The organism is Pseudomonas sp. DG56-2, from assembly GCF_004803755.1.
Lineage (GTDB): Bacteria > Pseudomonadota > Gammaproteobacteria > Pseudomonadales > Pseudomonadaceae > Aquipseudomonas > Aquipseudomonas auratipiscis.
Genome location: NZ_CP032311.1, coordinates 351,118 through 408,788, shown reverse-complemented (window position 1 = coordinate 408,788; position 57,671 = coordinate 351,118). Strand labels below are relative to the sequence as shown.

The window sequence follows — 57,671 nt, the reverse complement described above, 5'->3', positions numbered from 1 at the left end:
CAGAGCAGCCTGGCATTGAGGTATCAGTTGTGAGTCTTTTTGCCTGGCTACGCCCTCGACAAATCGATGAGCACATCTGCCAGCGCGTCGCCCAGCTGGCACCTGCGGCCGTGCTCGGTGACAACACCTTGCGCTCTCAGCGCTGGGTCGTGCTCGATCTGGAAACCAGCGGCCTGAACACCCAACGTGACCAGGTGCTTTCGATTGGCGCTGTGGTCATCGAAGATGGCGCGATAGACTTCAGTCAGCAGTTCGAGCGCACACTCTATCAACGCGATCACAAGCTGACTTCCAGCGTGCTCATCCATGGCCTGGGCCCTAGCGCTATTGCAGCAGGCTGTGATCCGGCCGAGGCGCTGCTCGACCTGATGGCTTTTATTGGTGACAGCCCCATACTGGCTTTTCATGCCCCTTTTGATCAGCGCATGCTTGCACGAGCCCTGAAAGACCACCTCGGTTATCGCCTGCAGCACCCGTTCTTCGACGTCGCTGAACTGGCCCCGCTGCTGAACCCGCAACTTACCTTGCGCGAAGCCGGGCTGGACGACTGGACAGCCTGCTTCGGCCTCGAAGCGGTAGAACGCCATAACGCCAGTGCCGATGCCATGGTAACGGCCGAACTGGCCCTGATTTTATTCAGCCAAGCCCGGCGCCAGCAGTTGGACAGCCCGGCTCAGCTCGACCAACAATTGCAACGTTGGCGGCGCCGACGTCAACAAAGTCACGGCTTTTAACATCATCCGATGAGCGTCAATTGCGTTTCACAAGAAGATCCTGTAACAATCGCGAATAATTCTCGTTAGTTAACACATCTTTTTCGGGGAACGCCTTGTCGTCCGCACAAAGCCCACACAGTGAGCTGGTCGGTACGCTCTACCGCGACCATCGCAGTTGGCTACTCGGCTGGCTACGGCGTAATATCGCCTGCGCCGACCGTGCCGAGGACCTCAGCCAGGACACCTTCGTGCGCCTGCTGGGTCGCGATCAATTGTCGGCGCCGCGTGAACCTCGAGCCTTTATCCTGGCGATTGCCAAAGGTCTGTTGTTCGATCATTTTCGCCGCGCGGCACTGGAGCAGGCCTATCTGGCCGAGCTGATGCTGATCCCCGAAGCCGAACAACCTTCCCCGGAAGAACAACATCTGATTCTTGAAGACCTCAAAGCCATTGATCGCCTGCTGGGAAAACTGTCGAGCAAAGCGCGAGCGGCTTTCCTCTACAACCGCCTCGACGGCCTGAATCATTCGCAAATTGCCGAACGCCTGGGTGTGTCCGTCTCCCGCGTGCGCCAGTACCTGGCCCAAGGCATGCGTCAGTGCTACGTAGCGCTGTACGGCGAGCCGACATGAACAGCAAGCCGGTCAGCGCCACGGTACTGGACGCCGCGATTGCCTGGCAGCTGTGCCTGGATTCGGGCAGTGGCAGCCGCGACGAACGCGCGGAGTTCGCCTTGTGGCTGGCCTCCAGCGAAGAACACCAGCGGGCATGGATGCAATTGGGCATGCTTGACCAGCGCTTCAGCGCCGCAGCCGGGCCTGCGCGCCAGGCGTTACTGCAATCACGCGCCGGATTGCGCCAACGAGTGCGCAAATTGGGTGGTGGCCTGGCCAGCCTGGTGGTGGCGGTTGGCTTTTTGAGTTGGGTCAGCAGTTATCAATCGCTGGGCTACTGGCTGGCAGATCAACGTACAGCCACCGGCGAGCAACGCAGCATGCGCCTCACCGACGGCACCTTGATCAGCCTGAATACCCATTCGGCGGTGGATATTCGCTTTGATGAAAAAGAACGCCTGATCGTCCTTCACGAAGGTGAGATCTCCGTCGAGACCGGCCACAAGGACGATCGTCCTTTCATCGTCGCCACCGAAGACGGGCGCATGCGAGCCCTGGGTACGCGCTTTCTGGTCAAACTCGAAGACCAGGGAACACGCTTGAGCGTATTGCAATCAGCCGTGGCCGCCAGGCCACAGGACAGCGGCAACGAGCAAATCCTGCACGAAGGTCAGCAAGTGCTGATGAGCCATGACCAGCTCAGCCAGATCGATGGCCTGAGTATGGGCGCCGACGCTTGGACCCGCGGCATGCTGGTGGTTGACAACGTACGCCTGGGCGATCTGGTCGAAGAACTTGCCCGATACCGCAGTGGCTACCTGGGCGTGGCACCGGAGGTAGCCAACCTGCGTATCACCGGCAGCTTCCCGCTGAACAATATCGACCTGGCCCTGACTTCATTGCTGCCGACCCTGCCCGTGCAGATCGAACAGCACACCCCTTGGTGGGTGACGGTGGCAGCGAAGCCCGACACCCCTTAGACAATCCCGTGAAAGCCGGCTTGCCGGCGAAAAGCCTCGCCTGCAGCGCTGTTTGAAATATTAATCTAAATTATTTTCACTAAGCCCTATCACTTTTCCAATCTCACTCGGCAAGGAAGCTAGTTAGCACTTATTCGTCGAGGAGTTGCTGCATGTCCCGCGTTTTCGATACCTTCCTGCGCCCTAGCCTGCTGGCGTTGGCCATTGCCCTGTCCGCTCCGGTGGTGAGCACTTCGCTGGTTGCTGCCGAGCAATCCAGTCAGCGCGCCTACAACCTGCCAGCAGCCCCGCTGTCGAGCACCCTGAACCAGATCGCAAGCCAGGCCGGCATTGCCCTGTCGATGGACCCGGGACTGACCAACGGTCGCACCTCTGCCCCGGTCAACGGTCAATACAACGGCGTCGGCGCATTGCAGGCCGCGCTGCGTGGCACGGGTTTGCAACTGCAGCAAAGCAGTGCGGGCACCTACAGCCTCGTCGCGGCGCCGGAAGGTGTCATGGCCTTGCCGGAGACCAGTATCAATGCCACGGGTGATCTGGAAAGCGCATGGGGGCCGGTAGAAGGTTACGTTGCAACTCGCACAGCCGCGGGCACCAAGACTGATACAGCGCTTGTCGAAGCACCTCGCTCAATTTCTGTCGCCACCCGGGAGCAGATGAGCGACCGCGGCGTGCAAAATCTCGATGACGCCGTTCGCTACATGCCCGGCATCGTTGCCAGCAGTTTCGGTAGCGACACCCGCGCCGATTGGCTGCGTGTACGCGGTTTCGAACCCACCCAGTTTCTTGATGGCCTTCCGTTACCAAAAGGCGTGTATGCCAACCCCAAGCAGGAAACCTGGAATCTCGATCGCCTCGCCCTGCTGCGCGGTCCGGCATCGTCGGTATACGGCCAGACTCCACCGGGTGGCATGCTGGACATGGTCAGCCGCCGCCCCAGCGAAGAGTCGAGCAATGAAATCGAAGTCCAGTACGGCAGCGACAACCATCGTCAAATTAACTTCGCCAGTACCGGGAAGATCGACGAGGAAGGGCAATTCCTTTATGGCCTCAGTGGTGTGGTACGCGACAGCGGTACTCAAATCGATCATGTCGATAACAAACGCTACAACATTGCGCCCAGTCTGACCTGGAACATCGACACCGATACTAAACTGACCCTGCTCTCACAGTTCACTCGTGACGATACTGGTATTACCAGTCAGTTCCATCCTCTGCAGGGCACAAAGCTCGACTCACCTTTCGGTGATATTTCCCACCACAAAAATCTCGGCGACCCTGACTGGGAATACTACGACCGCACCTACTACGCACTGGGTTATGCCTTTGAACATCGGTTGAACGATGTCTGGCAGTTCCGCCAGAACCTGCGGTACACCAAATCGGAATTGTCATTCCAAGCCGTTACTGTCGGCTCCTATCCTTTCAGCCAAGTGAATGATCAGGGCAACATTGCTCGTTCTACCACCAGCACTGACGAAGACATCAGCCAATTTGCAGTAGACAACAACCTGCAGGCTAACTTCGACACCGGTGCTATCAGCCATACCCTGCTGATCGGGCTTGATCACCAACGTTCCGATACCACTTACACATCGATCTTCGGCTCGGCCCCGCCAATCAACGTCAATAACCCGATTTATGGCCAGCCAATCGTCCGCCCTCCGCGCTCGGATGCCTTCTACGACTACAACCAAAAGACCGTCCAGACCGGCCTGTATGTACAGGATCAGATGGCCCTCGAACAATGGCGCCTGACCCTCGGCGGTCGTGAGGATTGGGTCCATACGGGCACTACCTACTACAACAAGAAAGATGTAACCAACACCGAGCGCAGCAAAAATTTCAGCGGCAATGCGGCGATCAGTTACGTTTTCGACTCGGGCTTCGTACCGTATCTGTCCTACGCGGAGTCCTTCCAGACCGCTACCAATGCCAGCGCGTCCCCAGACCAATCCTTCAAACCGACCGAAGGCAAGCAATGGGAACTGGGTATCAAGTATCAACCGCCGGGCTCCAATACCCTGTTGAGTGCTGCGATCTATGACCTCACTCAGAAAAATGTTGCGGTCACCACCACGGTCGGCAATGTCCCTGTGTCCAGCCAGACCGGCGAAGTGAAAGTAAAGGGGCTCGAGCTGGAAGCGGTTTCCGATCTGACCGAGAACCTTAAGCTCATCGCCGCATACACCTTGGCCAAGTCCGAGGTGCAAAAGGGGGATTACAAAGGTAACCGCCTACAACTTATGCCGAACCAACAGGCATCGCTTTGGGCCGATTACACTTGGCACAGTGGAGTACTGGACGGTTTCGGTATCGGTGGTGGCGCACGCTACACCGGTAATACGTATGGCGACCAGGGCAACACTTGGCTTGGCAAAGCCGATGCAGTAACAGTTTTTGACGCATCCGTTCACTATGACTTGGGCCGCCTGGACAACAGCTTGAAAGGCGCGTCCATCAAGCTGAACGCCACCAACCTGTTCGACAAAGACTATATCTCCACTTGTGATAGCTTCTATTGCTACTACGGCGATCAGCGCAGCGTGGTCGCCAGCGCCTCCTATCAATGGTAATTGGCGGAGTTAGCCGCGTTGCAAGCCGCCCCACAGGGCGGTTTTGGCTTGTTCTGAAGGCTGTAGCATGAAAAGTAAAACCATACGCCGCTGGTCCTTTGTCCACACCTGGACCAGCCTGATCTGCACGCTGTTCCTGCTGATGCTGGCAGTGACCGGTTTGCCGCTGATCTTTCACCATGAGATCGACCACCTGCTGGGCGATGCACCGCAGTTGCAAGAAATGCCGGCCGACACGCCAAAACTCGACCTGCAACAACTGGTGCTCAAAGCCCAGGCTCACCGTCCGGGTGAGGTCATGCAGTACTTTGGCTGGGACGAGGATGACCGCAACGGTGTGATAGCGATCATGGCGGCCACCGCCGGTACCGAGCCGAATTCCTCGCATACCTTCATGCTCGACGCCCGCACCGGCGATGCCGTGGAAATGCCCTCGGCCAACGGCGGTTTCATGATGACCATGCTGCGCCTGCATGTGGATATGTTTGCCGGCTTGCCCGGCAAACTGCTGCTGGCGTTCATGGGCTTGCTGTTTGTGGTGGCGATCATCTCTGGTGTGGTGCTCTACGCACCGTTCATGCGCCGCTTGAAGTTCGCCACCGTGCGCCATGAAAAATCGCGTCGGCTGCGCTGGCTCGACCTGCACAACCTGATCGGCATCGTCACCGTGACCTGGGCTTTGGTGGTTGGCGTTACCGGGGTGATCAGCGCCCTCTCGGACCTGGTCATCGCAGCCTGGCGCAACGATAGCTTGAGCGCCATGGTGGCGCCGTACCGTGATGCGCCACCGCTCACCGAGCTGGCGCCGGTCAGCCGCGTACTGGACATTGCCAGCGAAGCAGCTCCCGCAATGGTGCCTGACTTTATCGCCTTTCCAGGCACGCGGTTTTCCAGCGAGCATCATTACGCGGTGTTCATGAAAGGCGGTACGCACCTGACAGCACATCTGCTGACACCGGTACTGATCGACGCCTCGACGCTGGACGTCACGGCAATCGGCGATCGCCCCTGGTACATGGATGCAATGGGACTGTCACAGCCACTGCATTTCGGTGACTACGGCGGACGACCGATGCAGATTCTCTGGGCAGTGCTGGATGTGCTGACCATCATTGTATTGGGCAGCGGCGTGTATCTTTGGGTGGTGCGTCGACGCGCCGCCAAGCCAGTCGTTGCAGCGCAAGCGGAGACCGTGCAATGAAACGCAAATCTTCGGGTCTTGCCGCTGTTTTCGGCATGCCGACATTGATTGCCCTACTTGGCTCGCTGGGGCTGTTCGCCGCTTTGTTGGGTGACGGCTGGTGGGATGCGCTGGCCTGGGTCGGTCTGGGCTTGCCAGCCTGGTACGGCTTGCGCGGTTTTTGGCCCGTCGCCAAGTGAGCTTCGCCGGCAAGCACGCTCCGACGCGTAGGAGCGGCTTGCCCGGCGGTGACGCTACGTCAGTTAGCCAGATTCGGCAAACACTCATCCAGCCGCTTGTACAATGCGCTGCCACTTGGCCAGTTACGCAACAACCGCGCCCGATCACGGGCAAAGGCTGGGGCGAAGCTGAGCTGGGTGACGTGTTGGCACATCGCATCCAGGTCGATCAATGACCACTGGCCGTTCTGCCAGAACAGGTTGTGCCCCTTCATATCGCCGTGGCTTATGCGCTCATGAATCAGTTGCTTCAACAATGCCTGCAAGGCCTGGAGCTGCGCTTCAGGCACCTCGCCGCTGTCGACATACGGGGCGAAGCATTCGATCAGGTCCGGCCCATCGGCGTATTCGGTCACCAGGTAGGCGCGGCTGCGCAAGCCCATCACCCGTTGTTCCAGCACCGCTAGTGGCCGTGGCGTGGCAATGCCGAGAAACTCCAGACGATGCCCTTCGATCCAAGAATGCCAGGCGCGACTTGGACGCCAGAAACGCTTGAGCCAGTGTGCCGTGTTCTTGATGTTGTAGCGTTTGAGGACCAGCGACCGACCGTTCACGTCGATACGCGCGACACTGGCGGCACCTCCGGTCTTGTACATATGGCCTTGGTCGATCAGCGTGTCGGCCTGCTCCAGCACTGGTAGCAGGGCGGCCACTTCATCGCGGCGAATCGAACGCAGGCCAGAAGGGCCGCGCTCGACACTGAACAACGTGCATTCGCGCCCAGCCTTTTCCAGGTAATCCTTCAGGCGCCAGCTGCGCACCTTGTCGATCTGCTTCTGCAAGGCTTCCAGTGGCAAGGCATGCTCGGCATTGGTCAGCAGGTAATGCACCAGCAACTCTTCGATGAAAGGCTCCAGGCGCTTGGGCAATTGGGCAAAAAACACCCCAAGGTTTTGCAACACTTGTGGGCGCGACAATGGCTTACCCGGCGTTTCTGCCTTGATTCCGGCACCGTCGATCAGGTACAGCTTGCCGCCTTGACGCAACAGGTTGTCCAAATGCAGGTCTTCTTGCCACAGCCCTTTGGCGTGCATCTCAGCCACCGCGGCCAGGGCTTCGCCGAGCACCAATTGTTGCTCATCGGCCAGCGGCGGCAGGGCTTCGACCGCTGCCCAGGCATCGGCGAGGCTCTGCGCACCTTCCAGGAACTCGAATAGCAACCACCCGCCTTCGCCCTCGCGCAGACCGTCGGCGAGTAGCAGCGGCGTAGTCAGACCCTGGGCCGCCAGCAAGCGCACCCCTTCGAGTTCACGCTGAAAATGCCGAGAGGCACTACTGCCTACCAACAACTTTGCCAGCACCGGCTTGCCACGCCAGACACCGGCCCCTACATAGCGCTGCCCTGGCAACACGCGCAGCAGTGTGAGCAACTGTAGATCAGCACTACCTGCGGCATCGGCCAGGCCAATGCTCAGGGGAAGTTCCGGATGACGCCCGGCATTCTTCAGTTCGGACAAACGCATCAGCGAGCCTCTTTCTCACGGCGACGGCGCACCAGGCGCTGCAGCCAGCTATCGACCAGCGGACTATCGGCTGGCTGATCCAGGTAACTGGCCAGCAGCAGACGAACCTCAGCCTCGCTCCAGTTCGGCGCGCGGCGCAACAGTGGCTCAAGATCCTTGAGACGGTCACGCATCCCCAGTAACAGCGGCCGGGTCTTTTCCAGATCGATCAGTTGCGCCAACCAGCCATCGCTGCGTTCACGCAGGAAAATGTGTTTGGGATAGAAGCAGCCATGCACCTGGCCGGCACTGTGCAGCGTCCGCGCCAGCTGCCCACAGGCCCGTAGGATGCCTTGGCGCTGGCCGATGTCCAGCGTCGGCCACACCCCCAGTAGACTATCCAGGTCGCTCCACTCATCCAGTGCACGGGTAAGCAAGATCGCCCGGCGCTCGCCTTCGATCTTGCGCTCGCCGTAATAGACCGCCTGCAGGGCCGGAATCCCGAGCTTTTGGTAGCGGCTGATATTGCGGAACTCGCGGGCAAAGGTCGGTTCGCCGAAGGGCCGGTGCAAGGTGCGGGTCAGGTAGTCGCTCTGACGCTTGAGGTAATACCCCTTGCCCTCCAGTTCCAGGCGGAAAACGCTACTCCAACCACCGCGACCGGTATTGGGTTCATCCACCGCTTCGAGCTGAAGCGCCCACAGCTGGTCAAACCCATTGAGGCCGTGGCGCTCAAGCAGTGCCAGCTCGGCATTGGCCAGAAAATCAGTCATTCCCGTCCCTCGAAAAACGTCACCACATGCCGGACACGACGCTTGTCCGCCGCGTTCAGGCGCTCCCGCCCGCGATATTGCAGATAGAAGCGCAAACGCTGGGTGGCCGACAAATGATACTTGGCCACTTTGTCCAGGCACGCCAGGTCCTTGGTGATTCGATAGCGCAGCATGAAGCCCCACCAGAAATCGCCCGTCGGGCAATCGATCAAGAACAGGCGGGCCTGGTCATCGACTAGCAGGTTGCGCCACTTCAAATCGTTATGGGTGAAGTGGTGATCATGCATGATCCGGGTGTGCCGGGCCAACTGACGACTGATATGGTCAACCCAGCCGCGATCAGCCAGGCGTGGGTCCTTGCGCTCCGCCAACGCCGAAAGGTCTTCGGTGAACGGCAACTCACGGGTGATCATCGCGCCACGGGCAAAACTCAGGCCGCTGCGCTCCAGCCCCCAGGCCACCACCTCGGCGGTCGGAATATCCCACTTGGCGAACTGCTTGAGGTTCTGCCACTCAGCCTTGATCCGCGGGCGCCCAATGTAACGGCGCAAGCCTTTGCCGGCACCGGTGTAGCGCTTGACGTAGTAGTTGACCCCGTCGCGCTCGATGCGAATTACCTCACTGAGCGGATCGTGAGTCAGGCGCTCACCCTGCAAGGCAAAGACTGCCTCGATACTGCCAAAGTCCGCCGCCAGTGCCTGATAACCAGGCGCCAGTGTCCAACTCGCCATCAGAGCGCATCCCCGTATCGTTGTTTACGCTCGTAGAGCTTCTGGGCCTTGCCTTCCAGCCAGCGCAGCAGCGCGGCTTCCTCAGCAAGGATCTGGCGCAGCGGCTGCTGGAAGTAACCACGCAGGAAGCGCAGTTTGTCACGCCGGGTAAGACCGATATCCAGCGCCGAGAAATACAACGCGGCCAGGTCTTTGTTGCGCCAGCGCCGGGAAATGGTGGCCCGAGTCTGCGCACGGTGCAAATCGATCACCGACAGTTTGAAATCATCGGCCGTCACTTCGCGATCTGTGTGCAGCAGAAAGTGACAGATGTAGCAGTCACGATGATTGACCCCGGCCCGGTGCATCATCCCGGTCATGCGTGCCACTTCGGCGATCAGTGCATGTTTGAGGCGCGGCGCAGGCGGTTGCTTGACCCAGTCGATGCTGAAGTCTTCCAGGCTGACAGTCGGCGCCAGTTCTTCGGTAACGATGAACGAGTGCTGTGCCGCCGGGTTGCTGCCACGTTCGCCATAGGCAACCGCGGTCATGGTAGGCACCCCGACCTCGTGCAAGCGCTGGACTGCCCGCCACTCCTGGCCGGCACCGAGCACCGGCAGTTTGGCGCTGAACAGATTCTTGAAGACCTCACCCCAGCCAATGCCACGGTGAATCTTGACGAAGTAGCCTCGTCCCTCGACTTCGGTGCGCAAGGTACGACGCCCTTCCAGCTCGCGGTACACCTGGCCTTGCAGGCTCTCCACAGCATCGAAGGCATCGCGCCCGGCCCAAAGGCGTTTGAACGGCTCGGCCAATATCAGTTTCATTTACGCTCCGTGGCCAGAATCACATCGGCGGCATGCTCGGGCATGCTGTAGAGGTCGGCACTGTCGGCGAACGCCAGCCCGTTACGCGCCCAGGTGGCACGGGCACTGTCATCTTCGAGCATCCGTTGCAGATACGCATTCGCCTGTTGCTGCTCGAACGGCTCATCCAGCACCAGGCCGCTATCGGCCTCGGCAATGTAATGGGCATATCCACACACAGCCGACACCAGCACCGGCAGGCCGGCAACCAGCGCTTCCAGCAACACCGTACCGGTGTTTTCGTTGTAGGCCGGGTGAATCAACAGGTCAGCGCCAAGCAGGAAGCGCGGAATATCGCTGCGCCCCTTGAGGAACTGAACCTGATCGGTCAAACCAAGGGCGGCACTTTGCAGCTGGAACACCTTGGGATCATCCTGGCCGATCACCATCAGTCGAGTACGTTTACGCAACGCCGAAGGCAAGGACGCCAGCGCCTTGAGACTGCGGTCAACACCCTTGGTCTTGAACCCCGAACCAATCTGCACCATCAGCAGTTGGTCATCCTTGAGGTCGAACTCCCGGCGAAACTCGGCACGTATTTCGGCGGCATTGGCAGGGGCGCGGCGGTCCTGGGAAATGCCCGGTGGCAGCAAGTGGAAGCGCTCCAACGGCGTGCCGTAGTGCTTGATGAATAAGGGTTGCTGGACTTCCGAGATCATCAGGACCTCGGTCTTGGCGTCCTTGGCAAACACCGCCCGCTCGTACTCGGCAAAGTGCCGGTAGCGGCCCCAACGCCGGTACATCGAGTTGCGCAGGTTCTGCGCCTTGTCTTCGAAGCAACCGTCGGCCGCGTAGTAGACGTCCAGCCCCGGCATTTTGTTGAAGCCGATCAGGCGGTCAACCGGGCGCTTGGCAAGGTCTGCCTCCATCCAGGCGGTAAGCTTTTCGTTACGCCGATGGTTGAACAGTGCCTTCACGGGTGCAACCAGCACCTCAAAGCCTTCGGGCACCTCGCCTTCCCAGATCAGCGTATAGACGCGGATCTGATGACCTCGGCGCTGGCATTCCAGGGCGATACGCATGAAATCGCGCTGCAAGCCGCCGAAGGGAAAATACTTGTACAGCACAAAAGCCAGTTGCATTAACGAACATCCTCAGCCAGCAGCAACGCGCGCAATTGGCTCGCCACACGCTCGGGATTCAGGCGAGTGAAGCACAGCGGCCACTCGCGTTTGAGATCGAACCGGCGCTGATCTTCAGCGCTCGGTTTGTAAGTACATTTTTTCTGCAGGCAAGGTGCGCAGGAAAAATCGCTGCCCAGGTGCACCTGGGACTTGCCATAAGCACCGGTCAGTCCGGGGTTGGTCGGGCCGAACAGCGACAGGGTCGGCACATCGAGCGCCGCTGCCAGGTGACCAAGGCCGGTGTCTACCGCCACACACGCTTTGGCAGCGGCCAGCACGCGGGCGACACCTACCAGGTTCAATTTGGGCAGTACCTGACAGTTGTTCAAGCCTTTGGCGATTCGCTCGGCGCGCGCCTGCTCTGCCGCGTTGCCCCACGGCAAGCGCACCTCGAGGCCTTGTTGCCCCAGGCGTTCGGCCAGTTGCCGCCAATAGGCCTCTGGCCAATGTTTGGTTGCCCAGGTCGTGCCGTGCAGGAACACCACGAACGGCGCGGCCGGGGGTAGCTGCAAGCGATCCAGGTCCAACCCATAATCGCCAAGGCCTGCAGGCAAATCGTAACCGAGAGCCAGGGCAAACAGCTGGCGCACGCGCTCTACCGCATGTTGCCCACGCTGCACCGAAAAGCGGCGGTCATAGAAGCGGCTGGACAACCCCTCACGGGCCGAATAGCGGTCCAGACCCGCCACCGGTGCCTTCACATAACGGGTTAGCCAGGCTGACTTGACCAAGCCCTGGGCATCGATCACCAGGTCATACTTGGTCTCGCGCAGACGCTGCTTGAACTGGCGCCACTCGCCATTTTTGAAGGTCTGCCAGAGGTTCTTGCGCCAACGGCGGATCGCCACCGGGATAACCTTGTCCACCGCCGGATGCCAGCTGGGAATCTCGGCAAATCCTTCCTCGACCACCCAATCGAAGCGAATACCGGGAATCGCCCGAGCCGCATCGGTCAACGCCGGCAGCGCATGAATCACATCCCCCAAAGAAGAGGTCTTGATCAGCAATACCCGCACTTAGTCGACCTCGGCCATGACATCGATCAGGCTCGGACCATTGAGGCGCTGCAAGGCAGCCTCCACCGCCTCGGGTTCGAGCTGACGCAAGCAATTGTAGTGGCCGAAACGGCAGGTACGGTCAAAGCACGGGCTGCACTCCAACCCCAGGCGCACCACTTCGACCTGATCGGCCAACGGTGGGGTAAAGCCTGGCGAGGTCGAGCCATAGACCGCAACAAGCGGGCGGTTCAGGGCTGCCGCGACATGCATGAGGCCAGAATCGTTGGATACCACGGCATCACTGCACGACAGCAGATCAATGGCTTCGGCCAGTGACGTTTCGCCGCTGAGATTGCTTGCCTCTTCACGCAGACCGGGAATCAGCCGATCGCGAATCGACTCGCCAACGGCAAAGTCATTCTTCGAACCGAACAGCCAGACCTGCCAACCCTCACGGATCCTGGCCTCGGCAACCTTGGCGTAATGCTCCGAAGGCCAGCGCTTGGCCTCGCCGAACTCGGCACCCGGGCACAGCGCCAACACCGGGCGATCCAGGCTCAGGCCGAACTTGGCGAGCGCGGCATCGCGACTGGCAGCCTCGATCTGCAGGCTTGGACGCGGGTACGGCTTGGGCAGTTCGGTACCCGGCGGATAAGCCAGCGCCATGAAGCGCTCGATCATCAGCGGATAACGCGCCTTGTCCAGCTTGCGCACATCATTGAGCAGGCCAAAACGCATTTCGCCGCGCCAGCCGGTACGCTTGGGAATACCGGCAAAAAACGGTACCAGCGCCGACTTCATCGAGTTGGGCAGCAAGATAGCCTGGTCGTACTGACCGGCCAGGGACTTGCCGATGCGCCGCCGAGTCGCCAGTTCCAGCGCACCGTGACCGAGCGGAAAGCTCAAGGCCTGGCGAACTTCAGGCATGCGTTCGAGGATCGGCCGGCTCCACTCGGGGGCCAGCACGTCGATCACACACGCCGGATGTTGCTGCTTCAGGCAATGGAACAGGGTTTGCGCCATTACCATGTCGCCCACCCAGCTGGGGCCAATGATCAAAATTCTCATGCTTTATCCAGAAACGATCAGGGAGGCTGCAGTCTGTCCGCGAACAGCCTGGCCTCCCCTCTTTATATTCAGGCTATATATCGACCAGTGTACGCCACTCGGGCTGTAGTGTGGTCCTGGCAGGCTTCCTGCCGCCTGATTCGCCTGGTTCAACAGCTCATGTCAGTCCCAGCTCGCCCCAGATCCGTCGCACTTCGCGGCGTTCCTGAACAAACTGGGTGGCATCGATCACCCCGGCCTGCTTTTGCAGCGCCTGTCGATGGGCAGCCGAGCGAAACGCCTTGTAAACCTCACGCAACAGCACCGCATCACTTGCGGGCATCAGGCCAACTTCTTCAAGGCCTTCGAGAATGCGGATGTTGTCGGTGTAGCGCAGCAGCTCCGGGTGCTCATGAGACCAGGCCAAAGCGGCGTATTGCACCATAAATTCGATATCGACGATACCTCCGGCATCCTGCTTGATATCGAAGGGCACACCGGCCTCGAAAGCATTGGCGCCGGTACCGGCAGCGCTGACCTTGGTCCCGAGGTTGTCGCGCATCTTGGCCCGCATCTCGCTGACTTCGGCTTGCAGTTTGGCCAAATCGCGCGCCTGGCCGAGCACCCGTGCGCGCACGACTTCGAAGGCCGCCCCCACTTGCGGACAACCCACCAGCACCCGCGCCCGCACCAGCGCCTGATGTTCCCAGGTCCAGGCCTCGTTCTGCTGATAGCGCTCGAAGGCGCCCAGCGAACTGACCAGCAAACCCGATGCGCCGGAAGGACGCAGACGCATGTCTACGTCATAGAGCTGGCCGGAGTTGGTCTGGGTGGTCAGCAAGTGAATGATGCGTTGACCCAGGCGGGTGAAGAACTGCGCGCTGTCGATGGGCTTGGCACCATCGGTTTCAGCCTGCGGATCGCCATCATGTATGAATACCAGATCAAGGTCCGAACCATGACCAAGCTCGATACCACCCACTTTGCCGTAGCCAATAATGATGAAACCCGGGTCACACAAGCTGCCATCACTGCGCTTGGGCTGACCATGACGCGCCACGGTCTGGCGCCAGGCCAGGGCCAGCACCTGGTTGAGAATGGCTTCGGCCAGCCAGGTGAGGTAATCACTGACTTTCATCAGCGGCAGATTGCCGGCGATCTCGGAAGCAGCCACCCGCAGGCTATGGGCCAGTTTGAAGTGCCGCAGTGCTTCCATCTGCTGCTCAAGATCGTCTTCCGGAATTCGCGTCAGGCGCTCGCGCAACTCCGCTGCCAACTCTGGTGCCAGCGGCGGGCTGAACAAACGACCTTCGTTGAGCAGTTCATCAAGCAACAACGGGAAGCGGGTGATCTGCTCGGCGATCCATGGGCTGGCGGCGCACAGGGTCAACAAGCGGCGCAACGCTCCAGGGTTCTCGGTCAACAACACCAGATAGGCCGAACGCCGAGCTACCGCCTCGACCAGCGGCAACACTCGCTCCAGCACCAGATCTGGATCGGCATGTTCAACCGCCTGGGCCAGCAAGCGTGGAATGAAAGCATCGAGGCGCTCACGCCCCAGTCGCTGCATGGCACGTAATTGTGGGCTGGAACGTAGGCCGGCAAGCTGTTTGAGCGCTTTGCCAGGATCAGCGAAGCCGGCGTCCTGCAGCTGACGGCAAGCGGCCTCTTCATTCTGAGCCTCTTCCCACAACGGCAGCCACTCACCGCCAACAATCACTTCACCCTCTTCGTTTTCATCCTCATCTGGATCGGCGATGACTTGACGGAAGTGCCAATCGATCCGCCCGCGCCAATGCATCAATTGCTCATGAAAACTCGCCCAGTCAGTAAAACCGAGCATGAAGGCGATGCGCGCGCGGTCCAGTTCATCGTCAGGCAGCATTTGTGTCTGGCGGTCGGCAATTGCCTGGATCGCATGCTCGGTGTAACGCAGAAACTCATAACCCTCGCGCAGTTCGGCAACCACCGCAGGCGGCAGGTAGCCCTGGCCCTCAAGGGTCGCCAGGACTTTGAGCAACGGGCGCTGCTGCAGACTCAGGTCTCGCCCACCGTGTATCAACTGGAAAGCCTGGGCGATGAACTCGACCTCGCGAATACCACCCGCCCCCAGCTTTATATTGTCGGCCATGCCTTTGCGCCGTACTTCCTGCTGGATAAGCTGCTTCATCGTACGCAAGGCTTCGATGGCGGAGAAATCCAGGTAACGCCGATAAACGAACGGGCGCAGCATATCCAGCAACTGCGCACCGGCAACCTGATCGCCTGCGACCACCCGCGCCTTGATCATCGCGTAGCGTTCCCAATCGCGGCCTTGGTCCTGGTAATACTGCTCCAACGCGTTGAAGCTGAGCACCAGGGCGCCAGCCGAACCATACGGCCGCAGGCGCATGTCGACCCGGAACACAAAGCCGTCGACAGTGATAGGGTCCAGGGCCTTGATCAGGCGCTGCCCCAGGCGAGTGAAGAACTCCTGGTTGTCCAGCGAACGCTTCACCCCTTCCGTTTCGCCACCTTCGGGAAAGGCGAAAATCAGATCGATATCCGATGACAGGTTCAACTCGACGGCACCGAGCTTGCCCATGCCCAGCACCACCATATGCTGTGGCAAGCCGCTGCGATGGCCCATGGGGGTACCAAACTGCTGACAATGACGTGGGTACAGCCACTGATAAGCCTGATCGATGCAAGCGTCGGCCAAGTCAGAGAGGTCGCGGCACGACTGCACCAGGTCTGCCTGGCGGTTCAGGTCCCGCCAGATAATCCGTACCTGTTGGCGACTACGTTGGCGGCGCAGATTGCGCGCCAGTTCATCTTCGCTCTCGGCGACCTGTGTAGCAGCTGCGATTTGCGCGCACAACTCACCCGGCGCAAAGCTACGATCCAGTTCACCGCTGGTGACCAGATCGAGGAGCATGGCCGGATCACGCAACACCTGTTCGAGAACAAAATCGCTGGCCGCGGTTACTCGAGTGAACTGATCCCAACGTTCGGCAGTCCAGTCATCCACAGACAACGAAGGCGTCTGCGCAACGGCTGCGCGCAAGGATTGCAGGTTGCGACTGATCAATGGTTCAAGGGTGGCTGGTACATCGACCAACAGTGGCAGGCTCATGGTCTATCCTTGATCGGCGAGTAAAGTTTGCCAGCGAGTGGACGAAAGCTGCATGACCACGGTTGGACTGTCGTACAAAAGTTAGAAATAGCTGAAAAACCTGATTCTCTGGCAGAAACCATCGCAGCAAACCTTTTCGTAACTTGTTTTTAACTACCGGTATCGTTTTATCCCACAACCTGAACAGAGGCCACGAGCCATTTTTCTGTAGTTTTACTACTCCTTCTTCACCTCAAAAGCATGAAATGGTGATTCATTTGTAGTAAAACTACACAACGCCGGTACACTCTCCGGTAATCCAAGAATTTCATGTCGTCTGCCCAAAAGGCCAGTCGCAAACTCAGGCAACCGATTCTGGAAGCCTTTCCGCCCTGGAGCAAGCCATGCAAGACCTCGATCCCGTCGAAACCCAGGAATGGCTGGACGCCCTGGAGTCGGTTCTCGACAAAGAAGGCGAAGACCGCGCTCACTATCTGATGACCCGTATGGGCGAGTTGGCCACCCGTAGTGGCTCTCAGCTGCCATATGCCATCACCACGCCGTACCGCAACACCATCCCCGTTACCCACGAAGCACGTATGCCTGGCGACCTGTTCATGGAACGCCGTATCCGTTCGCTGATCCGTTGGAACGCGCTGGCCATGGTGATGCGCACCAACCTGCGAGATTCGGACCTGGGCGGCCACATTTCGAGCTTCGCCTCCAGTGCCACTTTGTATGACATCGGTTTCAACTACTTCTTCCAGGCTCCGACCGACGAGCATGGCGGCGACCTGATCTACTTCCAGGGCCACACCTCGCCAGGCGTCTACGCCCGCGCGTTCATGGAAGGTCGTATCAGCGAAGACCAGATGAACAACTTCCGTCAGGAAGTCGATGGTCAAGGCCTGTCGTCCTACCCTCACCCATGGCTGATGCCTGACTTCTGGCAGTTCCCGACCGTTTCCATGGGTCTGGGCCCGATCCAGGCGATCTACCAGGCGCGTTTCATGAAGTACATGGAAAGCCGTGGCTACATCCCTGCCGGCAAGCAGAAGATCTGGTGCTTCTTGGGTGATGGCGAGTGCGACGAGCCGGAATCCCTGGGCGCGATCTCCCTGGCTGGCCGCGAGAAGCTGGACAACCTGATCTTCGTCATCAACTGCAACCTGCAGCGCCTCGACGGCCCGGTTCGCGGCAACGGCAAGATCATCCAGGAACTCGAAGGCGTGTTCCGTGGTGGTGGCTGGAACGTCAACAAAGTCGTTTGGGGCCGTTTCTGGGACCCACTGCTGGCCAAAGACGTCGACGGTATCCTGCAGCGTCGCATGGACGAAGTCATCGACGGCGAGTACCAGAACTACAAGGCCAAGGACGGCGCGTTCGTCCGTGAGCACTTCTTCAACTCTCCAGAACTCAAGGCCATGGTCGCCGACCTGTCCGACGACGAGATCTGGAAGCTCAACCGTGGTGGCCACGACCCGTACAAGGTCTATGCAGCCTACCACCAGGCGGTCAACCACAAAGACCAGCCGACCGTCATTCTGGCCAAGACCATCAAGGGTTATGGCACCGGTGCGGGTGAAGCGAAGAACATCGCGCACAACACCAAGAAAGTCGACGTCGACAGCCTGCGTCACTTCCGTGATCGTTTCGACATCCCGGTCAAGGACGAAGACCTGGAAAACCTGCCGTTCTTCAAACCGGAAGAAGGCAGCGCCGAAGCCCGCTACCTGGCCGAGCGTCGTGCTGCACTGGGCGGTTTCGTACCTCAGCGTCGCGCCAAGAGCATGAGCATCCCGACTCCACCACTGGAAACCCTCAAGGCTATCCTGGACGGCTCGGGCGATCGTGAAATCTCCACCACCATGGCCTTCGTGCGGATCCTCGCGCAACTGGTCAAGGACAAGGAAATCGGCCAGCGCATCGTTCCGATCATCCCGGACGAAGCCCGTACCTTCGGTATGGAAGGCATGTTCCGCCAACTGGGCATCTACTCGTCCGTCGGCCAGCTCTACGAGCCAGTCGATAAAGACCAGGTGATGTTCTACCGCGAAGACAAAAAAGGTCAGATCCTCGAAGAAGGCATCAACGAAGCGGGCGCCATGTCCTCCTTCATCGCTGCCGGTACTTCGTACTCGAACCACAACCAGCCGATGCTGCCGTTCTACATCTTCTACTCGATGTTCGGCTTCCAGCGTATTGGCGACCTGGCCTGGGCCGCTGGCGACAGCCGCACCCGTGGCTTCCTGATCGGCGGTACCGCCGGCCGTACCACCCTCAACGGTGAAGGCCTGCAGCACGAAGACGGTCATAGCCACTTGCTGGCTGCGACCATCCCGAACTGCCGCACCTATGATCCGACCTACGGCTACGAGCTGGCGGTGATCATTCAGGACGGCATGAAGAAGATGACCGAAGAGCAACAGGACGTCTTCTACTACATCACCGTGATGAACGAAGCCTACACCCAGCCAGCCATTCCGGCCGGCGCCGAGGAAGGCATCATCAAGGGTATGTACCTGCTCGAAGAAGACACCCGCGAAGCGGCACACCACGTACAGCTGATGGGCTCCGGCACCATCCTGCGTGAAGTGCGTGAAGCAGCGAAGATCCTGCGTGAAGAGTTCAACGTCGGTGCCGACGTCTGGAGCGTCACCAGCTTCAACGAACTGCGTCGCGACGGCCTGGCCGTAGAGCGCAGCAACCGACTCAAGCCGGGTCAGAAGCCGCAGATCACCTACGTCGAAGAGTGCCTGGCTGGCCGTAAGGGTCCGGTCATCGCTTCCACCGACTACATGAAGCTGTTCGCCGAGCAGATTCGTCAGTGGGTACCGAGCAAAGAATTCAAAGTCCTGGGTACCGATGGTTTCGGTCGCAGCGACAGCCGCAAGAAGCTGCGTCACTTCTTCGAAGTTGACCGTCACTTCGTCGTGCTGGCTGCACTGGAAGCCTTGGCTGACCGTGGCGACATCGAACCGAAGGTCGTGGCTGAAGCGATCACCAAGTTCGGCATCGACCCGGACAAACGCAACCCACTGGACTGCTGAGGAGTATTTTAAGTGAGCGAACTCATTCGCGTACCTGACATCGGCAGCGGTGAAGGTGAAATCATTGAGCTGTTCGTCAAAGTCGGCGACCGCATCGAGGCTGACCAAAGCCTGCTGACCCTGGAGTCCGACAAGGCCTCCATGGAGATCCCGGCTCCCAAGGCCGGCGTCATCAAGTCGCTGAAGGTCAAGCTGGGCGATCGTCTGAAAGAAGGCGACGAACTGATGGAACTGGAAGTCGAGGGCGCAGCTGCTGCGCCTGAGGCTCCGGCCGCAGCTCCAGCTGCTGCTGCCGCTGCACCTGCACCTGCTGCACCGGTTGCCGAGGCCCCAGCCGCCCCGGCAGCGGCGCCCGCTGCTGCCGCTGTCCAGGACATCCACGTTCCGGATATCGGTTCTTCGGGCAAAGCCAAGATCATCGAAGTACTGGTCAAGGTCGGCGACACCGTCGAAGCCGACCAGTCGCTGATCACCCTGGAATCGGACAAAGCCTCGATGGAGATCCCGTCTCCAGCCGCTGGCGTGGTCGAAGCCGTGATTGCCAAGCTGGACGACGAAGTCGGTACCGGCGACCTGATCCTCAAATTGAAAGTCGCTGGCGCTGCTCCGGCTGCCGCCCCGGCACCTGCTGCTGCTCCGGCGCCTGCCAAGGCCGAAGCTGCACCGGCTGCCGCTCCTGCCGCCTCTGCGCCTGCACCTGCTGCAGCTCCGGCTGCTGCCCCTGCCGCTGCCAGCGGTGCCAAGGTTCACGCCGGCCCCGCCGTGCGTCAGTTGGCCCGTGAGTTCGGTGTCGAGCTGAGCGCTGTATCGGCAACTGGCCCACACGGTCGCATCCTCAAGGAAGACGTACAGGTTTACGTCAAATCCATGATGCAGAAGGCCAAGGAAGCTCCAGCCGCCGGTGCAACCGGTGGTGCAGGCATCCCGCCAATCCCGGAAGTCGATTTCAGCCGTTTCGGCGAAATCGAAGAAGTACCGATGACGCGCCTGATGCAGATGGGTGCTACCAACCTGCATCGCAGCTGGCTGAACGTGCCTCACGTTACCCAGTTCGACAGCGCCGACATCACCGAGCTGGAAGCCTTCCGCGTTGCGCAGAAAGCCGTTGCAGAGAAGGCTGGCGTCAAGCTGACCGTACTGCCACTGCTGCTCAAGGCCTGTGCCCACCTGCTCAAGGAACTGCCAGACTTCAACAGCTCGCTGGCGCCTAGCGGCAAAGCGATCATCCGCAAGAAATACGTCAACGTCGGTTTCGCCGTAGACACCCCGGATGGTCTGCTGGTGCCGGTGATCAAGAACGTCGACCAGAAGAGCCTGCTGCAACTGGCTGGCGAAGCGGCGGCCCTGGCTGAAAAAGCCCGGACCAAGAAACTGTCGGCTGACGACATGCAAGGCGCCTGCTTCACCATCTCCAGCCTCGGCCACATTGGCGGCACCGGCTTCACGCCGATCGTCAACGCGCCGGAAGTGGCGATCCTGGGTGTTTCCAAGGCAACCATCCAGCCCGTCTGGGACGGCAAGGCCTTCCAGCCCAAGCTGATGCTGCCGCTGTCGCTGTCCTACGATCACCGCGTGATCAACGGTGCAGCTGCCGCGCGCTTCACCAAGCGCCTGGGTGACCTGCTGACCGACATCCGCACCATGCTGCTGTAATGCTGTTTCCTGTCTCCCTCTGCCGAGGGAGACAGGCTCCCTTTTCGAGCTGCCACGCTCGTACCTCAACCCCGTCACTTTGGCGGGGCTTTTTTTGCCTGCCATTCCAGCGCCCATGTCATTGCCAGCTACGGTGCGGCTCAAGGTTTCAGCTTCAAGGCCGACAAAGTATGCGCAGGGTTCTGTATTGCTTGTAAGCCTCAGCTGCATGATGCAACCTTGCCAACACGCGTAGTAGCAAATTGCATTATCTTCGCGAACAGCCTCCTTGAAGCGAGTTCTCAATGAAAAGCCAACCCGATGCCGCCAGCCGTATGGTGGCCGAGGTCGTGACGCAATTGCCCGTGCCTTCGCGGCTCGGCATGCTGCGTTTCGAACGGCTGAATGAGGCGAGTTGGGCCCTGCTGTATCTCGACCCTACATGTGAACGCCAATTTGGCCTGGCTGCGGTCGAGCTCTGCGCGTTGGTAGGATCACCTTATGCCAGCCTGATGGAACCTGAAGCTCGCTACAAACTGCATGACGCTATCCAGTTGCAATTGAGCCAGCGTCCGCACTATCTGGTGCGCTACACCCTGCACACCGCGCAAGGGCCGTTGCATCTGCTGGAGATCGGCGAAGCCTACAAGCAGCACAACCGCCAATTGCTGCGCGGCTATCTGACCGTGATCGATACCCAGCCCGGCGAGGGGCCGGATCTTAGCGCTGCCGACCTGGAAACCCGCAACAACCGCCTGCAGATCGCCCTGCAATTGAATCAGCAAGCCCAGCAGGAACAGCTCGAACATCTGGAACGGGTACGCGCCCAGCAGGAATTGATCCTGCACCTGGCCCGTCATCGCTACAGCGCCGGCAACTCGCTGCTTGAAGCCGCCGAACTGATCACCCGCAGCGCCTGCGAGATCTACAAGATCGACTGCGCAAGCCTCTGGTATCTGGAGGGGCAGCGTCTGGAGCCGATTTCTGCCTATTACCGCATAGCTCAGGAACACCACCTGCCAGAGCCCATCGACGCCAGTCACTTCCCCGACTACCTCGAGGCGCTGCACACCAGCCGCGCCATCGACGCTCACAATGCGACCCACGATCCGCGTACCCGGGAAATGGCCGAGAGTCTGCGACCGCGCGACATCAATGCCATGCTCGATGCCAGTATCCGTATCGATGGCCAGGTGGTTGGTGTCTTGTGCCTGGAGCAGACCGGCTCGGCGCGGGCCTGGCAGACCGACGAAATCGCCTTTGCCGGTGAACTGGCCGACCAATTCGCGCAGGTCATCAACAACCACAACCGGCGTACCGCCACCAGCGCCCTGTACCTGTTCCAGCGCGCCGTAGAACAAAGCGCCAACGCCTTTTTGCTGGTCAACCGCGATGGCGTGGTCGAGTACGTCAACCCCAGCTTCACCGCCATCACCCAATACAGCACCGACGAGGTCCACGGCCACCGGCTTTCGGAGCTGCCTGCGCTGGAAAACCTCAGCGAGCTGTTGTTCGACGCGCAATCGAGCCTGGCCATGAGCAATAGCTGGCAAGGCGAGTTCAAAAGCCGACGCAAGAACCTGGAGCCATACTGGGGGCAGTTATCGATTTCCAAGGTCTACGGTGACAACCGTGAACTGACCCATTACATCGGTATCTACGAAGACATCACCCAGAGCAAGCTGGCCCAGCAACGCATTGAACGCCTGGCCTACACCGACAACTTGACCAGCCTCGGCAATCGCCCGGCATTCATCCGCAACCTCGACGAGCGCTTTGCCCTCGACAGCGACAGTCCCATTTGCCTGCTGCTGGTGGACATCGACAACTTCAAGCGGATCAACGACAGCCTCGGTCATCAGACCGGTGACAAGCTGCTGATCAGCCTCGCGCGGCGTCTGCGCAACAGCCTCAGCGCCGGAGGCAGCCTGGCGCGTTTTGCCAGTAACGAATTCGCCGTATTGCTGGAAGACACCACCATCCAGAGCGGCCTGGAGATTGCCCAGCAGTTGTTGCGTACGCTCGACAAACCGATGTTCGTCGACAACCAATTGATCAGCGTCACCGGCTCCGTCGGCCTGGCCTGCGCGCCGCTGCACGGTCGCGACCCGCAAACCCTGATGAAAAACGCGGGGTTGGCGCTGCACAAGGCCAAAGCCAATGGCAAGCATCAGGCGCAAGTGTTCACCGAGGCGCTGAACGCCGAAGCCAGCTACAAACTATTCGTTGAAAACAACCTGCGCCGCGCCCTGACCCAGAATGAACTGGATGTGTTCTACCAGCCCAAACTGTGCCTGCGCAGTGGCCGCCTGCTGGGCCTGGAGGCCCTGCTGCGCTGGAATCATCCTGACAAGGGCATGATTCGTCCGGACCAGTTCATCAGCGTCGCCGAAGAAACCGGGCTGATCATTCCGATCGGCAAATGGATCGCCCGTCAGGCCTGTCGCATGAGCCAGCAGTTGAGCAAGGCCGGGCTGGGTAATCTGCAAGTGGCGATCAACCTGTCGCCCAAGCAGTTTTCCGATCCGGATCTGGTTGCCTCGATCGCCAAGATTCTCGAAGAAGAAGCCCTACCCCCCCACTTGCTGGAACTGGAACTGACTGAAGGTCTGCTGCTTGAAGCGACCGAGGACACTCACCGCCAGCTCGACCAGTTGAAAAAGCTCGGCCTCACCCTGGCGATGGACGACTTCGGCACTGGTTACTCCTCGCTTAGCTACCTGAAGAAATTTCCCATCGACATCCTCAAAATCGACCGCAGCTTCATTCATGAGATTCCCGCCAATCAGAACGACATGGAAATCACCTCGGCAGTGGTAGCCATGGCTCATAACCTCAAGTTGAAGGTTGTTGCCGAGGGCATCGAGACTGCCGAGCAGCTTGCGTTCCTGCGCCGTCATCGTTGCGACGTTGGCCAGGGCTATCTTTTCGACCGGCCGATTCCGGGGACTGAGCTGATTGAGCGGCTCAAGCGTTATCCACGCGGCCCAATCGCCTGACAGCGGCGTAACACTCGGGCACACTAAGACTCTATCCCTTATCGTCCTACTTCAAAGAGGAATGGGTTTATGGTCCTGCGCTCGGAAATCCTGGTGAACAAAAACGTCCTGCCCACTGCGGAACAGGCCCTGCCTGGCCGCGACACTCCCATGACCCTGCCAGAAAAGCATTACGTGTTCAAAGACACACCGTTGCTTGGCCCGTTCTTCGAGAACGTCGGTTTCGCCATCTTCGGCCTCGGCTGCTTCTGGGGCGCCGAACGACGCTTCTGGCAACGGGAAGGCGTCGTCAGCACCGTCGTTGGCTACGCTGGCGGCTATACGCCCAATCCAACGTACGAAGAAGTCTGCTCGGGGCTGACCGGCCACACTGAAGTGGTGCTGGTGGTCTACGACCAGGACAAGGTCAGCTACGGCGACCTGTTGGCCATGTTCTGGGAACTGCACAACCCGACACAGGGCATGCGCCAGGGTAACGACATCGGCACTCAGTACCGCTCGGTGATCTACTGCACCACGCCCGAGCAACTAGAAGAAGCTCAAGCCAGCAAGCAGGCCTACCAGGCTGAACTGACCAAGGCCGGCTTCGGCGAAATCACCACCGAAATTGCCGAAGCGCCGACCGTCTACTTCGCCGAGGCCTACCACCAGCAATACCTGGCCAAGAACCCCGAGGGCTACTGTGGGATCGGTGGCACGGGTGTATGCCTACCGCCCAGCCTGCAAGGCAACTGAGGGTCGGACATGAGCGCAGCAAGCATGACCCTGTTCCACGCCCCAGCCTCGCCCTTCGTTCGCAAGGTCATGGTGGTGCTGCACGAAACCGGGCAAATCGATCGGGTAACGCTGCAAAGCGTCAACCTGACGCCGGTCAATCCGGTCGCCGAGCTCAACCAGGGCAATCCTGCAGGGAAGATCCCGGCGCTTCGCCTGGCCGATGGCAGCGTGCTTCACGACAGCCGGGTTATCTGTGAGTACCTCGATCAGCAACATGTCGGTATTGCACTGATCCCCAAAGAAGGCTGGTCGCGCTGGCATCGCCTGACCCTTGCCTCACTGGCCGATGCGATCATGGATGCGGCAGTACTGACGCGCTACGAAACCTTCCTGCGCCCGCAGGAAATGCGCTGGGACAGCTGGATCGAAGCACAACTGGAAAAAATCCGTCGCGGCCTGGCAAGCCTTGAGCAGGAACACATGGCGGAACTGAGTTCGGCCTTCGACATCGCTGCCATTGGCGTGGCCTGCGCCCTGGGCTATCTGGACTTGCGCATGCCGGACTTCGGCTGGCGCGAGCAGCAACCCCAACTGGCGACCTGGTATGCCCAGGTCAGCCAGCGGGCGTCGATGTTGGCTACCGATCCTTCGGCTTGACCCACCCTATCGCGGGGTGAGCCCCCTCCCACTGCGGGAGGGGGCTTGTCCCGCGATGCAGCCAGCGTTCAATCCGCCGAGCCAGTACCGCCCCCACCCGTCGCTCCTCACGCAAGCCCCTCATTGCTGCCTCCCCGGCCCAACGCTGTACCAGTCCAGGCGACGGGTCAGAACCATGAATACACCGAGCATGCCGAACAACAGCAACGAGCCCATCAACAGTGCATAGTCCTCGGCGCTGAGCAGCCCGTACAGCATCGCGTAAAGCACCGCCAACCCCACGGCAAAGGCCGCTGCTCGCATCAGACTGTGCAGCACATGGCAAAGGTAGAAGCCGATCAGCAGCACACAGGCACCTGCAGACAACAGGTAGGCCAGACCAAAGCCCAGGTGTTCCGACAAGGACAACAGCAGCAAGTAGAACAACGCCAGCGCAGCACCCACCAAGGCGTACTGGATTGGATGCACGCTGAGGTTCTTGAGAATCTCGAAGAGGAAGAATCCGGCGAAGGTCAAGGCAATGAACAGCAGCGCATATTTGATCGCCCGTTCACTCTTGAGGTATTGATCCACCGGGTCGACGAAGCTGACGCCAAAGGCGCGGCTACGAAACTCCTCGCAACTGGCATTGACTACGCATTGCGTCAAAGCATCCTTGAGGTTGGTGGAGAAATAAGAGGTCTGCCAGCGTGCAGAGAAACCACCCGCGTCAATCGTACGGCTGCTCGGCAAGTAGTTGCCGACAAAACTTGGATGCGGCCAGTTGGCTGCCATGCTGACGGTGGTGCTACGACCTACCGGCAACACATGAAACTGACCGGTTCCCTGCAAGCTGAGGTCGAAGGCATAGTCGAACCGGGTTTCTGTCTTGCCGTCGAGGTCGCCGAGCATCACGTGAACCCCGCCGCCCAACCAGCTCAAGGTGGTACCGGCCTGAAAATCCAGGTGCTGGTCGTTGAATTGAAGCTGCAAGCCTTTTTCGATGCCGCGGATGTCACTGATGCCCACGGCCAGAAACGCGGGGTCGAAGCGATAGTCGTCAACATCTTCGGTAATACCCCAGTTCGCTGGCAGCTTGAATTGACCGCTGATGTGGTTGTTGGCGTGGAACAACCGCGTCTGATAGATGCCTCGTGAGCGCAGCTCGGTGTCGATGTTCGACTTCAGCTCGAAGGTATCCGGCAGAAAGTACAACAGGCCGCTGACCTGCTTGGTTTCCTCGACGCTCTTGCCGTCTTCAGTCTTCCAGCTGCGTTCGGTTTTACGGTACGGCACCACCAGTACCGGGCCGCTGATCTGCTGACTGTAACTGGCACTCTGGGCGATGTTCTCAACCACCTCGTCACGCAGCGACTGTCGCTCGCCAATCAAGCCGCTGATCATCAGCAGCGGGATAAGCAGAAGCACCACCAACAAGGCGATGGTGCCCAGTTTGATACTCAAGGTTCGGTTCATAAAGCAAGGCTCCGGTTTCGATAAGCAGAGTCTGCTTGTTCAAAATGGAGCCCTTGGGAAGTTGTATGGAGACTGCGTGCAAAGTGTGTGGAGTTTCAGCCCAGGCGCTTGGCGGGCAACCACAATCGAACCCGAACCCCCGCTTCGGCGTTGGCAACCTCCAGCGAGCCACCATGCAGTTGCATCACCTCCTCGACGAAGTTCAAGCCCAAACCCGTACTCTTGCGCCCGCTGATTGGTCGCGGTAGCGAATAAAAACGCTCGCTCAAACGGCCCAGGGCGTACTCGGGAATCGCCTCGCCCTGGTTGAACAGACTCAAGGCCACGCGCGCACCGTGTTGCTCCAACTCAAAAAGCAGCAAACCGCCAGGTGGTGTGAAGTCCAGGGCGTTATCCAGCAAGTTGGCAATCGCTTGGCGCATCAGGAACGGCTCGCACAGCAGTCGGGTTTGAGCGGGCACTCGTTGGCGCACCTGCAAGCGGTTGCTCTCGATACGTGCGCTCTGGGCCAGCAACAACTCATCGATCAAGGCTGCCAATGCTACTTGTTGCTGTTCTTCCAGCGCTTGCATCTGCTCGACCTGCGCCAGATTGAGCAGGCGCTCGATCAATTGCTGCATGCGCGCACTTTCGCTTTCGATGTTGCCGGCAAAGCGCTGGCGCTGTTCCTCCGACATTGGCCCCTGCAACAGCTCCGAGGCCCCGCGGATGGCCGCCAGTGGACTCTTGAGTTCGTGGGTCAGCGTATGCACATAGCGTTCGACGTAGTCCTTGCCTTCCAATTGCGTGCGCATCCGTTCGACTGCCGCAGCCAACTGCCCCAGCTCACCACCCCGGTAGTGCGGCAGTGTGGTGCGCTCGCCTTCACTGACGGCCTGGGCGTAATGTGTCAGGCGCCGTAACGAGCGCGCCAGCCACCACGACAACGCGGCGCCCACCAGCAAGCCCAGCCCGATCAGACCCACCCCCAGATACAGCAAGCGCCGCTCGGAACGGTCGATGTACGGTTGCAGCGACTTGTTCGGCTTGGCCACAGTGACCACACCAATAATTTTGCCTTCATCGAGAATCGGCGCGGCTACGTGCATGACCGATGACTCGGCATCATCGGGGTCGCTGCGGGTCGAGCGCGCACCGTACTCACCGCGAAGCGTCAGGTAGACGTCATTCCAGCGGGAATAGTCCTGGCCCACGGCCTCGCCACTGGAGTCGAGCAAGACACGGCCCTTGGCATCGGTTACATAGATACGGTGGTTGACCTGATTTTTCGACAAGCCCCAGATATCGGCCCTGGGCTGACGCTGCCCGTAAGCGCGCAACAGCAGCGGCAAACGGCTCTGGCCCAGGGTGCCAGCCTTGACGTCATCGTGAAGTATCTCGGCCAGCAGGTTGGCGGTATCCACCAGGGTTTCTTCGGTGGACTGACGCACGCCCGGGCGGATCTGCTCACGCACCGTGCTCAGAATGAAATAACCGGTCAGCCCGACAAACAGGAAATAGACCAGAAAGATCCGAATCCCCAGGCGCATCAGCTATGGCCTGGACTGTAGCTGTAGCCAAGACCGCGATGAGTCTGGATCGGTTCGGCGTCGGCGGCAACCTGACGCAGCTTGGCCCTCAGGCTTTTGATGTGACTGTCGATATTGCGCTCGTAACCGGCCTCGGCAGCCACACCTACAGCGTCGAGCAGTTGCTCACGACTGAACACCCGTTCGGGTTGCTCCAGCAAACTCTGCAACAGACGAAACTCATGACGAGTCAGACTCAAGGCCTGGCCACGGTAGCTGATCTGCATGCGCTGGGTATCGACATGGAACACCGCGGCCACGCTGCTCACGGGTTCAGTGCGTGGCGCCATACGCTTGAGAATCGCCCGTACCCGAGCGGCGACTTCGCGTGGACTGAACGGCTTGACCACATAATCGTCAGCACCGATTTCCAGGCCCACCACGCGGTCGATTTCGCCGTCGCGCGCACTGAGGAACATCACCGGTACGTCACTGAAACGCCGCAATTGGCGACAGGTCTCAAAACCGCTGATGTCTGGCAAACCGATGTCGAGAATGATCAGGTCGGCGGGGCGCAGACGCTGCTGCTCCAGGGCAGCATTGCCGAGTGTCACCCACTCGGTACTGTGGCCATCGCCCTGCAAGGCAAAAATCAGCGTGTCGGCGATCGCCGCTTCGTCTTCAACGATAAGTATGTGGGGCACGGGAGCTGCAAGCCTCAAGCTACACGCTTCAAGTAGAAGCAGATAGCGTGACGTTACACTGAAGTGCCTTTTCTTGCAGCTTGTAGCTCGGCGCCTGAACCTGACGCAGCTATCAACACTCGGGCTTGCCGGCGGTGAAACGCCGCGCCGGATTCACCGCGGCCTTGAACTCGCGCAAGGCCTTGGCGCCGATCAACAGCGGGTAGTTGAAGCTGCTTCGGTCGGTGAGGTTCACCTCCACCGTGCGCTTGACGTCGCCCAGGCAGAGTTCAAGGTCTACCACCGGGCGCTTGCTGACCTCCGCGCCTTCGCCGTCTTCATCTTCGTCCGCGCGGTTCTTGATCTTGCTGATGCGCGCCAGCTTGTGTTCATAGACCTTGCCATCAGATTCCTTGGTCGCCAGGCGAAAACGCACCCAGTCCTCTCCATCACGGGTGAACATTTCAATGTCCTTGGCCGACAGCGAGGCGGTGAGTGCGCCGGTGTCCATCTTGGCTTTCAAGGTTTCACCGCCAAACTCTGGCAGCGTAATGTATTCATAACGGCCATACAGGGTTGGTTCAGCAGCCATCACCGGAAGGGCCAGCAACGACAGCAATGCGAGTACAGGTTTCACAGGATCCGCTTCCTTGAGATAAGACAGTGATTAGACTGCGAAGGCAGGATAGGTTCGCGCGAACAGTCTATTCAACACAATGTGAAACATTTGTGCCCTGCAACCGGACCCGAGCATTTGGCGTATGCCGTTAGGGTGCTTATCATTGCCGGTCGCCTACTTGAATATAAGAGCTTTCTTATGCGCCGCTTACTAACGGGCATTCTTGTGACCTCGCTGTTGCTGCTCAACACCTTGGTCCTGATCGGCCCACTGATGGTCTTTGCCCTGTTCAAACTGGTTTTACCCGGTCGGTACCGTGACTACGCTTCTTGGGCGGTAATGTGGATTGCCGAAACCTGGGCCGAAATCGACAAACTTATTTTTCGCGTGTGCATTCCCACCAAATGGGAGGTTCGCGGCGCTGACGGCCTGCGCCTGGACACGTCTTATCTGGCCATCAGTAACCACCAAAGCTGGGTAGATATCCCGGCGCTGATCCAGGTGCTCAACCGACGTATCCCTTTCTTCAAATTCTTCCTTAAAAAGGAACTGATCTGGGTGCCGCTATTGGGCTTGGCCTGGTGGGCGCTGGATTACCCTTTCATGAAGCGCTACAGCAAGGCGTTTCTCGATAAGCATCCGCAACTCAAGGGCCAGGACCTGGAAATCACCAAGGCAGCCTGTGAATTGTTCAAGCGCCAGCCGGTCACCGTGGTCAATTACCTTGAGGGCACACGCTTTACCGAAGCCAAACGTGCGGCGCAGCAGTCACCGTTCAAACATCTACTCAAACCCAAGGCTGGAGGCGTAGCCTTCGTCCTCGCAGCGCTGGGCGAGCAACTGGACGCTCTGCTCGACGTGACAATCGTTTATCCCGGCGACAAGGCGCCAGGGTTCTGGGATTTACTCAGTGGCGCGGTACCCAAGGTCATCATCGATATCCAGGTACGCGAACTTGATCCGGCTCTGTACAAGGGTGACTACGAGAACGATCCTGCTGTACGCCAGGCGGTGCAAGACTGGGTCAACCAACTTTGGCATGCTAAGGACCAGCGTATCGAGACCTTGAAAGCGGAGCTTGATCAGGCACGGACAAGCCCACGACCAGAGGCCTGAAGCGTTCGATTAAAACCTGTCTTAATAATCAACATTAGGGATTCTTCTTTGCTATTGGCCATTTAACTGGATAAAAATCGAGCAACAAATAAATACAAAAACGCTCGGATCGATAAATGGCCAATCAACCCAGCAATGCTGCCCAGGCAGATTCCGCCCAACTGCGCCGCGTCCTCGGCCTTCCTGCCCTGGTGTTTTTCGGCTTGGTGTACATGGTTCCCCTGACCATATTCACCACCTACGGCATCGTTACCGAAATCACCGGAGGGCGCACTGCTGGTGCCTATCTGGTTACCCTGCTGGCCATGCTGTTCACTGCGACGTCTTACAGTTTCATGGTTCGGCGCTTTCCAGTGGCTGGCTCTGCCTACTCCTACACCAATCTGGCGTTCGGAGCGAACGTCGGCTTTCTCGCTGGCTGGTCGCTGCTGCTCGATTACCTGTTCATTCCGATGATCAATTACCTGCTCATCGGCCTGTTCCTCAATATCGCCTTCCCAAGCATTCCAGTGTGGACGCTCATTCTCGGCTCGATCACCTTGGTCACAGTGCTCAACGTGATCGGTATTCACTCGGTGGCCAAGGCCAGCAATCTGATTGTCGGTGCGCAGATCATCTTCATCGGTGTTTTTGTGGCGCTGTCGTTCAAGACCCTGGGCGCAGGTGCACCCGTCGATGTGCTCTCGCCGCTGCTTGGCGATGGCAGCCAACCGGGCTTTACTCAGTTGATGGCGGGTGCGGCAGTGCTGTGTTTGTCATTCCTTGGCTTTGATGCTGTGTCGACCCTGGCCGAGGAAACCAAGGATCCACGCCGAGACGTACCACGGGCGATCATTCTCACGACGCTGGGTGCGGGCTTGCTGTTCACCCTGCTGGCCTACATCAGCCAACTGGTGCTGCCAGGAAGTCATTTCGCCAATACCGATGCGGCGGCCAACGAGGTGATGTTCAAGGCCGGCGGTCAGTTCCTGGCCAACTTCTTCACCGCAGCCTTTGTCGCTGGAAGCCTGGGCTCGGCCCTGGCGTCGCAAGCGGCGGTATCGCGAATCCTCTACACCATGGGCCGCGACAACGTATTGCCACAGCGCTGGTTCGCCAGACTTTCGCCGCGTTTCGGTACACCCGTAGTCGCAACCTTGGTGGTTTCGGCGTTTTCCCTGCTGGCGCTGGTCATCGACCTCGCTACCTTGGCATCGCTGATCAGCTTCGGTGCGCTGGTGGCATTCTCGGCGGTAAACCTGGCGGTGATTCGCACACACTTGATCAGTGAAATCTGCCATCGCAACCTGTCGGGGTTGCTGCGTTATGGTCTGGTTCCCCTGGTGGGCATGAGCCTTACCCTGTGGCTTTGGACCAGCCTGTCGACCCTGACCTTGACCATAGGTTTGAGCTGGTTCGGCCTGGGCCTGGCATATCTGCTGGTGCTCACGGGCGGCTTCCGTCGCCCGGTGCGCATGGTGAATTTTTCCGAAGCAGGCTGAGCGGCGTTATACCGACGGTATAGCCGCAGGAGTTCCCCACAGACCACCAAGGCTCTGCAGCAGCGAGCCGGCAACGCCCTGCTGACCGAGGTACTGCAGAATCAGCGGGGCAAATTGGCCGATCATGCCGGAGTCCATGCCCAGGGCACTGAAAGCATTGTTCAGGTCAGTGGTATTTTTAACGTTGTCGCCCAGGGCATTGCTCAGCGCCGACGACTTACCGCTCTTGCCAAGCAAATCGCCCAGCCCGCTCAAACCACCCAGAGCATTTTCGCCGGAAAGCATATCCAACCCCGGCACGGCCTTGCTCAGTTGTTCGTAATCGGTGCTGCTCAACTGATTGCGAGCAAGCCCCAGCAAGGCACCGGTACCGCCGATAGCTTGCTCAGGGGTAACTTTCAGCTCACTGCCGAGGGTATTGAGTAAATTCGCCGAAGCGGCGGGCGCCTGCACGGCAGCACCGTCCTTGTTGCCTTGCATGGCAGAAACGGCGTTGGCCGCATCGCTGAGATTAAAGGCAAATGCCGAGCTGGCAGCCAGGGTCATCAGAGTGACCAGCGCAAAACGTTTCATGAATAGACCTCGTCAGCCGTAAAGGCAGGGAAAACGAGGATTGGACTGCTCGGACGGCCGAATGTTCCGCGGTTGCCGCCGAGCCTGGGCCACATAAAGACCCAGGGGATTATCCGCATTGGGATGCGCTGTGGCTTTGAGCGTATCGCTGGGCACGCCCGCTTCTACCGAGTAGTGATGCACGTGCGGTGGGAGCGGCCGCGCCCAGCGATGGTCTTACGCCGCGCTGAACAGTTTGTGCGGATCGATCACAAACTTCTTCGGTACTCCAGCATCAAACTCGCCATAGCCTTCAGGCGCCTGATCCAGGCTGATGACCTGCACACCCACTACTTCGGCAATGTTGATGCGGTCCCACATGATGGCCTGCATCAGTTGGCGGTTGTATTTCATTACCGGGGTTTGTCCGGTGTGGAAGCTATGTGACTTGGCCCAACCAAGGCCAAAACGGATGCTCAAGCTACCGATCTTCGCCGCAGCATCCACCGCTCCCGGGTCTTCGGTGACATACAGACCTGGAATGCCGATCTTGCCCGCGACCCGCACAACGCCCATCAGTGAATTGAGCACGGTGGCAGGAGCTTCATGCTTGGCACCGGCATGGCCATGACCACGCGCCTCAAAGCCTACGGCATCGACCGCGCAATCGACTTCCGGCTCGCCCAGCAGATTGGCGATCTGCTCATGCAGCGGGGTGTCCTGTGACAAGTCTGCAATTTCAAAACCTTGTGCCTTGGCGTGGGCCAGGCGCACCGGGTTGACGTCCCCGACAATGACTACCGCAGCACCCAGTAAGCGCGCCGAAGCCGCGGCCGCCAGGCCCACCGGGCCGGCACCGGCGATGTACACCGAGCTGCCCGGACCGACACCGGCGGTAACTGCGCCGTGGTACCCGGTTGGCAGAATGTCGGAGAGACAGGTCAGGTCGCGGATTTTCTCCATGGCCTTGTCGCGGTTAGGCAGTTTCAGCAAGTTGAAGTCGGCGTACGGCACCAGCACGTACTCGGCCTGGCCACCGGTCCAGTCACCCATGTCGACATAGCCATAGGCACCCCCGGCACGCGCCGGGTTAACGGTCAGGCAGACACCGGTGTGCTGTTCCTTGCACGAACGGCAGCGGCCGCAGGCGACGTTGAATGGCACTGAAACCAGATCACCGATCTGCAGGTTCTCTACATCCCGACCTTTTTCGATCACCTCACCGGTGATTTCATGGCCCAGCACCAGACCGACCTGGGCTGTGGTGCGGCCACGCACCATGTGCTGGTCTGAGCCGCAGATGTTGGTGGAGACCACCCTCAGAATCACCCCGTGCTCGATCTTCTTGCCACGCGGATCCTGCATTTTCGGGTAGTCAATTTTTTGCACCTCGACCTTACCGCCGCCCAGATACACGACACCACGATTACCAGACATGCTTTTACCTCGCTAAAGTTTGTTGTTATGTAGCGGTGCAAAGTGCGCAGCCCGCAGGCGGCGCTGTATTACTGGAATCTGTTGTTTCTATTGCAGGGCTTGCCCCGCGATCAAAGCACGACCGTGCGGTTGGCGTTCAAAAACACCCGTCGCTCGATGTGATAGCCCACCGCCCGCGCCAACGTGAGGCACTCGATGTCACGACCCTTGGCGATCAGGTCTTCGGGATAATGACTGTGGTCGACCGATTCCACGCCCTGGGCGATGATCGGCCCTTCGTCGAGGTCGTTGTTGATGTAATGGGCCGTGGCCCCGACCAGTTTCACGCCCTTGTTGTAAGCCTGGTGATAAGGCTTGGCGCCCTTGAAGCCGGGCAGCAGGGAGTGATGGATGTTGATTGCCCAACCATCGAGCTTGCGGCACAACTCTGGCGACAGTACTTGCATGTAGCGGGCAAGAATCACCAGCTCTGCCCCAGACTCCTCGATTACCTGCAGCACCTTGCGCTCTTGCGCCGGTTTGTCGTGCGGATCAAGGGCGAAGTGGTAATAGGGAATACGGTGCCAATGAGCCAACGGCTCAAGGTCGGGGTGGTTGGAGATCACCGCCACAACGTCCATGCTCAACTGCCCGATGCGCTGGCGGTAAAGCAGGTCGTTGAGGCAGTGGTCAGCTTTGGAAACCATGATCACTACTTTCGGCCGATGCTTGGGCGCAGTCAGCTCGAACAGCATGCCGAAGGCTTCGCCACGCTCGGCAAGGCCGGCGCGGAAATTGACCTCATCGAAGTCATCCGACTGGCGGAACTCCACCCGAATGAAGAAGCGCCCAGACAGACGGTCATCGAACGAGTGGTGCTCGGTGACATAGCAATGCTGCTCATACAAATATCGGGTCACCACATCCACAGTGCCGAGCAGGCTCGGACAGTCAGCGGTAAGAATCCAGGTGTCCGGTGCTCGGCTCATGATGTCGCTCCCTAGGCCTCGATGCTCAAACCGTATTCAGCCGCTGCGTCCTGCAGCCACAACCACCAGTAGTCGGAGAAGCTACGACGAATCAGCAGCTCCCAGGTTTCCTCGCCGGTTCGGCGGATCACCAATTGCGACTTGGCGAACACTGTGCCCACGGCCTTGCCGACGGGAAAGTTGTTTGGATGTACATCGTAGCTGGTGGACTTCATCAGCACTTCGCGAACATTCGGGCCGCTCAGTTCCAACAGGGTTTGCCCGCCACTGACATTGACCACCTGGATATGCTGGCCCTCGAGGGCATCACGCAGTTTCTGTTCGACGGCGAACTCCTGACCACCGGCAACGATCAGCAGCCATTCGTCCGGACCAAGCCACTGCAGCGACATCTCGCCATTGGCAACTACGGTCAGTGCCACCGGCAACTCCAACCCCAAGGCCTTGAATACACCACCAGCAAAAGCCGGATCACGGCCATCGCCACGCAAGGTCAAATGACCCAAAAACTTATGCTCGCGCAGAGTTACCCCGGCGTTCTTGCGGCCTTTGCCGACCAGGCTGGACAGGTCGGCGTGATGCAGTGGCGACTCTGCCTTGACGTCGTTGCCTGGGCGTTGCTGGTAAACGTTGATCGTGCTCATTACTCACCTGCCTTGAATTCTGTGGACCTGCCAGTAGCAGCGGACTTGTCCCGCGATGCGCTGCCGGCTGCAGCGAAGTCACCGCGGGTCAGTGCTGCTCCTAGATGTTCTGCCGCTCACCCTTTGGATCGAAGAACACCGAGGAGCAGATCTCTGCCTCGATTACGCTGCCATCCGCCTGCGGCGAGTAGACGCGTTCGCCGATACGTTTGAGCCCGCCTTTGACCACGCCCATGGCGAAGGAATAGCCCAGGGAGTTACTGGCGTAGCTGGAGGTGACGTGACCGACCATGTCCATCGGAATCGGTTGCTTCGGATCGAAGACCAACTGCGCACCTTCAGGCAGCCATTTGGTCGGGTCCACAGGCTTGAGGCCGACCAACTGTTTACGATTTTCCCGCACGCAATCCTCACGGTTCATACCGCGCCAGCCGATCCATGAGAACGGCTTGGTCCGGCCTACACACCAGCCCATGTTCAAGTCATCCGGCGTCATCGAGCCATCGGTGTCCTGGCCGACGATGATGAAACCCTTCTCGGCCCTCAGGACGTGCATGGTCTCGGTGCCATAAGGGGTGAGGTTGTACTGCTTGCCAGCCTCGGCGATTTTCTCCAGCACGCCCATAGCGTAGTTGGCCTGGATGTTGACCTCGTACGAAAGCTCCCCGGTGAAGGAAATACGGAATACCCGCGCCGGTACGCCAGCGACCAGACCTTCTTTCCAGGTCATGAACGGGAAAGCGTCCTTGTCCAGGTCGATGTCGCTGACTTCACTCAGCAGTTTGCGGCTGTTTGGCCCAGACAGGGTCAGGGTCGCCCAGTGGTCGGTGACCGAGGTGAAGTACACCTTCAAGTCAGGCCATTCGGTTTGCTGATAAATTTCCAGCCACTGCAGTACACGCGCCGCGCCGCCCGTGGTGGTGGTCATGATGAAATGGTTTTCGCCGACACAGGCGGTCACGCCATCGTCGAAGACCATGCCGTCTTCCTTGCACATCAGGCCATAACGGGCCTTGCCCACATCCAGCTTGGTCCAGGCGTTGGTGTAGATACGGTTGAGGAACTCGCGTGCGTCCGGGCCCTGGATGTCGATCTTGCCCAGGGTCGAGGCGTCGAGCAGGCCGACGCTGTCGCGCACGGCCTTGCATTCACGAGCAACCGCGGCATGAATGTCTTCGCCATTGCGCGGGAAGTACCATGGCCGCTTCCACTGCCCAACGTCTTCGAACTCGGCACCGTTTCTCAGGTGCCAGGCATGCAGTGCGGTGAAACGCACCGGTTCGAAAAGATGCCCGCAATGCCGCCCTGCCACGGCGCCGAAGGTGACCGGCGTGTAGTTGGGACGGAACATGGTGGTGCCCATCTGCGCAATGGTAATGCCCATGGAGCGGGCAGCAATGGCCAGGCCATTGATATTGCCCAGCTTGCCCTGGTCGGTACCAAAGCCCAGCGCGGTATAGCGTTTAACGTGCTCGACCGACTCGAAGCCCTCCCGCGTGGCCAGTTCGATAGCCGCAGCGGTCACGTCGTTCTGCTGGTCGACGAATTGCTTCGGCGCCCGCGCAGTGTTCTTGTCGTGGGGTACCTGAAACAGCGCGATCGTCGCTTCTTCCTGACGCGCCAAGACTTTTGGAAGCGTCCCCGACACAGCCTTGAACCCCGCTTCACTTGCAGCGCGCACGCCACCTTCGTAGCCATCAGCCAGCGAATCGCCCAAGGCGAAAACGCCATTGATGCCACCGACACACACGCGTTTTTGCGGTGCATCACCGGGCACGAAGCCAAGAATGTCTTCACGCCAGGTCGGCTTGCCGCCCAAGTGCGAAGCCAGATGCACCACCGGGCTGTAGCCGCCGGAGGTGGCCACCAGATCGCAGTCCAGCCATTCGCCCGGGCTGGTGACTTTATGTGCATTGACGTCAATCGCGGCCACGCGCGCAGCGGTTACGTGCTTGCTGCCGCGGGACTCGATGACCGCACTGGAGGTGAGAATCCGAATGCCCTTGGCCCGCGCCTCTTCCACCAGCGATCCACGAGGGTTGTGGCGGGCGTCGGCGATGGCGACCACTTTCAGGCCCGCGTCGTGCCAGTCCAGGGCCACACGGTAGGCGTGGTCGTTATTGGTCGACAGCACCATGTTACGGCCCGGCGCGACACCATAACGACGCACATAGGTAGAGACCGCACCGGCAAGCATATTGCCCGGCACATCGTTGTTGCCATACACCAGCGGACGTTCATGAGCGCCGGTTGCCAGAACCACACGCTTGGCCCGCACCCGATGCATACGCTGGCGTACGCTACCTATCGGCGCCCGGTCGCCGAGGTGGTCGGTCAGGCGCTCGTGAATGGTGAGGAAGTTGTGGTCGTGATAGCCATTGACCGTCGCCCGAGGTAACAGGGTGACTTCACGCATGCCTTTGAGTTCGGCTACAACAGCAGCAACCCATTCAACTGCGGGCTTGCCATCAAGGCTCTCACGGCTGTCGAGCAGGCTGCCGCCGAACTCTTCCTGTTCATCGGCAAGAATCACCCGCGCGCCGCTACGGCCCGCTGCCAACGCCGCCGCCAGACCGGCGGGACCTGCGCCAACGATCAGTACATCGCAGTGCTGACTCATGTAGTCGTAACTGTCCGGATCGTTTTCCAGGGGCGCGCGACCAAGGCCCGCTGCCTTGCGGATGTACTTCTCGTAAGTCATCCAGAATGACTGCGGATACATGAAGGTCTTGTAGTAAAAACCCGGTGGCATCAACTTGCCGCCTACCTTGCCGAGAATCCCCATCATGTCGGTGTTCACGCTCGGCCAGCCGTTGGTGCTGGTGGCCACCAGGCCCGCATACAGCGCCTGCTGAGTGGCACGCACGTTTGGTACCTGGGTGGCTTCGGTCGCACCGATCTGCAGGATCGCGTTTGGCTCTTCGGAGCCTGCGGCAATAATCCCGCGAGGACGCGAGTACTTGAAACTGCGCCCGACAATATCCACGCCGTTGGCCAGCAATGCTGCAGCCAGGGTGTCACCAACGTAGCCCTGATAGGTCTGGCCGTTGAAAGTGAAGTTCAACACTTTGCTGCGATCAATACGACCGCCGCTGGACAGGCGATAGACCTGGCTCATACCTTTTCTCCCTGACCACTGACTGCCAACTGCGGGCTGGTGCTTTTGCCGGTCACTTGCGGCTTGGCGCCGATCGGATAGGTTTCCAGAATTTCGTAGGTCACCGTGTCACGGGTGGCATTGAAGTACTGGCGGCATCCGGCAGCGTGTATCCACAGCTCGTGATGCAGGCCGCGGGGGTTGTCGCGAAAGAACATGTAATCGCCCCACTCCTCGTCGGAGCAGGCGTTAGGGTCCAGCGGCCGCGGAATATGCGCCTGGCCTGCAGCGTGGAACTCTTCCTCGGAGCGCAGCTCGCCGCAGTGGGGACAGAAGATATGCAACATGGGGACTTCTCCTGTTAGTGGGCGACAGCGGCAGCGCCGTGTTCGTCGATCAGTGCGCCGTTGTGGAAACGGTCGATGGAAAAAGGTTTGGCCAGCGGGTGCATTTCGCCCTTGGCCAGACTGGCGGCAAAGACGTTGCCCGAACCCGGCGTGGCCTTGAAGCCACCGGTGCCCCAGCCACAGTTGAAGAACATGTTCTTGACTGGGGTCTTGGAGATGATCGGGCAAGCGTCCGGCGTGGTGTCGACGATGCCGCCCCACTGGCGGTTCATGCGCACCCGCGAAAGAATCGGGAACATTTCGACGATGGCTTGCAAGGTGTGCTCGATTACCGGGTAGGAACCGCGCTGACCGTAGCCGACCCATCCATCGATACCGGCACCGATGACCAGATCACCCTTGTCGGATTGGCTGATGTAGCCATGCACGGCGTTGGACATGATCACACTGTCGATGATCGGCTTGAGCGGCTCGGACACCAGTGCCTGCAGCGGATGCGATTCGATCGGCAGACGGAAGCCGGCAAGCTTGGCCATGTGCCCGGAGTTACCTGCGGTGACCACACCGACGCGCTTGGCGCCGATGAAGCCCTTGTTGGTCTCGACCCCGATGACCACGCCGTTTTCCTTGCGAAAACCGATCACTTCGGTCTGCTGGATCAGGTCAACGCCCAAGGCGTCGGCGGCGCGGGCAAAGCCCCAGGCCACGGCGTCATGACGGGCGACGCCACCGCGCCGCTGCACGGTGGCACCGATGATGGGGTAGCGGGTGTTCTTCGAGCAGTCCAGGTAAGGAATCTCGTCGGCGACCTGCTGGGCATTGAGCAGTTCGCCATCGACACCGTTGAGGCGGTTGGCACTGACCCGACGTTCCGAATCACGCATGTCCTGCAGGGTGTGGCACAGGTTGTAGACCCCGCGCTGGGAGAACATCACGTTGTAGTTGATGTCCTGAGACAAGCCTTCCCAAAGCTTCATGGCGTGTTCATAAAGGTGCGCCGACTCATCCCACAAATAGTTGGAGCGCACGATGGTGGTGTTGCGTGCAGTGTTGCCACCGCCCAGCCAGCCCTTCTCGACCACTGCAACGTTGGTGATGCCGTGTTGCTTGGCCAGGTAGTAGGCAGTGGCCAGGCCATGCCCGCCACCGCCGACGATGACCACGTCGTAGACCTTTTTCGGGGTCGGCGTGCGCCACATGCGCTGCCAGTTTTCGTGATGGCTGAGCGAGTGTTTGAAGAGGCCGAAGCCCGAGTAACGTTGCATAGTTTTCACTCCTGGACCACTCAGCGATAAACCGGAAAATCTGCACACAGTGCCGACACGTTCTTCGCAACATCGGCCTCGACATCGGCATCACCGAGGTTATCGAGAATGTCGCAGATCCAGCCTGCCAGCTCTTCACACTGGGCCACCTTGAAGCCACGGCTGGTGACGGCCGGGGTGCCGATCCGCAGGCCAGAAGTGACGAACGGTGACTGCGGGTCATTCGGGACGGCGTTCTTGTTGACGGTGATGTGCGCGCGGCCCAGGGCAGCGTCGGCATCCTTGCCGGTCAGGCCCTGGAGAATCAGGCTAACCAGGAACAAGTGGTTGTCGGTGCCGCCGGAAACCACATCGAAACCGCGATCGATGAACACCTTGGCCATGGCCTGGGCATTGTCGATGACCTGCTGCTGATAGGCCTTGAAGCCAGGTTCCAGAGCTTCCTTGAAGCACACCGCCTTGGCCGCGATCACATGCATCAGCGGGCCACCTTGTGCGCCAGGGAATACGGCTGCATTGAGCTTCTTCTCGATTTCCTCGTTGCTGCGCGCCAGGATCAGGCCGCCACGCGGACCACGCAGGGTTTTATGCGTCGTAGTAGTGACCACGTCGGCATATGGCAGCGGGTTTGGATAGAGGCCCGCGGCAACCAGGCCGGCAACGTGCGCCATGTCGACGAACAGGTAGGCCCCGACCTTGTCAGCGATCTGACGAAAACGTGGAAAATCGAGAGTTTTCGAGTAAGCCGAGAAACCGGCAACGATCATCTTCGGCTGGCTTTCCACAGCCAGACGTTCGACTTCATCGTAGTCGATCAACCCTGTGTCGGTATCGATGCCGTACTGCACGGCGTTGTACAACTTGCCCGAAGACGACACCTTGGCACCGTGCGTCAAGTGACCGCCATGCGCCAGGCTCATGCCCAGAATAGTGTCACCCGCTTGCAGCAGGGCCAGGTACACGGCGCTGTTGGCCGAAGAGCCTGAATGCGGCTGGACGTTGGCATAGTCGGCGCCGAACAATTGCTTGGCGCGATCGATAGCCAGTTGCTCGACTTTATCCACATGCTCGCAACCGCCGTAGTAGCGCTTGCCCGGATAGCCTTCAGCGTATTTGTTGGTCAGGCCGCTGCCTTGGGCCTGCATGACGCGCTTGCTGGTGTAGTTCTCCGAGGCGATCAGTTCAATGTGATCTTCCTGGCGTTGCTCTTCGGCATTGATCGCCGCCAGCAGTGCATCGTCGTAACCCTGGATCTGGTCTTGCTTGCTGAACATTGCGTCTCTCCCGGCAGCGGCATCGGTTCTTATGGGGCAATTGCCCTTTTCAGCGATGGTATGACCGACGCAGACAGCCTAGATGCCTACGCACGCCTTGCAGTGGTGCGTTTACGACATGCAGCCTCATCGCAGGACAAGCCCGCTCCAACCGCGCTAGCCAGGAGCAGGCTTCCCCCCGATGCTTTGTATAGGCGACGCCACATTTCTTGGTTTAGAGTGCTGATCTGCGTCGTTCACAGGACAGTGTCATGACAGATCAAAGCCAGCAATTCGCCAGCGACAACTACTCAGGTATCTGCCCGGAAGCCTGGGCCGCGATGGAAAAAGCCAACCAGGGTCACGACCGTTCCTACGGCGACGACCAATGGACTGCCCGTGCCGCCGAGTACTTTCGCAAACTGTTCGAAACCGACTGCGAAGTGTTTTTCGCCTTCAACGGCACCGCGGCCAACTCGCTGGCGCTGTCGTCCTTGTGCCAGAGCTATCACAGCGTAATCTGCTCGGAAACCGCCCACGTCGAAACCGACGAATGCGGCGCTCCGGAGTTCTTCTCCAACGGCTCAAAACTGCTGACTGCCCGCAGCGTGGCCGGCAAGCTGACCCCCGAATCGATTCGTGAAGTCGCGCTGAAACGCCAGGACATCCACTACCCCAAGCCACGCGTGGTCACCATTACCCAAGCCACCGAGGTGGGCAGCGTCTACCGCCCGGACGAACTCAAGGCAATCAGTGCCACCTGCAAAGAGCTGGGACTGAACCTGCACATGGACGGCGCCCGCTTCAGCAACGCCTGCGCTTACCTTGGCTGCTCGCCAGCCGAGCTGACCTGGAAAGCCGGCGTCGATGTACTGTGCTTTGGTGGCACCAAAAACGGCATGGCCGTGGGTGAAGCGATCTTGTTCTTCAATCGCGATCTGGCTGAGGATTTCGACTACCGCTGCAAGCAGGCCGGTCAGTTGGCTTCGAAAATGCGTTTTCTGTCTGCCCCTTGGGTGGGCCTGCTCGAAGGTGACGCCTGGCTCAAATACGGCGCCCACGCCAACCGCTGCGCACAGTTGCTCAGCCAATTGGTGAGCGACGTGCCGGGTGTGGAGCTGATGTTCCCGGTCGAAGCCAACGGGGTGTTCCTGCAGATGTCCGAACCTGCTTTGGAAGCCTTGCGCAACAAGGGCTGGCGCTTCTACACCTTCATCGGCAGCGGTGGCGCACGGTTCATGTGCTCGTGGGACACCGAAGAGGCGCGGGTGCGGGAGCTGGCAGCGGACATCCGTCAAGTGATGAGTGCCTGACAGCCATATCGTGGGGCAAGCCGAGTCGTCGCAGTTGCACGAGCCAGCTTGCCCCACGAATCGATCTACAACCTGAAGCCGCCCATCTGCCGCGCCAGGTCATCCGCCAAGCCGCGCAGTGCCTGGCATTCCTCTCGACACCCCTGCACTTCCGACGCTGTTTGCCGCGCCAGATCGGATATCCCCTGAACAGTACGATTGATCTCTTCAGTCACCGCCGACTGCTCTTCAGTTGCCGTCGCCACTTGATGGTTCATATCGCTGATGTGTTCGACCTTATCGGTAATGGTGCTCAGTGAAGCGCCGGTCTGCTGGCTGGATTGCACCCCGGTGCCCGTTGCCACCTGCCCAGCCTGCATCGACGCCACAGCGCTACCGGCGCCGTGCTTCAGACGCAGGATCATCTGCTGCACTTCATCGGTAGACACCTGGGTACGCCGGGCCAATGTGCGCACCTCGTCGGCAACCACGGCAAAGCCGCGGCCCATCTCACCTGCCCGTGCAGCTTCAATGGCTGCATTGAGCGCCAGCAGGTTGGTTTGCTCGGAAATACTGCGAATCACTGCCAATACTTCGTCAATCGATGCCACTTCATTGGCCAATTCACCCACGGCGTGGGCGGCCTGGCCAATCTCACCCGACATGCCCTCTATATGGGCAATCGAGCGCCGGACCACTTCACGCGCCTCGAGCGCTTCTGTGCGGGCTGTTTCCGATGCCTGCGCGGCATTGCCAGCATTCTGGGCAATGTCCTGTACGGTAAGGCCCATTTCATGCACCGCCGTGGCGACCATCTCGGTCATTTCCTGCTGACGTCCGGAACGTTCGGCAGTGTTGTCCACCACCTGGGTCACTTGTGCAACAGCCCTGTGCAAACGCTCGCTGGTGCGCAGCACTTCGCCAATCAAGGTCCGCTGGCTATCAATAAAGCGATTGAATCCACGGGCCAGATCGCCCAGTTCATCGGCGCGCGATTCATCCAGGCGCTGGCTCAGATCACCGCCCCCATTACCAATCGCCAACAGGGCGCCAGTTACCCGACGAATCGGCCGGACAATGCCACGGGCCAACAACACCACCAGCAATAGCGATACCAGTGCCACCGCGCCGCCAATCAGGCTGGTCAACCAGACCGTTTCACGTACAGGAGCGTAGATCTGCGCTTCTGGTACTTCGGCAACCAGGGTCCAGTTCAAGTCGCGAAGCGGCAGGCTCAACGCCAAGAAGCCCTCGCCATCGCGCTCGAAACGGCTACTGTGCAAACCATCACCCTTGCTCAGCACAGCCTGGGCTGCGGACTCGCCGATTTGCTCGGAGAGTTTTTTCTTGCCGCTCAACTCCTGTTGCGGGTGAACTTGAATCAGACCATCACTGCGCACGAGAAACACCCGTCCACGCTCACCGAAGCTGAAGTTGTGGATCAGCTCCGACAGCTCGGTCATGCGCAGGCCAAGCCCGGCGATCCCCACCAACTTACCGGCCTTCTCCACCCGATAGTCGATAAAAAGCGCCAACTCACCGGTGCTGCCATCGGTGTCGATGTTGAGCAGGCGCGGGTTGCCGCTGTCGATGAAACCGTAAAACCATTTGTCCGCCGGGTTGCTGCGGCTCAGGGTCCGGTCCAGGCCTTTTTCGTTGTAGTAGTGATTGGTTTCGGTGCCTGCGAACAATGCCGTGAACGCCTGGTTTTTCTGGCGCAAGGCTTCGAGATACTCAATGAATTGCGGCGCTTGGGCACTGTCTTCACCTGCGGCCAGCCAGTCGCGCAGCAGGGTGTTGTTGGCAATGTCGGCCGCAGCGGTCAGCGGACGGCTCAACATGCGCTCGATGTCGTTACGAATTGCCTCAATGCTCGCTGGTAAGGCGGTATCGACCAGGTAACGTTCGGTCAGGCGATTGACGGCCACCGAGTAGATTCCGACCACGATAAGAATGCTCACCAACAGGGCTGCGCCCATGCTTGCGATCAATTGCCACTGAATGCTGCGCCGCCAAAACTGCATGAATCTTCCCCCGGGTAAATAAGCCTTGTGCTGCAATAGCCAGGCCAATTGTATACAGGTGGAAATACAATAATTCCATTGACCCACAACAATGCCGCTCACTGCCAGCGGGGCAGTGAGCGAGCAAAAGAGAAAATGGGAGTTGCGGGGGCCTGTCAGCTGTCGCCGATGGTCCGGGCAATGGCATCGACCGTGGCGCTGACTTGCTCTTGGTAACGGTCGAGGGCTTGCTGGTGCTGCGCTTGCAGATCGATCTGCTGCGAGCAGAGGTTGAGAGCTGCAAGAACCAGCAGCTTGTCACCGATCAGCGTCGGATATTTACGTTTGGTTTCGGCCAGCGAGGCGTTGAGCATCTGCACGGCCTGCGCCAGGGCCTGCTCCTGGCCTTCGGGAGCCTTGATCGAATAATCGCTGCCGAGAATCGACACGACATTGATCGGCTGTGCTGAAGTTCTCATGCGTTGACGGCACCAGCGCTTGCGCGCTCAACCAGAGCCTGGATGCGTGCAGCAGTAGAGCCCTGCTTTTCTTCCTGTTCCATCAGCGCCAGTTGCAGGCTCTCGTTTTCATCCTTGGCCTGGGCCAGTTGCGCGTTGATCTGCTCGTTGCGTTCGCTCAATTCCTGATTCTTTTGTACCAGGTCGCTGACGAGTTGTTCCAATTGACTGAGGGAAGTTTCCAACATGATTGCCTTCTCGGGTTTTTCAGGGGGCGCACACGATAAAGAAAAGTCCGCGTGCTAGCCAGGGATATCGGGTTAGACGCTTCGGCCTGGTGCAGATTGACCTGGCTTAGGCAGTCTGGTTCCCGCTACAGATGTCCGCTTGTCAGGAAAGTTGCTTGCTGCCTCACAGTTTGATCATCCACCCCTCAAGTCTGCCAAATGTTGACCGATAGGCAAGGCAATCCTCAATCTGTCGCATGAAGTGCGCGCTATTTTCCCCCTCCGGAAGACCACTATGTCCCTTCGTAACATGAATATTGCCCCGCGCGCGCTGCTGGGGTTTGCCCTGATTGGCGCGCTGATGCTGGGGCTGGGTCTGTTTGCGCTGAACCAAATGAGCAAGATTCGCCAGGCCGGCGAAATTATCGAGAACTCCACCGTACCCAGCATTACCAACGTCGATCAGCTCACCCAGTTGACTCTGCGCCTGCGCACCCTGTCCTATCGGTTGCTACTCAATCGCGAAGCCGACACGTTGCAGAACACGCGCAATCTGATCGCCCAGCGCAACCAGCAGATCGACGAAGCCCGCAAGGTCTACGAACCGCTCATCTATGGCGCTCAAGAGCGCGCCGCCTATAACCAGTATGTGCAGTTGCTCGGCCAGTACCGCGAGTTGGAAAATCGCATGCAACTGGCCTCGCAAAACAACGACCTGGAAACCCTGCGCAACCTGATCAACCGCGACATGCTCAACAGTTCCGAGCAGATCAACAGCGTCATGGATCAACTGGTCAGCATCAACACCGAGCAAACCCGTACGATCAACCAGACGGCTGCAGAACAGTATTCCAACGCCGTTACCCTGGTGATCAGCCTGCTGCTGGTCGCCACTGTGCTGACCCTGGGCTGCGCCTTGCTGCTGACCCGCAGTATCGTCAAACCTATCGATGATGCCCTGCAGGCCGCCGAACGCATTGCCGAAGGCGATCTCACCCGCAACATCCACACCGAAGGCCATGATGAAGCCGCCCGCCTACTGCGAGCCATGGCCAAGATGCAAGACAAGCTGCGCGATACACTGCAGCTGATTGCCGGTTCTGCCACTCAACTGGCTTCAGCTGCCGAAGAATTGAACAGTGTTACGGACGAAAGCGCCCGTGGCCTGCAACAACAGAACAACGAGATCGAACAGGCCGCCACGGCGGTCACCGAAATGACCAGCGCCGTCGAAGAAGTGGCGCGCAATGCCGTCAGCACCTCGGAAGCATCCAAGGAAGCCACGCGCTCGGCAGGTGATGGCCGCGACCTGGTGCTGGAAACTGTCAGCGCCATCGAGCGCATGAGTGTCGATGTCCAGGGTACTGCCGATCTGATCGGCAACCTGGCGGAAGAGTCTCGCGATATCGGTAAGGTGCTCGACGTAATTCGTGGCCTGGCCGACCAGACCAACCTGTTGGCACTCAATGCCGCCATCGAAGCGGCAAGGGCCGGCGAAGCCGGTCGCGGATTTGCCGTGGTTGCTGATGAAGTCCGCGCCCTGGCGCATCGCACCCAGCAATCAACCAGCGAAATCGAACGCATGATCGGCAGTATCCAGGGCGGTACCGAACAAGCGGTCAACTCCATGCGCAACAGCACCGAGCGCGCCGAGTCGACGCTCAACATTGCCCGCGGCGCAGGCCTGGCGCTGGACACCATCACCGGCGCCGTAGCCGAAATCAACGAGCGTAACCTGGTCATTGCCAGCGCTGCCGAGGAACAGGCCCAGGTGGCTCGCGAAGTAGACCGCAACCTGGTCAATATCAACGACCTGTCGGTGCAATCGGCCACCGGCGCCCACCAGACCAGCGCGGCAAGCGCCGAGCTGTCACGTCTGGCAGTTGACCTGAACGGGCTGGTGGCACGCTTCAGCGTCTGATCATCGCGGGGCAAAAGCCCCCAGTCAGAACTCGATACGCACGTCGCCCTTGGGCACGCTGCAGCAAGAAAGGATATAGCCTTCGGCGACATCATCATCGGTGATGCCGCCGTTGTGCTCCATCTCCACCTCGCCGCCCAGTTTGAGCACCTTGCAGGTGCCGCATATTCCCATGCCGCAGGCCTTGGGAATCATCAAGCCAAGTTTGGCCGCCGCCGCGTGCACGGTTTCGCCAGGCGCCACGCGAATGCTCTTGCCAGTGGCGGTGAACTCGACCTGATGCAGGTCGGCATTGTCTACCTCCGGGGCATCGGCAGCCTGTTCGGCAAGCTCCACCGCATCGGCCTTGACCTCCGCCGGGGTCGCCCCGAAAGACTCCTCATGGTAACGGCTCATGTCATAGCCGCTACCTTCGAGCATGCGCTTGACCGCATGCATATAGGGCGTAGGCCCGCAGCAGAAAATCTCCCGCTCCAAATAGTCCGGAGCAATCAACTCCATCAGCTTCTGGTTCAAATAACCGCGATAGCCCGCCCAGGGCTCTCCCAGGCCATGCTTCTCGCAAATAATGTGCAAGCTGAAGTTGTCGATCCGCGACGCCATGTGCTCAAGCTCGCGGTGATAAATGATGTCTTTGGGCGAGCGCGCGCTGTGCACAAAGACCATATCCACATTGCCGTTGGTGTCGTAGAACCAGCGAGCCATGGACATCACCGGCGTGATGCCGACGCCACCGCTCAGGTACAGCACCTTGGGGCTCGGGAAGTCGATGGCATTGAACAACCCCACCGGACCATGAACCGCCAGTTCCTGGCCCTCGTGCAGGGTGTCGTGCAGCCAGTTGGAAACCCTGCCCCCCGGCACCCGCTTGATGGTCACGGAAAAGCTGTAGGGCACCGAAGGCGAGCTGGAAATGGTGTACGAACGCATGATCGGCTCGCCATCGATCTCCAGCTCCAGGGTCACGAACTGCCCCGGCTTGAAGAAGAACATGATCGGCTGGTCGGCCATGAAACAGAAAGTGCGCACATCCCAGGTTTCCTGGATCACCTTTACGCAACGCACGATGTGGCGGCCGTTGGCCCAGGTCTGGGTGCTGACCGGATTGAGGAAGGTGTTGGACATGCTCATCTCCACGGCCGACTGCGGCCTCATGGTTGCGATTCTGCTCAAGCGCCATGCTCGACACATTCCTATCCGCGACATCTGCGTGCTTATCGCGACCAGCCCCCTGTAACAAGGGCTGTGGCGTCGGAAACGGATCTGATCATGTCGCCCATGGATATGGTTCACCCCCGCTTCGAACGCACACTCCATCGCAAATGATCCTGCTGTAATTGCCTTGCGTCGCCATAACAACGATTAGCCACTTTCACCGGCCACAGCACTGGCCACGAGGACCTACACGATGGACGTCACCGCAACTTTGAGTCTGGGCGATCCACTGGAACCTGCGCGCAAGGCGACTGCCGAGATGCTGCAGAGCCGCGAGCGTACGTTCTCGCTGCCGCAGCCGTTCTATTGCGACGAGCGCCTGTTCCAGATCGATATGGAAGAGATCTTCCAGAAGGAATGGTTGATCGCCGGGATGACCTGCGAAATCCCGACCAAGGGCAACTTCCTCACCCTGCAGATCGGCAAGAATCCCATCCTCGTAGTGCGTGGTGCAGAGGGCCAGGTACACGCCTTCCATAACGTCTGTCGCCACCGTGGCTCACGCTTGTGCACCAGCGACAAGGGCAAGGTCGCCAAGCTGGTCTGCCACTATCATCAATGGACCTACGAGCTGGACGGCCGCCTGCTGTTCGCCGGCACTGAGATGGGCGCCGACTTCGACATGAAGCAGTACGGACTCAAACCGGTGAACGTGAAAACCGCCGGGGGCTACATCTTCATCAGCCTGGCTGAGAATCCACCCGCCATCGACGACTTCCTTGCCACCCTGACCCATTACATGGAGCCCTATGACATGGAGAACACCAAGGTGGCGGTGCAAACCACCTTGATGGAAAAGGCCAACTGGAAGCTGGTGCTGGAGAACAACCGCGAGTGCTATCACTGCGGTGGGTCGCATCCGGAGCTACTGAAAACCTTGCTGGAGTGGGATGACGTAACCGACCCGCGCGCCGACCAGGCATTCAAGGACCATGTGGCCGCTTCAGCGGCGGCCTGGGACGCCGAAAAGATTCCCTACGCCCACGCAAGCTTTGGCCTGCGTAACCGCATCGTGCGCATGCCGTTGCTCAAGGGCACCGTGTCCATGACCCTGGATGGCAAGCAGGGTTGCCAGAAACTCATGGGACGGATCAAGAACCCAGACCTTGGCTCGATGCGTATCCTGCACCTGCCGCACTCCTGGAACCACTGCATGGGCGATCACATCATCGTCTTCACTGTATGGCCGATCAGCGCGCAGGAAACCATGGTCACCACCAAATGGCTGGTACACAAGGACGCAGTCGAAGGCGTCGACTACGATCCGGCACGCATGCGCGAAGTCTGGGATGCCACCAACGACCAGGACCGTCGCTTGGCCGAAGAGAACCAGCGCGGCATCAACTCCACCGCCTACCAACCTGGACCGTACTCCAAGACCTACGAATTTGGCGTGGTGAACTTCGTTGATTGGTACAGCGAGCGCATGCTGAGCAACCTGGGAGCAGCGCCTGCGCCGTACCTTAAAGGTGTGGCCGTTCAGTAGCGCCTGATCGCGGGGTGTGCTTGCTCCTGGCTTCTGTGGGAGTGGGCTAGCCCCGCAATGCTGTACAAATTTCAACCAATCCCCGCAATCCCCCGGCCCCACTAGCCGCGTCGATACAGCAAACACTTTATCCACAGGACAGCCCACAGCAAATGTGCGCAAGTGGTTGTTTTTTCCAAGGAAATTTTTCGATCAAATTTTGATCAATTCAATGCAGTCCTTTAAATACGTGGCATGTAGAGGAGTGGCAACACCTTATCCACAAAGAGGCCAACAGACTTTGTGTGCAAACGGCGTGGCAGCGAAAAACGATTGTGGATAACACCTCACACGCACCATTTATCGTGACATCGACGGAACAAACACAGTAATTGGATGTTTTTTAGCCAACAATGTGCAGCCCTTGATCCACGGGGCTCTCAGCCATACGCAAACATATTATCCACAGAGCCGCCAACAGCGATTGTGGGCAATATCATTGCAGTTGCTAAGAGAAAACCCAGATAAATCCGTTACTTAGCCTGGTTGTTTTTTGACCATAAGGCCGAAAGGCACGCAATGCGTGCCTTCCAGCCATACACAAACACTTTATCCACAGATCAGCCAACAGACTTTGTTAGCAACTGCTCAGCGCAATACCCCCTCTTCCACCAGCAGCTTGAGTATCGCTTCGGCACCTGCCTGGGGCGTAACGTCCTTGAGCACTTGCCCACCGCCGCCACCGGCCTTGGCCGTGGCCGCTTTCATCCGGTCGGCACCACTTTTGGCTTTGATGACTTTCAAGCGCTTGGGCCTGGGTTTGGCCGGTTGCAGCTCGGCATCTGTGAATAATGCGTCCTCGACGACCTCCACCTGGCGCGCGGCCAATACCCCTCGGCGGGCTGGGCCAAAGGCGCTCTGACGCGGCTTGGGCGCGGCGTTGTCCACAGTCGCCAGCAACGGCAAGCGCACCTTCAGCCGACGTCGCTGCCCACGCGGCAGCGCCTGCAGCACCTGAGCTACGCCATTGTCGATAGATTCCACCTCGGCAAGCCCAACTACCAAGGGCCATCCCAGACGCTCTGCCAGCAGAAAAGGCAGCATACCCGAGCCTTCGCCGGTTTCCGCCTGAGTTCCGGTGAGGACCAATTGCGCGCCAGCGTCTCGCAGATAGTCGCCGAGAACGCCCAGGGCATCGGCCCCGCAGGGCTGCTCCAGCACATCCAATTGCCCAAGCCCCATGCCCAGGTACGCCCGTAGAGCCGGCTCCTGTGGATTACCTGCATGCAGAACCTGCAAGTTATCCCCAGCCAACTGCAAACCCAGCTCCACTGCGCGTGCATCCTGTTCGGCACGCCGGGTGCGACCTGAGCTGGGATGAGCACCGATCGAAACAAGACTGATGACCTTGGTGTTCATAGCTGACCCTGTCCTTATGCCGCGTCGCGCTTGGCGCCGTTGCGATAGTTTTCCACAGACTCGAGCAATGCCTGCAGAATTGCCGCACTGTCACCGATGACCGACAAATCGGCACGTTTGATCATGTCGCAGCCAGGGTCCAGATTGATTGCCACCACCTTGTCGCAGGCACCAATACCTTGCAGATGCTGGATCGCCCCGGAAATACCCACAGCCATGTAGACGCGTGCAGTCACCCAGGTTCCCGTGGCACCGACCTGGCGATTGCGCGGCATGAAGCCATCATCCACAGCCACCCGCGATGCACCTTCGGTGGCGCCCAACGCTACGGTGGCGCGATGAAACAACTGCCAATCCTTGACCCCGTTGCCTCCAGACACGATGAATTCAGCTTCAGCCATGGCTATCGCGGCCGGATCCACAGCTACCGGGCCGAGGTCTTCAATACGCGACAGGCAGCGTGCCACGCTTGTGGATAAGTGTTCAGGCAAGGCTTCGTGGCGTGTTTCGCTGACCGGATCGGCACATTCGGCTGCAGCCAGAATCAGCCGCGGCAGGCCACGAACAAGATCTTGCTGGCCTGCGCCGGCGCGACCACTGCACTGACCCTCCTTTACCTGCCAGACCCTGGTTGCCGGTCGTTCGTTGATGGCGGCAGCAAAGCGGCGGCCCAGCTCGCCGCCACCGGTACGGCTGTCCGGAAGCAGCCAATGGCGCGGGTTGAACTGGTTATCCACAGCGCGTAGACCTTGCACCAGTTGCTCCGGTGCATAACCTGCGAATTCATCACCCTCGACGATCAGTAGACGGTCAACACCGGCTGTGGAAAAGTTGCTTTCCTTGTGTTCACCGAACACGACGGCCAATACCGCGCCATCACTACCCGCCAGACTGCGCGCCAGCCCCAGCAGATCACGGTCGTGGCTGCCCAGGCGACCGCCGACCATGTCCGGGACAACAGCAATGTAGAACGTCGGTTGCGTAACCTGATGCAGCGGCAACTCCACCGCCACGGCAGCACTTCGCTTGGTGCTGGTGCCCTGCTGGGCGCCGCTGCGGTCAATGCGCTTGATGCCGTTAGGACCGATAAAACCAATCCCGTGAAGATTTTTGCGGATGATGCCGTTAGGCCCCATCCAGCTATGCTGCTGAGTCTGTTGCATGGCCGCATGCAATGGATGCAGACGATTACGGGCAATCCACTCGGCGCGTGGATCGCGGCGGATAATGTCGCTCATTAGTGCACCTCCGCAGGTTCACGCTTTGCTGGCGCAGGCTTGCTGCTCGGCGCCTGCTCTTCGAGCAGGGCGTCGGCCACCAACTCCGCCAGGTCTTTGATCAATGGCCGCGGTTCGACCACACCTTCAAGCATCGCCGTGCACTGTGGACAACCCACCGCGACCAGTTCGGCTGCGGTCTCGCGAATGTCCTCCATGCGCATGTCGGGGATCCGTTGCTTGCCCGGAATATCGGTTATAGGTGCACCGCCACCGCCGCCACAGCAACGGGAACGCAAGCCCGAGCGCTGCATTTCCTTCACCTCGATGCCCAGGGCACGGAGTACTTCACGCGGCGCCTGATACTCACCGTTGTAGCGCCCCAGGTAGCAGGGGTCGTGATAAGTGACACTGCCCCCTTTGTGCTGCCCCAGGTTCAGGGCGCCAGCGCCAATCAACTCGGCAATGTAAGTGCTGTGGTGCTGCACTTGATACTCGCCACCAAAAGCGCCGTATTCGTTCTTTAGCACGTGAAAGCTGTGCGGATCGCAGGTAACAATGCGCTTGAAGCTGTATTTGCCCAGGGTCTGGATATTGCGCCTGGCCAATTGCTGAAAGGTCGCCTCATCGCCCAAGCGCCGCGCAACATCGCCACTGTCGCGTTCTTCAAGACCCAGCACGGCAAAGTCCACCTGCGCCGCTTTCAACACTTTGACCAACGCGCGCAGCGTGCGCTGATTACGCATGTCGAAAGCACCGTCACCCACCCAGAACAACACGTCCGTACTTTGGGTGTCAGCGAGCAGGTTGAGGTTGAGATCCGCCGCCCAGTTCATCCGCCCACCCGGTGCAAAGCCGCCCGGGTTGTCGGTGGCGATCAGGTTATCCAACACCTCGGCCCCCTTGTTTGGGGTCGCGCCCTTTTCCAGGGTCAGGTGGCGACGCATATCGACGATGGCATCGACGTGCTCGATCATCATCGGGCACTCTTCCACACACGCACGGCAAGTGGTGCACGACCACAAGGTTTCTGCATCGACCAGACCATTGACGATCGGCTGATGCGGATTGCCGCCGTGCTCACCCACGGGCTTGCCCGGATACGGGCTACCGGCAAACTTGGCATCGGTGCCACCTGCCAGGCCAACGACCATGTCCTGGATGAGTTTTTTCGGGTTCAGCGGCTGTCCTGCAGCAAAGGCTGGGCAGGCCGCTTCGCATTTGCCGCACTGCACACAGGCATCGAATCCGAGCAACTGGTTCCAGGTGAAATCCTTCGGTTTCTCGACACCCAGCAATGCCTGAGGGTCTTCCAGATCGATGGGTTTAAGGCCGGTAGAACGGCCGCCATTGAAGCGCTCGGCGCGCCGGTGCCAAGCCAGGTGCAAGGCACCGGCGAATGCATGCTTCATCGGCCCGCCCCAGGTCATGCCGAAGAACAACTCCGACACACCCCAGAGCACGCCAACGCCAAGCAGGGCCACCAACAGCCAACCCCCAAAGCCTTCGGGAAGAATGCCAGCCACCGGCAAGGTCGCAATGAAGAAACTTGCGGCAAACACCAAGAGGCTTTTCGGCAACCGCATCCACGGCCCCTTGGACAGGCGTGAGGGTGGATTGAGCCGGCGCTTGTAGACGAACACTGCACCGGCAAACATCAATGCCGTGGCAAACAGCAAGGCATAGCCAAGTATCTTGCTATGCAAGCCAAAACCGTGAACCACAATGGTGAGCACCGCAGCCAGCACGAAACCGCCTGCAGTAGCCACGTGAGTGTTGGCCATGTATTTGTCACGGGCGACCACATGGTGCAAATCGACCATGTAACGTCGTGGCATAGCCAGCAGACCGCCAAACAGATCGACCTTCGAAGGCCGGCCTTGGCGCCACATCCGTACACGCCGCAAGGCGCCGAGGACCGCCAGGCCCAGGGCTGCGAACAACAGGATGGGGATCAGGGTGTTCAACATGGGAAACTCCCACAGCAATCGCGCTTTAAAAAACACCGTGGGAGCGGGTTTGTCCCGCGATAGCCATGAAGCTCACACACCGCTATCGCGGGGCAAGCCCGCTCCCACAGGGGATCAGAAGTCCTTGCACAGGCGCAAGGCGTCGTAGATCGCGGCATGCGTGTTGCGCTGCGCCACGCAGTCACCGATGCGATACAGCAAATACCCATCGCCCGCCTGACTGAGGATCGGCTGCGGCTGGATCGCGAACAGTGCCTCGACATCGATCTGGCCCTTGTTGCGCGAACCCTCCTTGAGACCGTAGTAGAGCGCCTCGTCTGGCCGCACACCGTTCTCGATGACGACCTGATCCACTACCCGCTCCTCTTTGGCGCCGGTGTATTCGTTTTCCAGCACCGCTACCAGCTTGTCGCCCTCGCGGTAGACCTTCTCCAGCGCCAGGTCGCCGGTCATGATCACTTCCTTGGGGTACATGCTGCGGTAGTAAGTCGGGAACGAAGTGCCGCCGATGGCCACGCCCGGCTTGATATCGTCGGTGACAATCTCGACCTGGCTGCCTTTGTCAGCGAGGTAGTCGGCGACTGACATCCCGGTGAACTCGCAAATGGTGTCGTAGACCAACACGTTCTTGCCCGGTGCAACCTTGCCATCGAGCACGTCCCAACTGCTGACCACCAGCCCTTCAGCCGCACCCCAGTGTTCGTTCTGCTCCAGGAATGGATGCCCACCCACCGCCAACACGATCACATCCGGGCGTAGATCCTGAATAGTATCGATGTCGGCGGCAGTACCCAGGCGCAGATCGACCTTCAGGCGCGCCAGCTCCAGTTGATACCAACGCGTGATACCGGCGATCTGATCACGTTGCGGGGCCTTGGCGGCAATGCTGATCTGGCCGCCGATGGCATCCTTTTTCTCGAACAGGGTCACGTCGTGTCCGCGCTCGGCCGATACCCGCGCCGCTTCCATCCCGGCAGGGCCTGCGCCTACTACAACCACCTTGCGCTTGGACCCGGTGGTCTTTTCAATGATGTGCGGCACGCCCATGTACTCACGGGAGGTAGCGGCGTTCTGAATACACAGCACATCCAGGCCCTGGTACTGGCGATCGATGCAGTAGTTGGCACCGACACACTGTTTGATTTGATCGATCTGGCCCATCTTGATCTTGGCGATCAAGTGCGGGTCGGCGATGTGGGCGCGGGTCATGCCGACCATATCGACATAGCCGCCTTCAAGAATACGTGTGGCCTGGTTCGGGTCTTTGATGTTCTGCGCATGCAGAACAGGAACCTTGACCACTTCCTTGATCCCGGCCGCCAAGTGCAGGAACGGCTCCGGTGGATAACTCATGTTGGGGATAACGTTGGCAAGGGTGTTGTGAGTGTCGCAACCTGAACCGATCACTCCGAAGAAATCGAGCATGCCAGTGGCGTCGTAGTACTTGGCGATTTCCTTCATGTCCTCGTGGCTGAGACCATCCGGATGGAATTCGTCACCACAGATACGCATGCCCACACAAAAATCCGGCCCCACTTCGGCACGCACCGCCTTGAGCACTTCCAGGCCAAACTTCATCCGGCCTTCGAAGCTGCCGCCCCACTCATCGGTACGCTTGTTGACCCGTGGGCTCCAGAACTGATCGATCATGTGCTGGTGCACGGCCGACAACTCGACGCCATCCAGGCCGCCTTCCTTGGCCCGGCGTGCTGCTTGTGCGTAGTTGCCGATCACCCGCCAGATTTCCTCCGGCTCGATGGTCTTGCAGGTGGCACGGTGCACCGGTTCGCGAATGCCCGACGGCGACATCAGGGTAGGCCAGTTGAAGCCATCCCAGCGCGAACGACGGCCCATGTGGGTAATCTGGATCATGATCTTGGCGCCGTGCTTGTGCATGGCGTCGGCAAGGTTCTGAAAGTGCGGAATGATGCGGTCAGTGGACAGGTTCACCGACGCCCACCACTCCTGCGGGCTATCGATGGCCACCACCGAGGAGCCGCCGCAAATAGCCAGGCCAAGGCCGCCCTTGGCTTTTTCCTCGTAGTATTTGACGTAACGCGCGGTCGTCATCCCGCCATCGGTGGCGTAGACCTCGGCGTGAGCGGTGCTGAGCACGCGGTTGCGGATGGTCAGCTTGCCGATCTGAATCGGCTGGAACATTGCTTCGAAAGCCATGGAGAAATCCTCGACTTACAGCGGCTTGACGATGAACAGGCCGTCATCGTGGCCTTCTTCCGAACCGCCGTAGACCTGCTCGGCGACCGTACGAATGGAGCTACCGCGGGCTGCCAGGATCTGGTCCATGGCCCCGGCAAACCAGCCGGTGAACATGTAGTCGACCTTGCGCCCGACCTTGCCGTACACATAGACGAATGCCGAGTGCTCGAGCCTGACGCTGGCGGTGCCTTTCTCCAGGTCGATATCCTCGATCTTGAACAACCCCCAGCCGCGCTGCGACAAGCGCTTCATGTAGTGCTCGAACACCGCTACGCCTTCCAGGCCATGGCATTCAGCTTCTTTTTCGCACCAGTGCCAGGCGGACTTGTAGCCAGCCTTGTAGAGAATTTCGGCATAGGCATCAGCACCCAGTACTTCCTCGATACCCATGTGGTTGTTGACGAAAAAGTGCCGTGGCACATAGAGCA

The 57,671-nt window shown here is 59.5% G+C and carries 46 protein-coding genes and 2 pseudogenes (2 of these 48 only partly in view); 18 read left to right on the top strand and 30 right to left on the bottom strand.

Annotated elements, in window-relative coordinates:
- From D3Z90_RS01850 to D3Z90_RS01820, 7 genes are all read left to right on the top strand, one after another.
- Positions 1 to 33, top strand: partial view of a DUF294 nucleotidyltransferase-like domain-containing protein gene (locus D3Z90_RS01850; RefSeq protein WP_136474164.1) — the end only. It extends 1,905 nt beyond the left edge of the window; only the last 33 of its 1,938 coding nucleotides appear in the window; the start codon falls outside the window, past its left edge; the stop codon is at positions 31 to 33.
- Positions 30 to 734, top strand: coding sequence for a PolC-type DNA polymerase III (locus D3Z90_RS01845; protein ID WP_136474163.1), 705 nt, complete (start codon positions 30 to 32; stop codon positions 732 to 734). Before D3Z90_RS01850 ends, D3Z90_RS01845 begins: the two co-directional genes overlap by 4 nt.
- A gap of 95 nt (positions 735 to 829) precedes the next feature.
- On the top strand, positions 830 to 1,348 hold the full coding sequence (locus D3Z90_RS01840) for an RNA polymerase sigma factor (protein ID WP_136474162.1): 519 nt from the start codon (positions 830 to 832) through the stop codon (positions 1,346 to 1,348).
- Positions 1,345 to 2,310, top strand: coding sequence for a FecR family protein (locus tag D3Z90_RS01835; protein ID WP_136474161.1), 966 nt, complete (start codon positions 1,345 to 1,347; stop codon positions 2,308 to 2,310). Before D3Z90_RS01840 ends, D3Z90_RS01835 begins: the two co-directional genes overlap by 4 nt.
- A 152-nt stretch (positions 2,311 to 2,462) precedes the next feature.
- Positions 2,463 to 4,886: a TonB-dependent siderophore receptor gene (locus D3Z90_RS01830; RefSeq protein ID WP_136474160.1), complete on the top strand. Its 2,424-nt coding sequence runs from the start codon at positions 2,463 to 2,465 to the stop codon at positions 4,884 to 4,886.
- A gap of 67 nt (positions 4,887 to 4,953) precedes the next feature.
- The gene (locus D3Z90_RS01825) at positions 4,954 to 6,087 is read left to right on the top strand and encodes a PepSY domain-containing protein (RefSeq protein WP_136474159.1); all 1,134 of its coding nucleotides are present in this window, start codon (positions 4,954 to 4,956) and stop codon (positions 6,085 to 6,087) included.
- Positions 6,084 to 6,266, top strand: a complete 183-nt coding sequence (locus D3Z90_RS01820) for a hypothetical protein (RefSeq protein ID WP_136474158.1) — start codon at positions 6,084 to 6,086, stop codon at positions 6,264 to 6,266. The genes D3Z90_RS01825 and D3Z90_RS01820 overlap by 4 nt, the downstream gene beginning before the upstream one ends.
- A gap of 59 nt (positions 6,267 to 6,325) precedes the next feature.
- Here the strand turns inward: D3Z90_RS01820 and D3Z90_RS01815 are convergent, their stop codons facing one another.
- From D3Z90_RS01815 to glnE, 8 genes are all read right to left on the bottom strand, one after another.
- A complete protein-coding gene (locus tag D3Z90_RS01815; protein ID WP_136474157.1) occupies positions 6,326 to 7,768 on the bottom strand; it encodes a lipopolysaccharide kinase InaA family protein in 1,443 nt (480 codons plus the stop codon).
- Complete coding sequence (locus tag D3Z90_RS01810; RefSeq protein ID WP_136474156.1) at positions 7,768 to 8,520, bottom strand: lipopolysaccharide kinase InaA family protein; 753 nt, start codon at positions 8,518 to 8,520, stop codon at positions 7,768 to 7,770. The genes D3Z90_RS01815 and D3Z90_RS01810 overlap by 1 nt, the downstream gene beginning before the upstream one ends.
- On the bottom strand, positions 8,517 to 9,251 hold the full coding sequence (locus D3Z90_RS01805) for a lipopolysaccharide kinase InaA family protein (protein WP_136474155.1): 735 nt from the start codon (positions 9,249 to 9,251) through the stop codon (positions 8,517 to 8,519). The genes D3Z90_RS01810 and D3Z90_RS01805 overlap by 4 nt, the downstream gene beginning before the upstream one ends.
- Positions 9,251 to 10,057, bottom strand: a complete 807-nt coding sequence (gene rfaP / locus D3Z90_RS01800; protein WP_136474154.1) for a lipopolysaccharide core heptose(I) kinase RfaP — start codon at positions 10,055 to 10,057, stop codon at positions 9,251 to 9,253. The genes D3Z90_RS01805 and rfaP overlap by 1 nt, the downstream gene beginning before the upstream one ends.
- Positions 10,054 to 11,178 (bottom strand): glycosyltransferase family 4 protein, encoded by a 1,125-nt coding sequence (locus D3Z90_RS01795; protein WP_136474153.1) that lies wholly within the window; start codon positions 11,176 to 11,178, stop codon positions 10,054 to 10,056. Before D3Z90_RS01795 ends, rfaP begins: the two co-directional genes overlap by 4 nt.
- Positions 11,178 to 12,236 carry a lipopolysaccharide heptosyltransferase I gene (gene waaC / locus D3Z90_RS01790; RefSeq protein WP_136474152.1) on the bottom strand — a complete coding sequence of 353 codons (1,059 nt, stop codon included), beginning with the start codon at positions 12,234 to 12,236 and terminating at the stop codon, positions 11,178 to 11,180. Before waaC ends, D3Z90_RS01795 begins: the two co-directional genes overlap by 1 nt.
- Positions 12,237 to 13,286 carry a lipopolysaccharide heptosyltransferase II gene (waaF, locus tag D3Z90_RS01785; RefSeq protein WP_136474151.1) on the bottom strand — a complete coding sequence of 350 codons (1,050 nt, stop codon included), beginning with the start codon at positions 13,284 to 13,286 and terminating at the stop codon, positions 12,237 to 12,239.
- Between the two features lie 157 nt (positions 13,287 to 13,443).
- Positions 13,444 to 16,380, bottom strand: a complete 2,937-nt coding sequence (gene glnE, locus D3Z90_RS01780) for a bifunctional [glutamate--ammonia ligase]-adenylyl-L-tyrosine phosphorylase/[glutamate--ammonia-ligase] adenylyltransferase (RefSeq protein ID WP_136474150.1) — start codon at positions 16,378 to 16,380, stop codon at positions 13,444 to 13,446.
- 383 nt (positions 16,381 to 16,763) lie between these two features.
- Between glnE and aceE the strand changes: the two genes are divergently transcribed.
- The 5 genes from aceE to D3Z90_RS01755 all read left to right on the top strand — a co-directional run bounded on the left by aceE (position 16,764) and on the right by D3Z90_RS01755 (position 25,414).
- Positions 16,764 to 19,409 (top strand): pyruvate dehydrogenase (acetyl-transferring), homodimeric type, encoded by a 2,646-nt coding sequence (gene aceE / locus D3Z90_RS01775; RefSeq protein WP_136474149.1) that lies wholly within the window; start codon positions 16,764 to 16,766, stop codon positions 19,407 to 19,409.
- A 12-nt stretch (positions 19,410 to 19,421) separates the two neighbouring features.
- Positions 19,422 to 21,062 (top strand): dihydrolipoyllysine-residue acetyltransferase, encoded by a 1,641-nt coding sequence (gene aceF / locus D3Z90_RS01770; protein WP_136474148.1) that lies wholly within the window; start codon positions 19,422 to 19,424, stop codon positions 21,060 to 21,062.
- 284 nt (positions 21,063 to 21,346) lie between these two features.
- Positions 21,347 to 24,040 carry a bifunctional diguanylate cyclase/phosphodiesterase gene (locus tag D3Z90_RS01765; protein ID WP_136474147.1) on the top strand — a complete coding sequence of 898 codons (2,694 nt, stop codon included), beginning with the start codon at positions 21,347 to 21,349 and terminating at the stop codon, positions 24,038 to 24,040.
- Between the two features lie 69 nt (positions 24,041 to 24,109).
- Entirely contained in the window at positions 24,110 to 24,775 is a 666-nt protein-coding gene (gene msrA, locus D3Z90_RS01760) for a peptide-methionine (S)-S-oxide reductase MsrA (protein WP_136474146.1), read from the top strand.
- Between the two features lie 9 nt (positions 24,776 to 24,784).
- A complete protein-coding gene (locus tag D3Z90_RS01755; protein WP_136474145.1) occupies positions 24,785 to 25,414 on the top strand; it encodes a glutathione S-transferase in 630 nt (209 codons plus the stop codon).
- A gap of 120 nt (positions 25,415 to 25,534) precedes the next feature.
- Here the strand turns inward: D3Z90_RS01755 and creD are convergent, their stop codons facing one another.
- The 4 genes from creD to D3Z90_RS01735 form a co-directional block, all read right to left on the bottom strand.
- Positions 25,535 to 26,869 (bottom strand): cell envelope integrity protein CreD, encoded by a 1,335-nt coding sequence (gene creD / locus D3Z90_RS01750; protein ID WP_136474144.1) that lies wholly within the window; start codon positions 26,867 to 26,869, stop codon positions 25,535 to 25,537.
- Between the two features lie 95 nt (positions 26,870 to 26,964).
- On the bottom strand, positions 26,965 to 28,398 hold the full coding sequence (gene creC, locus D3Z90_RS01745; RefSeq protein ID WP_136474143.1) for a two-component system sensor histidine kinase CreC: 1,434 nt from the start codon (positions 28,396 to 28,398) through the stop codon (positions 26,965 to 26,967).
- The gene (gene creB, locus D3Z90_RS01740) at positions 28,398 to 29,081 is read right to left on the bottom strand and encodes a two-component system response regulator CreB (RefSeq protein ID WP_136474142.1); all 684 of its coding nucleotides are present in this window, start codon (positions 29,079 to 29,081) and stop codon (positions 28,398 to 28,400) included. Before creB ends, creC begins: the two co-directional genes overlap by 1 nt.
- 112 nt (positions 29,082 to 29,193) lie before the next feature.
- A complete protein-coding gene (locus D3Z90_RS01735) occupies positions 29,194 to 29,697 on the bottom strand; it encodes an ATP-dependent zinc protease (RefSeq protein WP_136474141.1) in 504 nt (167 codons plus the stop codon).
- 180 nt (positions 29,698 to 29,877) lie between these two features.
- Here D3Z90_RS01735 and D3Z90_RS01730 point away from each other — a divergent pair, with 180 nt between their 5' ends.
- Positions 29,878 to 30,795 carry an acyltransferase gene (locus tag D3Z90_RS01730; RefSeq protein ID WP_136474140.1) on the top strand — a complete coding sequence of 306 codons (918 nt, stop codon included), beginning with the start codon at positions 29,878 to 29,880 and terminating at the stop codon, positions 30,793 to 30,795.
- Between the two features lie 116 nt (positions 30,796 to 30,911).
- Entirely contained in the window at positions 30,912 to 32,276 is a 1,365-nt protein-coding gene (locus D3Z90_RS01725; RefSeq protein ID WP_136474139.1) for an APC family permease, read from the top strand.
- A 6-nt stretch (positions 32,277 to 32,282) separates the two neighbouring features.
- Here the strand turns inward: D3Z90_RS01725 and D3Z90_RS01720 are convergent, their stop codons facing one another.
- The 8 genes from D3Z90_RS01720 to glyA form a co-directional block, all read right to left on the bottom strand.
- Positions 32,283 to 32,849, bottom strand: a complete 567-nt coding sequence (locus D3Z90_RS01720) for a DUF2780 domain-containing protein (protein ID WP_136474138.1) — start codon at positions 32,847 to 32,849, stop codon at positions 32,283 to 32,285.
- Positions 32,850 to 33,065: 216 nt separating this feature from the next.
- Positions 33,066 to 34,265 carry a formaldehyde dehydrogenase, glutathione-independent gene (gene fdhA / locus D3Z90_RS01715; protein WP_136474137.1) on the bottom strand — a complete coding sequence of 400 codons (1,200 nt, stop codon included), beginning with the start codon at positions 34,263 to 34,265 and terminating at the stop codon, positions 33,066 to 33,068.
- Positions 34,266 to 34,375: 110 nt separating this feature from the next.
- Positions 34,376 to 35,233, bottom strand: a complete 858-nt coding sequence (purU, locus tag D3Z90_RS01710) for a formyltetrahydrofolate deformylase (protein WP_136474136.1) — start codon at positions 35,231 to 35,233, stop codon at positions 34,376 to 34,378.
- Between the two features lie 11 nt (positions 35,234 to 35,244).
- The gene (locus D3Z90_RS01705; protein ID WP_136474135.1) at positions 35,245 to 35,877 is read right to left on the bottom strand and encodes a sarcosine oxidase subunit gamma; all 633 of its coding nucleotides are present in this window, start codon (positions 35,875 to 35,877) and stop codon (positions 35,245 to 35,247) included.
- 100 nt (positions 35,878 to 35,977) lie between these two features.
- Positions 35,978 to 38,995: a sarcosine oxidase subunit alpha gene (locus D3Z90_RS01700; RefSeq protein ID WP_136474134.1), complete on the bottom strand. Its 3,018-nt coding sequence runs from the start codon at positions 38,993 to 38,995 to the stop codon at positions 35,978 to 35,980.
- Positions 38,992 to 39,321 carry a sarcosine oxidase subunit delta gene (locus D3Z90_RS01695; protein WP_136474133.1) on the bottom strand — a complete coding sequence of 110 codons (330 nt, stop codon included), beginning with the start codon at positions 39,319 to 39,321 and terminating at the stop codon, positions 38,992 to 38,994. Before D3Z90_RS01695 ends, D3Z90_RS01700 begins: the two co-directional genes overlap by 4 nt.
- A 14-nt stretch (positions 39,322 to 39,335) precedes the next feature.
- The gene (locus tag D3Z90_RS01690; protein WP_136474132.1) at positions 39,336 to 40,586 is read right to left on the bottom strand and encodes a sarcosine oxidase subunit beta family protein; all 1,251 of its coding nucleotides are present in this window, start codon (positions 40,584 to 40,586) and stop codon (positions 39,336 to 39,338) included.
- A 20-nt stretch (positions 40,587 to 40,606) separates the two neighbouring features.
- Positions 40,607 to 41,860 carry a serine hydroxymethyltransferase gene (gene glyA, locus D3Z90_RS01685; protein WP_136474131.1) on the bottom strand — a complete coding sequence of 418 codons (1,254 nt, stop codon included), beginning with the start codon at positions 41,858 to 41,860 and terminating at the stop codon, positions 40,607 to 40,609.
- 251 nt (positions 41,861 to 42,111) lie between these two features.
- Here glyA and D3Z90_RS01680 point away from each other — a divergent pair, with 251 nt between their 5' ends.
- Positions 42,112 to 43,152 (top strand): low specificity L-threonine aldolase, encoded by a 1,041-nt coding sequence (locus D3Z90_RS01680; RefSeq protein WP_136474130.1) that lies wholly within the window; start codon positions 42,112 to 42,114, stop codon positions 43,150 to 43,152.
- A 65-nt stretch (positions 43,153 to 43,217) separates the two neighbouring features.
- Here D3Z90_RS01680 and D3Z90_RS27270 read toward each other — a convergent pair whose 3' ends face one another.
- The 4 genes and pseudogenes from D3Z90_RS27270 to D3Z90_RS01665 all read right to left on the bottom strand — a co-directional run bounded on the left by D3Z90_RS27270 (position 43,218) and on the right by D3Z90_RS01665 (position 45,840).
- Positions 43,218 to 43,946, bottom strand: a complete 729-nt coding sequence (locus D3Z90_RS27270) for a methyl-accepting chemotaxis protein (protein WP_371922304.1) — start codon at positions 43,944 to 43,946, stop codon at positions 43,218 to 43,220.
- Between the two features lie 135 nt (positions 43,947 to 44,081).
- Positions 44,082 to 45,110 (bottom strand): annotated as a pseudogene (locus tag D3Z90_RS27265) (cache domain-containing protein); the annotation flags it as partial.
- Positions 45,111 to 45,310: 200 nt separating this feature from the next.
- Positions 45,311 to 45,613, bottom strand: a complete 303-nt coding sequence (locus D3Z90_RS01670) for a cell division protein ZapA (protein WP_136474128.1) — start codon at positions 45,611 to 45,613, stop codon at positions 45,311 to 45,313.
- Entirely contained in the window at positions 45,610 to 45,840 is a 231-nt protein-coding gene (locus tag D3Z90_RS01665; protein ID WP_136474127.1) for a hypothetical protein, read from the bottom strand. The genes D3Z90_RS01670 and D3Z90_RS01665 overlap by 4 nt, the downstream gene beginning before the upstream one ends.
- A 274-nt stretch (positions 45,841 to 46,114) precedes the next feature.
- Between D3Z90_RS01665 and D3Z90_RS27260 the strand changes: the two are divergent.
- Positions 46,115 to 46,885, top strand: a pseudogene (locus D3Z90_RS27260) (MCP four helix bundle domain-containing protein); the annotation flags it as partial.
- Positions 46,868 to 47,740 carry a methyl-accepting chemotaxis protein gene (locus D3Z90_RS27255; protein ID WP_371922303.1) on the top strand — a complete coding sequence of 291 codons (873 nt, stop codon included), beginning with the start codon at positions 46,868 to 46,870 and terminating at the stop codon, positions 47,738 to 47,740. The pseudogene D3Z90_RS27260 and the gene D3Z90_RS27255, both read left to right, overlap by 18 nt.
- Before the next feature lie 24 nt (positions 47,741 to 47,764).
- Here the strand turns inward: D3Z90_RS27255 and gbcB are convergent, their stop codons facing one another.
- Positions 47,765 to 48,865 (bottom strand): glycine-betaine demethylase subunit GbcB, encoded by a 1,101-nt coding sequence (gbcB, locus tag D3Z90_RS01655; protein ID WP_136474125.1) that lies wholly within the window; start codon positions 48,863 to 48,865, stop codon positions 47,765 to 47,767.
- A gap of 283 nt (positions 48,866 to 49,148) precedes the next feature.
- Between gbcB and gbcA the strand changes: the two genes are divergently transcribed.
- Positions 49,149 to 50,441, top strand: coding sequence for a glycine-betaine demethylase subunit GbcA (gene gbcA / locus D3Z90_RS01650; RefSeq protein WP_136474124.1), 1,293 nt, complete (start codon positions 49,149 to 49,151; stop codon positions 50,439 to 50,441).
- A gap of 627 nt (positions 50,442 to 51,068) precedes the next feature.
- On the opposite strand, the gene D3Z90_RS01645 is transcribed toward gbcA, so the two are convergent.
- The 5 genes from D3Z90_RS01645 to D3Z90_RS01625 all read right to left on the bottom strand — a co-directional run.
- A complete protein-coding gene (locus tag D3Z90_RS01645; protein WP_136474123.1) occupies positions 51,069 to 51,839 on the bottom strand; it encodes an electron transfer flavoprotein subunit beta in 771 nt (256 codons plus the stop codon).
- Positions 51,840 to 51,853: 14 nt separating this feature from the next.
- The gene (locus D3Z90_RS01640) at positions 51,854 to 53,077 is read right to left on the bottom strand and encodes an electron transfer flavoprotein subunit alpha/FixB family protein (RefSeq protein ID WP_136474122.1); all 1,224 of its coding nucleotides are present in this window, start codon (positions 53,075 to 53,077) and stop codon (positions 51,854 to 51,856) included.
- Complete coding sequence (gene dgcB / locus D3Z90_RS01635) at positions 53,077 to 55,026, bottom strand: dimethylglycine demethylation protein DgcB (protein WP_136474121.1); 1,950 nt, start codon at positions 55,024 to 55,026, stop codon at positions 53,077 to 53,079. The genes D3Z90_RS01640 and dgcB overlap by 1 nt, the downstream gene beginning before the upstream one ends.
- Positions 55,027 to 55,140: 114 nt before the next feature.
- A complete protein-coding gene (gene dgcA / locus D3Z90_RS01630) occupies positions 55,141 to 57,201 on the bottom strand; it encodes a dimethylglycine demethylation protein DgcA (RefSeq protein WP_136474120.1) in 2,061 nt (686 codons plus the stop codon).
- Positions 57,202 to 57,216: 15 nt separating this feature from the next.
- Positions 57,217 to 57,671, bottom strand: the 3' portion of a protein-coding gene (locus D3Z90_RS01625) for a DUF5943 domain-containing protein (protein ID WP_136474119.1). The gene runs 76 nt beyond the window's last position; 455 of the gene's 531 nt are visible here — the last part of the coding sequence; its start codon lies beyond the right edge, outside the window — the gene reads right to left on this strand; its stop codon occupies positions 57,217 to 57,219.

What these genes read in the sequence shown, in the direction of transcription:
- dgcA (WP_136474120.1), bottom strand. Translation starts at nt 57,201, where the DNA reads ATGGCTTTCGAAGCAATGTTCCAGCCGATTCAGATCGGCAAGCTGACC.
- D3Z90_RS01835 (WP_136474161.1), top strand. Translation starts at nt 1,345, where the DNA reads ATGAACAGCAAGCCGGTCAGCGCCACGGTACTGGACGCCGCGATTGCC.
- dgcB (WP_136474121.1), bottom strand. Translation starts at nt 55,026, where the DNA reads ATGTTGAACACCCTGATCCCCATCCTGTTGTTCGCAGCCCTGGGCCTG.
- D3Z90_RS27270 (WP_371922304.1), bottom strand. Translation starts at nt 43,946, where the DNA reads ATGGTCGCCACGGCGGTGCATGAAATGGGCCTTACCGTACAGGACATT.
- D3Z90_RS01830 (WP_136474160.1), top strand. Translation starts at nt 2,463, where the DNA reads ATGTCCCGCGTTTTCGATACCTTCCTGCGCCCTAGCCTGCTGGCGTTG.
- creD (WP_136474144.1), bottom strand. Translation starts at nt 26,869, where the DNA reads ATGAACCGAACCTTGAGTATCAAACTGGGCACCATCGCCTTGTTGGTG.
- D3Z90_RS01725 (WP_136474139.1), top strand. Translation starts at nt 30,912, where the DNA reads ATGGCCAATCAACCCAGCAATGCTGCCCAGGCAGATTCCGCCCAACTG.
- D3Z90_RS01640 (WP_136474122.1), bottom strand. Translation starts at nt 53,077, where the DNA reads ATGAGCGACATTATCCGCCGCGATCCACGCGCCGAGTGGATTGCCCGT.
- purU (WP_136474136.1), bottom strand. Translation starts at nt 35,233, where the DNA reads ATGAGCCGAGCACCGGACACCTGGATTCTTACCGCTGACTGTCCGAGC.
- D3Z90_RS01645 (WP_136474123.1), bottom strand. Translation starts at nt 51,839, where the DNA reads ATGAACACCAAGGTCATCAGTCTTGTTTCGATCGGTGCTCATCCCAGC.
- D3Z90_RS01695 (WP_136474133.1), bottom strand. Translation starts at nt 39,321, where the DNA reads ATGTTGCATATCTTCTGTCCCCACTGCGGCGAGCTGCGCTCCGAGGAA.
- D3Z90_RS01700 (WP_136474134.1), bottom strand. Translation starts at nt 38,995, where the DNA reads ATGAGCCAGGTCTATCGCCTGTCCAGCGGCGGTCGTATTGATCGCAGC.
- D3Z90_RS01805 (WP_136474155.1), bottom strand. Translation starts at nt 9,251, where the DNA reads ATGGCGAGTTGGACACTGGCGCCTGGTTATCAGGCACTGGCGGCGGAC.
- aceE (WP_136474149.1), top strand. Translation starts at nt 16,764, where the DNA reads ATGCAAGACCTCGATCCCGTCGAAACCCAGGAATGGCTGGACGCCCTG.
- gbcB (WP_136474125.1), bottom strand. Translation starts at nt 48,865, where the DNA reads ATGTCCAACACCTTCCTCAATCCGGTCAGCACCCAGACCTGGGCCAAC.
- creC (WP_136474143.1), bottom strand. Translation starts at nt 28,398, where the DNA reads ATGCGCCTGGGGATTCGGATCTTTCTGGTCTATTTCCTGTTTGTCGGG.
- D3Z90_RS01665 (WP_136474127.1), bottom strand. Translation starts at nt 45,840, where the DNA reads ATGTTGGAAACTTCCCTCAGTCAATTGGAACAACTCGTCAGCGACCTG.
- glnE (WP_136474150.1), bottom strand. Translation starts at nt 16,380, where the DNA reads ATGAGCCTGCCACTGTTGGTCGATGTACCAGCCACCCTTGAACCATTG.
- D3Z90_RS01730 (WP_136474140.1), top strand. Translation starts at nt 29,878, where the DNA reads ATGCGCCGCTTACTAACGGGCATTCTTGTGACCTCGCTGTTGCTGCTC.
- D3Z90_RS01825 (WP_136474159.1), top strand. Translation starts at nt 4,954, where the DNA reads ATGAAAAGTAAAACCATACGCCGCTGGTCCTTTGTCCACACCTGGACC.
- D3Z90_RS01720 (WP_136474138.1), bottom strand. Translation starts at nt 32,849, where the DNA reads ATGAAACGTTTTGCGCTGGTCACTCTGATGACCCTGGCTGCCAGCTCG.
- waaF (WP_136474151.1), bottom strand. Translation starts at nt 13,286, where the DNA reads ATGAGAATTTTGATCATTGGCCCCAGCTGGGTGGGCGACATGGTAATG.
- D3Z90_RS27255 (WP_371922303.1), top strand. Translation starts at nt 46,868, where the DNA reads ATGGCCAAGATGCAAGACAAGCTGCGCGATACACTGCAGCTGATTGCC.
- D3Z90_RS01765 (WP_136474147.1), top strand. Translation starts at nt 21,347, where the DNA reads ATGAAAAGCCAACCCGATGCCGCCAGCCGTATGGTGGCCGAGGTCGTG.
- D3Z90_RS01815 (WP_136474157.1), bottom strand. Translation starts at nt 7,768, where the DNA reads ATGCGTTTGTCCGAACTGAAGAATGCCGGGCGTCATCCGGAACTTCCC.
- D3Z90_RS01690 (WP_136474132.1), bottom strand. Translation starts at nt 40,586, where the DNA reads ATGCAACGTTACTCGGGCTTCGGCCTCTTCAAACACTCGCTCAGCCAT.
- D3Z90_RS01705 (WP_136474135.1), bottom strand. Translation starts at nt 35,877, where the DNA reads ATGAGCACGATCAACGTTTACCAGCAACGCCCAGGCAACGACGTCAAG.
- fdhA (WP_136474137.1), bottom strand. Translation starts at nt 34,265, where the DNA reads ATGTCTGGTAATCGTGGTGTCGTGTATCTGGGCGGCGGTAAGGTCGAG.
- D3Z90_RS01670 (WP_136474128.1), bottom strand. Translation starts at nt 45,613, where the DNA reads ATGAGAACTTCAGCACAGCCGATCAATGTCGTGTCGATTCTCGGCAGC.
- D3Z90_RS01680 (WP_136474130.1), top strand. Translation starts at nt 42,112, where the DNA reads ATGACAGATCAAAGCCAGCAATTCGCCAGCGACAACTACTCAGGTATC.
- D3Z90_RS01795 (WP_136474153.1), bottom strand. Translation starts at nt 11,178, where the DNA reads ATGCAACTGGCTTTTGTGCTGTACAAGTATTTTCCCTTCGGCGGCTTG.
- msrA (WP_136474146.1), top strand. Translation starts at nt 24,110, where the DNA reads ATGGTCCTGCGCTCGGAAATCCTGGTGAACAAAAACGTCCTGCCCACT.
- rfaP (WP_136474154.1), bottom strand. Translation starts at nt 10,057, where the DNA reads ATGAAACTGATATTGGCCGAGCCGTTCAAACGCCTTTGGGCCGGGCGC.
- D3Z90_RS01755 (WP_136474145.1), top strand. Translation starts at nt 24,785, where the DNA reads ATGAGCGCAGCAAGCATGACCCTGTTCCACGCCCCAGCCTCGCCCTTC.
- D3Z90_RS01820 (WP_136474158.1), top strand. Translation starts at nt 6,084, where the DNA reads ATGAAACGCAAATCTTCGGGTCTTGCCGCTGTTTTCGGCATGCCGACA.
- glyA (WP_136474131.1), bottom strand. Translation starts at nt 41,860, where the DNA reads ATGTTCAGCAAGCAAGACCAGATCCAGGGTTACGACGATGCACTGCTG.
- gbcA (WP_136474124.1), top strand. Translation starts at nt 49,149, where the DNA reads ATGGACGTCACCGCAACTTTGAGTCTGGGCGATCCACTGGAACCTGCG.
- D3Z90_RS01810 (WP_136474156.1), bottom strand. Translation starts at nt 8,520, where the DNA reads ATGACTGATTTTCTGGCCAATGCCGAGCTGGCACTGCTTGAGCGCCAC.